This is a genomic window from Bartonella sp. TT29SHDZB (assembly GCF_042193395.1).
Lineage (GTDB): Bacteria > Pseudomonadota > Alphaproteobacteria > Rhizobiales > Rhizobiaceae > Bartonella.
This window is the reverse complement of the sequence record NZ_JBHILQ010000010.1, coordinates 1-47,714: the sequence shown is the minus strand read 5'-3', so window position 1 is coordinate 47,714 and position 47,714 is coordinate 1. Positions and strand designations below refer to the sequence as shown.

31 protein-coding genes, 1 rRNA gene and 2 pseudogenes are annotated in these 47,714 nt (G+C 37.0%); 11 read left to right on the top strand and 23 right to left on the bottom strand.

Translation table 11 applies throughout. The features are described 5' to 3' along the window. The 15 genes and pseudogenes from ACFIJJ_RS06185 to ACFIJJ_RS06115 form a co-directional block, all read right to left on the bottom strand. Positions 1–274: pseudogene (locus tag ACFIJJ_RS06185) on the bottom strand (BepD protein); the annotation flags it as partial. A 309-nt stretch (positions 275–583) separates the two neighbouring features. Then, complete coding sequence (locus ACFIJJ_RS06180) at positions 584–2,182, bottom strand: BID domain-containing T4SS effector (protein ID WP_375646343.1); 1,599 nt, start codon at positions 2,180–2,182, stop codon at positions 584–586. 1,183 nt (positions 2,183–3,365) lie between these two features. Beyond that, complete coding sequence (gene traG / locus ACFIJJ_RS06175; RefSeq protein WP_375623721.1) at positions 3,366–5,282, bottom strand: Ti-type conjugative transfer system protein TraG; 1,917 nt, start codon at positions 5,280–5,282, stop codon at positions 3,366–3,368. Positions 5,283–5,436: 154 nt separating this feature from the next. Further along, complete coding sequence (locus tag ACFIJJ_RS06170) at positions 5,437–7,068, bottom strand: BID domain-containing T4SS effector (protein ID WP_375623723.1); 1,632 nt, start codon at positions 7,066–7,068, stop codon at positions 5,437–5,439. Positions 7,069–7,078: 10 nt separating this feature from the next. Then, positions 7,079–7,294, bottom strand: a complete 216-nt coding sequence (locus tag ACFIJJ_RS06165; protein ID WP_375646341.1) for an antitoxin VbhA family protein — start codon at positions 7,292–7,294, stop codon at positions 7,079–7,081. A gap of 65 nt (positions 7,295–7,359) precedes the next feature. Continuing rightward, the gene (gene virB11, locus ACFIJJ_RS06160) at positions 7,360–8,430 is read right to left on the bottom strand and encodes a P-type DNA transfer ATPase VirB11 (RefSeq protein WP_375623727.1); all 1,071 of its coding nucleotides are present in this window, start codon (positions 8,428–8,430) and stop codon (positions 7,360–7,362) included. Then, positions 8,427–9,587, bottom strand: coding sequence for a type IV secretion system protein VirB10 (gene virB10 / locus ACFIJJ_RS06155; protein WP_375623729.1), 1,161 nt, complete (start codon positions 9,585–9,587; stop codon positions 8,427–8,429). The genes virB11 and virB10 overlap by 4 nt, the downstream gene beginning before the upstream one ends. After that, positions 9,580–10,446, bottom strand: coding sequence for a P-type conjugative transfer protein VirB9 (gene virB9 / locus ACFIJJ_RS06150; protein WP_375646340.1), 867 nt, complete (start codon positions 10,444–10,446; stop codon positions 9,580–9,582). The genes virB10 and virB9 overlap by 8 nt, the downstream gene beginning before the upstream one ends. Beyond that, positions 10,443–11,147: a virB8 family protein gene (locus ACFIJJ_RS06145; protein ID WP_375623733.1), complete on the bottom strand. Its 705-nt coding sequence runs from the start codon at positions 11,145–11,147 to the stop codon at positions 10,443–10,445. Before ACFIJJ_RS06145 ends, virB9 begins: the two co-directional genes overlap by 4 nt. Further along, positions 11,101–11,403 (bottom strand): type IV secretion system protein VirB7, encoded by a 303-nt coding sequence (locus ACFIJJ_RS06140; protein ID WP_375623735.1) that lies wholly within the window; start codon positions 11,401–11,403, stop codon positions 11,101–11,103. The genes ACFIJJ_RS06145 and ACFIJJ_RS06140 overlap by 47 nt, the downstream gene beginning before the upstream one ends. A 210-nt stretch (positions 11,404–11,613) precedes the next feature. Then, positions 11,614–12,600 (bottom strand): type IV secretion system protein, encoded by a 987-nt coding sequence (locus tag ACFIJJ_RS06135; protein WP_375623756.1) that lies wholly within the window; start codon positions 12,598–12,600, stop codon positions 11,614–11,616. Next, positions 12,587–13,072 (bottom strand): type IV secretion system protein VirB5, encoded by a 486-nt coding sequence (locus ACFIJJ_RS06130; RefSeq protein WP_375646339.1) that lies wholly within the window; start codon positions 13,070–13,072, stop codon positions 12,587–12,589. Before ACFIJJ_RS06130 ends, ACFIJJ_RS06135 begins: the two co-directional genes overlap by 14 nt. Next, the gene (locus tag ACFIJJ_RS06125) at positions 13,069–15,423 is read right to left on the bottom strand and encodes a VirB4 family type IV secretion/conjugal transfer ATPase (protein ID WP_375623739.1); all 2,355 of its coding nucleotides are present in this window, start codon (positions 15,421–15,423) and stop codon (positions 13,069–13,071) included. Before ACFIJJ_RS06125 ends, ACFIJJ_RS06130 begins: the two co-directional genes overlap by 4 nt. Positions 15,424–15,445: 22 nt before the next feature. Then, positions 15,446–15,754 carry a type IV secretion system protein VirB3 gene (locus tag ACFIJJ_RS06120; RefSeq protein ID WP_212112790.1) on the bottom strand — a complete coding sequence of 103 codons (309 nt, stop codon included), beginning with the start codon at positions 15,752–15,754 and terminating at the stop codon, positions 15,446–15,448. Further along, a complete protein-coding gene (locus ACFIJJ_RS06115; protein ID WP_375646338.1) occupies positions 15,755–16,081 on the bottom strand; it encodes a TrbC/VirB2 family protein in 327 nt (108 codons plus the stop codon). A gap of 398 nt (positions 16,082–16,479) precedes the next feature. Between ACFIJJ_RS06115 and ACFIJJ_RS06110 the strand changes: the two genes are divergently transcribed. The 3 genes from ACFIJJ_RS06110 (at position 16,480) to ACFIJJ_RS06100 (ending at position 21,160) form a co-directional block, all read left to right on the top strand. Further along, on the top strand, positions 16,480–17,205 hold the full coding sequence (locus ACFIJJ_RS06110) for a hypothetical protein (RefSeq protein ID WP_375623743.1): 726 nt from the start codon (positions 16,480–16,482) through the stop codon (positions 17,203–17,205). Positions 17,206–19,313: 2,108 nt separating this feature from the next. Further along, on the top strand, positions 19,314–20,159 hold the full coding sequence (locus ACFIJJ_RS06105; protein ID WP_375623745.1) for a TIGR01459 family HAD-type hydrolase: 846 nt from the start codon (positions 19,314–19,316) through the stop codon (positions 20,157–20,159). Beyond that, positions 20,159–21,160: a bifunctional riboflavin kinase/FAD synthetase gene (locus ACFIJJ_RS06100; protein WP_375623747.1), complete on the top strand. Its 1,002-nt coding sequence runs from the start codon at positions 20,159–20,161 to the stop codon at positions 21,158–21,160. The genes ACFIJJ_RS06105 and ACFIJJ_RS06100 overlap by 1 nt, the downstream gene beginning before the upstream one ends. 2,124 nt (positions 21,161–23,284) lie before the next feature. On the opposite strand, the gene ACFIJJ_RS06095 is transcribed toward ACFIJJ_RS06100, so the two are convergent. Then, positions 23,285–23,614, bottom strand: coding sequence for a TIGR01244 family sulfur transferase (locus tag ACFIJJ_RS06095; protein WP_375610590.1), 330 nt, complete (start codon positions 23,612–23,614; stop codon positions 23,285–23,287). Between the two features lie 969 nt (positions 23,615–24,583). On the opposite strand from ACFIJJ_RS06095, the gene parA reads away from it, so the two are divergent. From parA to ACFIJJ_RS06065, 6 genes are all read left to right on the top strand, one after another. Beyond that, entirely contained in the window at positions 24,584–25,213 is a 630-nt protein-coding gene (gene parA, locus ACFIJJ_RS06090; protein ID WP_273790968.1) for a ParA family partition ATPase, read from the top strand. Beyond that, positions 25,210–25,440 carry a plasmid partition protein ParG gene (locus ACFIJJ_RS06085; protein ID WP_375623750.1) on the top strand — a complete coding sequence of 77 codons (231 nt, stop codon included), beginning with the start codon at positions 25,210–25,212 and terminating at the stop codon, positions 25,438–25,440. The genes parA and ACFIJJ_RS06085 overlap by 4 nt, the downstream gene beginning before the upstream one ends. 994 nt (positions 25,441–26,434) lie before the next feature. Next, complete coding sequence (locus ACFIJJ_RS06080) at positions 26,435–26,722, top strand: EexN family lipoprotein (RefSeq protein ID WP_375621541.1); 288 nt, start codon at positions 26,435–26,437, stop codon at positions 26,720–26,722. A 189-nt stretch (positions 26,723–26,911) separates the two neighbouring features. Continuing rightward, positions 26,912–27,181 carry an EexN family lipoprotein gene (locus ACFIJJ_RS06075; RefSeq protein WP_375623754.1) on the top strand — a complete coding sequence of 90 codons (270 nt, stop codon included), beginning with the start codon at positions 26,912–26,914 and terminating at the stop codon, positions 27,179–27,181. A gap of 3 nt (positions 27,182–27,184) precedes the next feature. Then, positions 27,185–27,403: an EexN family lipoprotein gene (locus ACFIJJ_RS06070; RefSeq protein WP_375614687.1), complete on the top strand. Its 219-nt coding sequence runs from the start codon at positions 27,185–27,187 to the stop codon at positions 27,401–27,403. 3,834 nt (positions 27,404–31,237) lie between these two features. Beyond that, positions 31,238–31,642 carry a flagellar protein FlgN gene (locus tag ACFIJJ_RS06065; RefSeq protein WP_375623995.1) on the top strand — a complete coding sequence of 135 codons (405 nt, stop codon included), beginning with the start codon at positions 31,238–31,240 and terminating at the stop codon, positions 31,640–31,642. A 402-nt stretch (positions 31,643–32,044) separates the two neighbouring features. Here the strand turns inward: ACFIJJ_RS06065 and rrf are convergent. Next, positions 32,045–32,159 (bottom strand): 5S ribosomal RNA (gene rrf / locus ACFIJJ_RS06060). 1,356 nt (positions 32,160–33,515) lie between these two features. After that, positions 33,516–35,639 carry an autotransporter outer membrane beta-barrel domain-containing protein gene (locus tag ACFIJJ_RS06055; RefSeq protein WP_375646336.1) on the bottom strand — a complete coding sequence of 708 codons (2,124 nt, stop codon included), beginning with the start codon at positions 35,637–35,639 and terminating at the stop codon, positions 33,516–33,518. A gap of 73 nt (positions 35,640–35,712) precedes the next feature. On the opposite strand from ACFIJJ_RS06055, the gene ACFIJJ_RS06050 reads away from it, so the two are divergent. Beyond that, the gene (locus ACFIJJ_RS06050) at positions 35,713–36,321 is read left to right on the top strand and encodes a hypothetical protein (RefSeq protein WP_375646335.1); all 609 of its coding nucleotides are present in this window, start codon (positions 35,713–35,715) and stop codon (positions 36,319–36,321) included. Between the two features lie 291 nt (positions 36,322–36,612). Here ACFIJJ_RS06050 and ACFIJJ_RS06045 read toward each other — a convergent pair whose 3' ends face one another. The 4 genes from ACFIJJ_RS06045 to ACFIJJ_RS06030 form a co-directional block, all read right to left on the bottom strand. Then, positions 36,613–38,667 carry an autotransporter outer membrane beta-barrel domain-containing protein gene (locus ACFIJJ_RS06045; protein ID WP_375646334.1) on the bottom strand — a complete coding sequence of 685 codons (2,055 nt, stop codon included), beginning with the start codon at positions 38,665–38,667 and terminating at the stop codon, positions 36,613–36,615. A 144-nt stretch (positions 38,668–38,811) separates the two neighbouring features. Further along, positions 38,812–41,160, bottom strand: coding sequence for an autotransporter outer membrane beta-barrel domain-containing protein (locus ACFIJJ_RS06040; protein ID WP_375623987.1), 2,349 nt, complete (start codon positions 41,158–41,160; stop codon positions 38,812–38,814). Between the two features lie 632 nt (positions 41,161–41,792). Then, positions 41,793–44,309: an autotransporter outer membrane beta-barrel domain-containing protein gene (locus tag ACFIJJ_RS06035; RefSeq protein WP_375646332.1), complete on the bottom strand. Its 2,517-nt coding sequence runs from the start codon at positions 44,307–44,309 to the stop codon at positions 41,793–41,795. 373 nt (positions 44,310–44,682) lie between these two features. After that, complete coding sequence (locus ACFIJJ_RS06030) at positions 44,683–44,805, bottom strand: hypothetical protein (protein ID WP_375646331.1); 123 nt, start codon at positions 44,803–44,805, stop codon at positions 44,683–44,685. 1,868 nt (positions 44,806–46,673) lie between these two features. Here ACFIJJ_RS06030 and ACFIJJ_RS06025 point away from each other — a divergent pair. Next, positions 46,674–47,264: pseudogene (locus ACFIJJ_RS06025) on the top strand (integrase arm-type DNA-binding domain-containing protein); the annotation flags it as partial. A 111-nt stretch (positions 47,265–47,375) separates the two neighbouring features. Here ACFIJJ_RS06025 and ACFIJJ_RS06020 read toward each other — a convergent pair. Then, a partial coding sequence (locus ACFIJJ_RS06020; RefSeq protein ID WP_375623983.1) for an autotransporter outer membrane beta-barrel domain-containing protein occupies positions 47,376–47,714 on the bottom strand: 339 nt, incomplete at its 5' end.

Genomic DNA, 47,714 nt, shown 5'->3' with positions numbered 1-47,714 from the left:
TTTCTGGTGGTTGTTGAAGTGTATAGTGTTGTTGGTTGCGTTGTTCTTTGGGTGGTTTATTAACCTTTGCGTAGAGGTCTTCTACATTAGGAGCTCCTAGGTTTTGTTGGTCAAGTGGCTTTTGGGGAGCAAAGACCGTTTCTGGTGGTTGTTGAAGTGTATAGTGTTGTTGGTTGCGTTGTTCTTTGGGTGGTTTATTAACCTTTGCGTAGAGGGGGTCTTGGCTCTGGGGTTGTGGGTTCTGGGGGGCTGGTTGTGGGTGACTTTTTTTCATGACTGTTTCCTTTCAATATTTTTAGAAAACCTCTTTGGCGCATTCCCCATTTTTTGATAACAACTTTAGGATAAGGTAAGATATCAAATTAAATGATCTCCAAAGATTTCGCGCTATTCATGTTTATATGTAATGGACATTTATGTCTTTTATACAGTTTTTTTATGAAATTTTATCAATAAGTTATAGTAAATTACAGGATTCATTTTTAGGATTATCTTTTGTAATATTTTAAAACAATTAGTGGGCGCGCTGGAGATAAAATGATTGGCGCTAAGAGTTAGTTGGAAGGCAAAAGTTCACGCGTTTTTAGCCGGTAAGAGCAAGCGATGAAGAGCGACTAACTTTCAAGCTGCGGACTTGACATTGTGCTTCTTGGGTGTTCTTTACAGCATTCGTAATTTCTTTTGCTTTGCTTTCCGATGTCCCAAGGAGGCACGCCAGTCTGGTATGATCTTTTTCTTGTATGGCTTTACGCTCTTCTGAGGATAGACGATTGTTTAGTTGGCGCGAAAAGTGATGGAGCTCTTGTCGTAATGTTGGAGAATGCAATAAAGCTTCCTTTTGTTGTTCTCTTGGTAAGGCAAAAAGGTTTTGTAAATTTTTTCCAGGTGTTTCGACAGCGTGACTCAGGCGATTTTGTTCTCTTTGGTGGTGTTCTAAAATTTCTTCTTTTATTTGTTGTGTTATTGTGGCATAATTTTTAAGGGCTTGGCTGAGTTGTGGAGCAGTTTGTTCCGCCAGTCTGCGATTTGGGCTTTTCATGTCAAGTATTTTTCTCCCTGCAAGTTTAGAAATTGATTGAGGGTTTTGTAAAATTTCATCAGCAAATTGATTTCCTAAGCTTGGATCAGCCGTTAAGATATCCATTTTTGTATTTAAGGCGTGGATTTTACCATAAACAGTCTTTGATAAATTTTTGATTTCTTTTCGGCATGCTTCAACATAAGCGTCATTTGAAATCTTTGTGAATAACTCTTCACGGGTGAGAGGTTCTAAAGTTTCTTTTGGGATCAATATTTCTTTTACATTTTGAACGTTGGTTTTTTGAAAGCAGAGGCGAGTACCGTTTTGTAATGTTTTGACGTGTTCTGGGGAAAGATCATCTTTATGGCCAACGACAAAAGCCCCTTCTACTTCCATGACAAAACCTTCTGCTGAAAAACCTCTAAAGACGCCTTCATAGGATACATCTTCCTTTGCGGCAACAACAATACGATCGTTAATTTCATCCAGTCCAGCGTTTCTCATTTGGGAGATGAATTCATTTAAAACAAGGGATTTTTGCGGATGGGTTATATCTTCAAAAAGATCTTTCATCGGTTGGGGGTTTCTATATTGCATGGCTTCAATACAAGCTGTTGTCATGCGTCCCTTTGTGATGAAAGAAAAGTCAATGGTATGTCCTGCGGCTTGTCCAAGTTTTTCCATAAACATTCGATTGACGCGCCCATTCCCTTTTCTAAAAGGATGTGCGTGCTCGAGCGCCATAAAAACTTCAGCGGCACTTTCAGCAAATTCTTGGCGCGATAAACATTTTAAATTGTTCTTTTCATTAAGTTTTTTTTCGAGTTGTGTGAGTTCTTTTTTAATCTGTGGACCGATAGCAAAAGGAACTTCATAACCTTTGGGACGCATCGCTGGCATATGGGCAGTGGTGCCATCTTCAAATGTAAAGGATGTATCGCGGGTGTGGCCCGCCCATTCAAAACTTTTGTAGAAGAGGCTCCAGTGGATTAGTTTTAGATAGGAAGCATCAAATTTTTGTGGGGGTGGTTCATGGCGAAAATTTACGGCTTCTCTGGCTGTATCATGAGCACAGCGTTGATACAGTTTTTTAGGGTCTTTGATGCCATATTTATTTTTGAGTGTTTTGGTTCCTTTATATAGATAATTTTGTTCTAACATGTAATCTCTCCTAAGTAGGTAGGGTGGTGGTTGATGAGCGTCTTAAACGCTGCCATGTGAAAAATTCCCCTTCGCGTATTCTTTTGAGATTTTGGGTGTTATGAGAGGGAGCACTTTTCCCTCAAGTGTATGGGGTGTATCAATTATTTTGTGATGCTTTTGAAAAGCTTTTCTGATGTTTCCTTTATTTATTTTCTTGTGCTGTAAAATGCCGGTATTTAGGGCGCTGATATGAATCCTATAAGCAGTCAGAAAATGGATTTTCTACAAATTGACTTCGGGAAAAATCTTCGTCCTTTAAGGTGTAAGAAAAAGGTCAAAAAGAAAAATGTTGCTTAAAATTGTTGTTTTTTTCCTTTAACAAAGTTGTTTGCAAGAGCGCTTTGATGAGGGGCGTGGATATCGCGGGTGTGATCGCTCTTGGTTAGCGGATGGTGCTGGTACTTTTCATACACAGTACTCAGATCGGTGAATCTATGGGCAAAAGCAGTCATCAAAAATTTTTCTCCGTTACGTTTTTCTTATTGCTCCATACGAACATCTTTTTTGTGTACTTTTGCAACAAAATGTTTTTTACTTTGTATTGTTGCTCTTATTACATCGCGCTGCTTTAAGCTTCATAAGAGAGAAAACTCTTTCTTTGGTTGGAAAAAAAGCTTTTTTCAGTGCTTTATCATTAAAATAGAACACTTTATGATATCGTAAAGGGGGAAAGCTTGTATAAGAATGATTTATTCATTTTGATGTATATCTTAATTTTTTTTGGGAAAAAAGCGATGTTCTTGAGTGTAGGTATTTTGAGAGTTGTTGTCTCAAAGATCAACCGTTTTTTTCTTAAGTCTTGATATTGGTGATTAGCGTTGTGAAATGTTTTTGGTTGTTTGTAGGGGATAAATTATAAACAAAAAGCTTTGTAGGAATGTATTTGTAGAACGTTCTCAAGTGGAAATGTTGGTTTAGTTATAGGTGATTTGAGGAGGGGGCAGTTTTCTTGTAAAGACAATGGGTACTGATAAAACGATACACAAAATACAAAAAGGAAAAAACACGGATTTTTTATCATGTTTTCCTTATGTGTGTGAGGAAGCGGTCAAAAACTTTTCGTTAACGGATTTTTTAAAAATAGAAATGTATGTTGTTTTTGTGGTTGGTCTTTTCATAGTCAAGATCTCATAATAGGAAATTAGGTTTTCTTTTGTGGGGCAAAGCGGTTTTTTGCAGCGGCAGCTAACATTTCTTTTCTTCTGAAATAGATGGCGCGTCCACAACGTAAAGGGGGTTGTCCTTGCATAAGAATAATTTGTTCATCTTGACGCATTTCTTGAATAATCTCGTGGGGTAAAATGAGAGCTCTTTGTTGGTAGTTGACGTTGTAAGAACTCTTTCCTAAAGATAAACCTCTTGATTTATTCGTTCCGGTTACTTCAACGGTCATTTGACCACAGCGTTCTGAAATGTCTTTGGCAGTTTGGAGATCTTTAATGGCAGCATAGCTGACAAAGGAACAACTTTCAAACCATGAACGTGCTCCTGCTTCTCCAAAGTGGTTGACCAACTGACCTGAGGATTGATAGAAGAGCATCAAGGATGTGCCGTATTTACGTCCACGGTCGCGGGCTTCTTCTAAAATATTCATATAGCCTAAAAGATCAACTTCATCTAAGACAAATAAAACACGCTTTTTATAGTTACCGTCTGCTGTAATCATGGCATTGAGAAAGGCACCAATAATCACACGTCCAATAGCTGGATAACTGTTTAAAATGCTTGCGGGGAGATTGAGAAAAACATCTGTATTGCCATTGGTAATATCTGAAGAAAGAAAATCATCTCCGCAGACAAGATCTGCGTAATTGGATAAAGAAAGCCATTGGGTGTCTTTTGAGGCGGTGGTATAAACCCCTGAAAAGGTTTGCTCTGCCATTTCTGTAAAAATACCAACCATTTCACGAATAAAAGGAGAAAGTGTTGTTTCTTGAATCATGCGTAATTGATTAACAACAGCTGTTTCTGATTGAGAGAGAATACCACGCAATGTTTTTAAATTGCGCTCGCTGTCTTCATATTCATCAGAAAATACAACATGGGCAAGAAGAGCTGTTAATAGATTATGGGCTTGTGTCGAGAAATATTCCGCTGAAGAATTGTCTGATTTTTTATCTGTAAGAAGCAACTTGGAAAAGCTTACAATATTCGCTTCACGTTGTGTGCGTGGTACGCTGTCGTCTAAAAGCCAATCGATGACATTAAAATTTTTTGTTAACAATGAATTGGGATCGAGAACAATGACATTTCTATTCCCCATCTTTTGACGCGCAAATTTGACCATTGGGGCAACTTCTGTTGAAGGATCAAGACAAATAATAGACCCTGGATAAGTTAAACACGTAGGAACTACTGTACTGGTTGTTTTATAGCCACCAGAACCAGCAAAAAAGATCATATGAGTTGAACCAAAATCAAGATTAAAGGTTAGCAAAGGAGCTGTTCCACCCTTTCCCCATGTTGTTTTATTGCCAGGTGCAAAGGGAATTTTGCATACATTATCTTGATCAACACGGTATCTTTCACCCACAACAATTTGCCCATTGGCAGGAAAGATTTTTGCTGCATCTCTTAAATTCATCCAAGCGGCCTCACCAAAAATACCTTTTTTTGCACGCTTGATCTTACTTTTAGGGGGAAGGGTTGTTACGAATTGAATGATGGAAAAAAAAACACCAATGATGATGCCAAAGACAACCATGGGGTCCATGAATTGAAGAGCATAGCTCCACGTTATTCCTTGTTGGCCAACATAGGGACTTAAACGTTTTATTTCACCACCAATATAATAAAGAGCGGTTGTTCCAAAAAAGACAACCGAGACAAAAGTGATCATTTTACGCAGGTGCAGTTTTTGCGAGAGACTATACAACAATAAAACAACAGCCATTAGTGCTAAGACTAATAAAGGCTCAGAACGAAGAGTCCAATAAATTTGATCGCTCTTTAGTCCATTTGTTATAAACAATAAAAAATGAGGGACAAGGAATATCGTTAAAGCACCTAAAGCGATCGGTATTAAAATAAGTACCATTTGTGTTTTGGTATATTTCATTGTATTTTACTTTCAATTCTGTCAAAATATGTTACGAAATGCTCTTTTTCAGGTGTGTGATATGAACTCTCATCTCTTTTTCAAAGGTGCAGATAACACCAAATAGTTTCCGTTTATGAGCCCTTCTCATCAAGGAGGAAGGTTTTATCCATTCTTAGCAGGCCATAGCGAATGCTTTGGAACGGTGCGTTATGCATACTTGTGCTTGCTGGTGTACTTCTTTGGTTTGCTTAATAATTTGTGTAATTTGTTTGGCTTTATTTTCTGATACACCAATGCTTTGAGCCAATGTTTCATAATCATTATTTTGAACTGCTTGATGTTCATTTGGTGAGAGACGGGTGTTGATCTTTTTTACAAAGTTGCTGAGCTCTTTTTGACATAAAGGATTTTTTGCTAAAGCTTCTTGTTGTAATTCTTTTGGCAAGGCGAAGAGGTCTTGCAAGCTTTGATTTGGCATTTCTACCGTTTGTGCACGACGATTTTGTTCTGTTGCATGTTCTTGCGTAATTTCCTTTTCAGCATATTTTACAGCATACGTGAAATTTGCAACGGCAGTACAAAGCATCTCAAGATGATTTTTAGCGTTTGCACGTGCCTGATTTTGTAGTCCACATAAACTGAAACCTGCAAGACGAGAAATAGAGTGCGGTGCCCTTTCAATCTTGTTGGCGAGCTGTTGGCCTAAGCTTGGATTTTTGATGATTTCTACCATCTGTTTGTCTAATGTTTTTGTACTACCATAAACAATTTTTGACAGTTTCTGGACCTGTTTTAGGCTTACGTGGACACAAGAATCTTCTGCAACCATTTGGGCCGTTTCATTTTTTGTCAAAGGGGCTAATCTCTCTTCTGGAATGAGAATGCTTTCAAGCTCTTTTGTTTTGGGAACGGTAAAGGTAAATTTATCACCGGGTTTTAATGTTTTGAGTTGTTCTGGTGTGAGATGTTCTTTATTGCCGATAATGTAAGCTCCTTTTACATTGCAGGCAAAGCTGTTAAGACCAGCACCTCTATAGGTGCCCGTGTAGGTTTCACCTTCCTTTGTGACCATAACAGGGCGATCATTCACATTGCGCCCAAGTTCTTTCATGCTGCTCATGAATTCCTTTAAAAGAAGTATTTTATTGGGATTGGAGATATCCTCAAACAGGTGTTGCATTGGTTCTAGATTGTCATTTTGTATTGCTGCAACACTAGCAACCAACATGCGTTCTTTTGTAACCAGTGAAAAATCAAGCTGATGCCCTGCGGCTTTGGCAAGATTTTCAAAAAAGATCCGTTGTGTACGTCCGTTGCCTTCTCTAAAGGGGTGAGTATAGTTGAGAGAGGCAAATATTTTGGCTGCTTCATGAGCAAATTCTTTGCATGATAAATCCTGCAAATTATTTTTTTCGGCAAGCGTTTGATCTAATTTTTGTAAACCTTCTTGTAATTCGCTACCGACTGCAAAACTTGTTATTTTTTTCATTACTGGCGCGACGGCAATGGTACCATCTTCAAATGTAAAGGGAACATTGCGGGTTTGTCCAGCCCATTCAAAGGTATTTTCAAATAGACGTTGATGAATAAGGCATAGATAGGAGCTATCAAACTTTTCTGGTAAGGGGGCTTCACGCAGATTAATCATCGCTTTTGCTGAATCGTGCGCACATCTTGCCGTAAAAGCGTCAAGGTTTGTTATTCCATATTTATTTTTTAATGTTTTGCTTTTAGGATACATATAATGTTCAGGGGAAGGCACTGTGGATGTCACATCTGTTTTTTTAAATTTTGCTTTTGGCATTGTAGCTTCCTTATAATTTTACGTTGTCCATAAGAGTGTTAAATTCCTCGAGTGAAATATTTCCCTTTGCGTATTCTTCTAAAATTTTGAGTGTTGTAGGATGAAGCGCTATTCCCTCTATCGCATGGGTGCTGATGGCTGCTTCAACGGCTTCACGGCGTTTTTTTAATTCTTCCTCTGTCATCGATAAAAGATTTTCTCTATTTTCTGTTTCGTTGATTTTCATGCATTTTTCCTTTTATGTGCAAGCGTTGCTTTAAAAGAGCTTTGGGTAGCCGGTGTGATTTTCTTTTACTCACCTCCAAAGATGTTTCGTTGTTTGAAGGGATCGTAATAAATTTCTGTGACCTTAAATTTTCCTTCAATCCGTTTGCATTGGATGATGATATCAATCATTGAAATCAATAGTCCTCGAATATCATCACGCTCTAAATCACCACCGCCTTCACTTTCTTTGACCAAAAGGGTCATCTGCTCAAAGGCTGCAAGTGCTGTTGATGCGTGAACCGTCGTAATGGAACCTGGATGGCCTGAATTGACATTGCGGATATAATAAAAGGCTGTACCATCTCGAAGTTCTTGCAAAAGAATACGATCAGGACGCATCCGTAAAGATGATTCAAGCAACTCTTTGGGGCCAACGGAGGCTAAGCCTTGTCCATCTTTTGAATAGAACATTGAGACATGGTTAGGGTGTGGTATCACCAATTCTTGCGTGTCTTCAATGGTGATAATACGCTCTTCTTGAGGAATTTTGGCAATTAATGCTTTTGATAATGTGGTTTTCCCCGAACCTGTTTTTCCCGCAATTAAAATATTTTTCTGGCATGCTACAGCTTGATTTAAAAAGGAGACAAAGTCTTTATTACAGTAGGCAAGAGCTAAGTTATGCTCGATGATTTTGAGCTCGTTAAAACGAGAATGATAGTCATGCAAGGGCGTGAAAGATACCCGTTCACAGAGCGAGAAGAGACCCTTATTTGCGAGCTCTTCGAGAGAAAAACTCCGCGATGATGGTTTGCGAATTGTCATACTAATCGTGTCTTTTTCGACAGCGGGCGGAATGACAATTTGAATGCGCTCATTGCCTGGTAGCGTTGCAGACAATATTGGGTTTTTGTCTGATATGTTTTGCTTGGAATAGGATGCGACAACTTTCGCAATCCCCATAAGCTCATTAAAAGAGAGAGCCGGTGCTTCTATTGTTTTCCATCCATCAAATCCTTCAGTCATGACTTGATAGGGACGATTGATAACAATTTCAAAAAGACGATCATCTTTCAAAAAAGCATTGATGGGTTCAAGTTTTGTGAGAACAATCGCAACGGTTTCATCGCACATGGTATGTAAGTTTGAGTTCATTCTAAAGTTACCGCCGAATTTTTGTAAAAGTTTCTTGAAACAGCTCGATTGATAATCTGTTTTTTGTTTTCGATGACTTTCAATTTATAAACGCTGGAAAAATCTAAATCGCGGGCAACAAAGATATTCACCATTTCCCCTTGATTTTTGGATAATGTGGGAGAAATATTGGCGTAATTTTCTACGAGAATATTTGCAATGTCTTGTCCTGAAGAGATTGTTTCAGTTTCTTCTTTTTCTTGTTTTTTTGCTAAACGTTTATTGGCATAGTGTGTTGCATCTTTTATCAGAGAGACAAGAAGCGCAGATCCAATCCTCTCGAGCCAATGGTTATCAATATCTCCATCCATACCAGAACGTCCTAAAGCATCCGTTGCAGGTGAAGCTAACGATATAATGATACCATTGGGGGTTTTTGCTCTATTCCATAGCACAAAGAGACGTGTTTGGCCTTTTTTCAATCCGGAGCGATATTCACCAACAATTTGGGTGCCTTTATCAAGAAGCACAACACGACCATTGTCTGATAAGATATCTCTGGAGACGATACAACTGGCAAAACCTTGTTGATCACTGTTGATGGCTGTTTCTAAAATACAAGGGATAGAAGTGCCCATCGCGATGATGTAGTTTCGATTTCCAAGGGTTGAAGCACGAATACCTTCAAGCACTGTAGGTTTGAGAAGATGATTAAAACGTTGTATTGTTTCATCAGGCTTGCTTTCAAGTTGGTGAGGCAAAACACCGTTATTTGTTTGTGAATCTATTTTGCCTTGTTGGGTATTTGCATAAGCTAATACAGGAGCACGTTGTGCTGCTTCCAGCAGTGAGTTATCAGAATTTAATTGATTGATGTTTGGTGTTGGTAGCTCGACTTTTGGTAATAGAGCGTTATTTCGTTGAGGCTGTTCAAGGGAGGGAGGGGTAGGCTTTGCAGGGCGAAAAAGCTCTGTTTGTTTTATAACTTTTCCTTCTTTTGAAGATTCAATGGGTTGTTTTTTGTCTGTAACAAGTGTTGAATAGGCTAAATAAAGACAAACACTGAAAAGAATAATAAGAGCAATAGCTTTCCCCACATTGTTCTGTTGACTTTTCCCTTGAGCATTTTTTATTGTATCACGATCATTAATGCTTTTTTCATCCACGGTGTTATTCATGGCTGCTTCCTAGGTTCACTTTACGTTGTACAGATGGTGATGTCGTACCTGTTTCAGGGTTAATTCCTTCTGGTACGAACCTTTTATTAAAGATGCACAATACTTCATTCCCACGTCGTAGCGTGAATTGTGCTGCTGTTGCATGAACAATAACCTTGTTGCCTTTAATCGATTTGGGAATAAGCGCTTCTTGCCCATCAGGCGATACAATGTAAATGGCAGGGATTTCAATGTTGCCTAAAAAGGTAAAGGTTGTTGTTTTCCCATTATCATAAACAGAAGCGGGTTCAATAAGAGATGAGCCTTGAGCTTCATAAGCCCAATTGCGTGGTCCAAAATCTTCATGGATATTTAAAATATCATTGACAAAGTTTTCTTCACGTTGTTTTTCTTTTTCTGCTTCGGCTAATTTCTTACGCAAGGCTTCATCTTCTGGATAACGAAACTTTACCAAGAAATACGTCTCATTGCCGGCTGAAACATCGCCTTCACGCACTTGTAGTTCGAACTGATAAGAGCGTTGTGTTCCATCTTGGCGACTTGTAACAATTTGTAAATTGGTTACAGGTTGAACTTCCCGCGGTTTGAGAAAAACAAAGTGTCCAGCCGGTGCAACTTGCCAAGCAACCGAATTTCCAATGCCTACATAGGTTACTTCTTCATCAACGGCAAATTCTAGTTGGACCGAAGAGCGAATGGAGCCAATGATTTGTACGACGTTGTAGGGGTCATAATTGACAAATCTGATGCGGTTATCTTTACGTGCACTGACAGGCGCTGTTTCTGCAAGTGAGAGAACTGTATGAAAACTGAAAGTGATCGTAAAAATTAAAGAGATTGTTTGTAAAAGTCTGATCATTTTGTTACCTCTGGATCAGATCTATATTCCGATACTTGAAAACCAAGAGGGTTGATAAGACGATCAGACGTTGAAATGTGTGCGTTCACATAGGAAAAATTTAAGATTGAAATCCAATGGGAAATATTTTCCTTTTCATTCAAATCTCTGACCGTTTTATAGTAACGAACTTGGATAAGATCTTTGCTGATAAAAGAGATTGATTTGATTGTGACCGTAGCAATCGTGTTATGATAAATATTTTGCGGACTTTCTGGATTATTGCCCGCGTACCATTTTGCAAAACGGTTTTGTTCTTTTGGAGAAGATAAAAGAGAGACTAAGCGAAAATTGTTTTCTGCTTCTGATGTTTGAAAACCTTCACGAGCACGAACATATTGGCTGGCAAAATAACGCGTTATCGCTTCATCATAGTCGTTAGGGGATTCTTTTAGGGCGCTTACAGTATCAATAATGCCTGTTGAGTTATCAACGCGGATAACAAAAGGCTCTACCGTTTTCAAAGGCGTCAAAGCTGCGACAGCTAAAGCCAGCGCAATCGTCATCAATCCCAAAAGCACTGTTAAAGCCATGGAAATTTTCATCCGCACGCGCATGCTATGCATGCGATCAATGTCAAATGAGCGCGCTTCTTTTATATATTCTTCAAGGGCATCACTTTTCACGAATAACCTCCACAGTTTTATCAGATCGTGCTTCATGAATAACCGGATTTAATGAAGCTGAATTGGCTGTTACCTTTTCACTTTCCAAAGTATTGAGAATGATGGGAGTGGTAATAGGCTTTACACTCTTTTCTGGCTGAACAATGTTTTTATTGTCCCAATTCCACTTATCTTTATTTAAAGCACGTGTATGTTTGCCATTACAGCGTGGTGGTTTTTTAGGGCCACTCAAAGAGGCACAACCAGTAAGAGCGATTGTTAGGACCATAACAAAAGTTATTTTTCGTTTCATTTTTTGAACTCACAAATATCTTGGAATACAATGCATGAGAGCTTTTATTCTGAACATTTTTACAAGTTTATGTGATGCAAGACTTTGATTGGTTTTGTTGTAAAACCCAAGATGTTAAATCTTTTATGGAACAGCATCATGGCGTATGCGCCAAAGGGCGCACACAAGGCAAAAACAAAAATACTTATTCTTTTAAAGAAGTGCTTTATCTTAAAATCGACCACGACCGCCTCCGGATCTTCCTGCTTTTGCTGCCGCGCTTGCCGCATTTTTAACAGCGTTACCGGCAATACCTGAGAATTGGAAAGCAGCACTTTTTACTGCATTACCACTTGTTCTTGCACCATTGGAAAGCATTGTGAAAATCTGTCCTCCTGAAGAGACACCAGCGTTAAAGTATGGTCCGCCAGAGGCCAGCGCTGTTGCAATACCAGGAAGTGCACGGAAGATAATAACTCCTATGATCGAAATGACGATGACAGGGGGAAAAAGAACATAAATTGATTCATATGAAACTTTGAGAACCTGCAGGATAACTTGGCATATAATGGTTCCAAGCATGATTACGAGAACTTGTAAAATGGTAAAATTGATCAAAGTTGTAATCCATGCCTCGGTGTATTTTCGCGTTGCATTGAACAAATACAAACTAATGAAGAGAGGCCCAAGACCTATAATCATGACCAGTGCAACTTGTGCAAACATTTGCACAATAAAACCACCTATACAAAAAAGAATAACGGCAAGAAGCATAATAGAACCAAGAAGACCCACAACGATCTTTTCAAAAAACCAAGCATTGTATAAGACTTCTTGATAGCGCGAACTTGCCTTTAACAAAATATAATCAAAAACATTGGAGCTTGCAGGATTGCTGTTAAGCGCATTCCCAATAGCATTGGATAAATCATTGAAGAAAATATCCTTAACATAAGTATTAAATGTATCCGCATTCGTTGCCATTGTTGTAACAACAACAATTTTAACAACATTATTGAGAAGACTATGCATGGAAAGCGCAACGCGACCTGTCATAACATTATAACCATAAAGAAAGATAAAAATGATTGCGGCGAGATTTAAGGGCGCTGAAATAGCAGAAGACAGCCCACTCACCGTCGTGTCCATCACATTATCAAGGGGTTTTAAAATATACCCAGAAACGCTTTCAAAGGGAGAAAAACTAAAGTCTGACATCTGTACGCGTACTTTCAAGTTTTTCTTTTAATTGTTTTTCTTTTTCTTTTAATTGTGCCTCAAGATATTTATGCTTTTGTTGCTCTTTTTCTTCACGTAATTCGTCTTTTGTTTTCGTATCTTTTGCTTGAATCATATCAAGAGACTGAAGTTTTAAAGAATTCACTTGAAGACCTGCTTGAAGAAGAGAAAGCTGTACTTGAATCTCTTGTCGAAGGGCTTGCAATTCTTCAGGTTTAGTGTCTTTTTTTGATTGAATATTTTCAAATTTTTGACTTATGTCTTTAATTTTTTTTGCAGTTTCAGTTGCATTTTTATAAATGCTTTCAGCTGTTTCTGATTTTGCAGCATCTAATTTTTGTGTGTTTTCGAGTGCTTGTTTATAATATTCATCTACATCGGGTGCTGTTTGCGCTATTGCATGAGAAATAAAAGAAAAAGATAACAGTGTAACTAAGCCATATTTTTTCATTGATTTTTTCTCCTTTGATAAAATATGGGCAGCCATTTTTCAGGGTCAGCTCCATATTCGTTGATAATTTCATTCATGAGTTCAATGTTTTTTGTGGTGCCACTTAAAACGGCGATCTCATCATTCATTCCACGTAAGTTAAGTTCTGCAACGACGGAATTTTGCCCTTGTTTGATGAGAAAACGACGGGATTCTCTGCTTAACTCTGACTGTATTAGTTCAAATTCACGCTCAGTAAGTTTGAAAGCTTCGACATAATCATTGTAATTTGCTTTTTGATTTGGAAAAAATATTTGGGTGGGGCATTGCTCAATAATTGTGTGTGCGATTGTTGAGTTCAAAGCATCTTTAGGGCTTTGTGTTGCAAAGAGCATCATGCCATTTTGTTTACGGATTGTTTTTAACCGATCTTGCGCAAAAGCTTTGAATGAATCATCTTCTAAAGCTTTCCAGAATTCATCAACGACGATAATGATACGCCGCCCATCAATCAAATCAAGAATGCGGTGAAAGAGATACATCATTAAGGGGCGCCGAATTTCTTCATTATCTAAGAAATCGGTCATGTCATAGCCAATGAACTGCGCATTTAAATTGAGATCATCTTGCTCATTATCAAAAACCCATCCTAAATCATTGCCTCTAATCCAGCGTTGCAGCCGTATGGCAATCCCTTCTTTGGATGTGTTGTCAAAAAACAGTTGAAGGGCACCAAGAGAGCGCTGGGTTGGGGGTAAGTTTTCCAAGGAATCAATAGCTTTGGCGATATCTTGTCGCTCTTCTTCTGTTACGATTTGCCCTTCAGCGCTTACCAGCTTTAAGATCCAATTACGAAGAAAGATTTTATTTTTTTCGGTGTATTCCATGCCCTTTAAGGGAGCAATCCCCGTGGGCTGCCCATTTTTTAAAGGTTTGTATTTTCCTCCTCCAGCCCGTACAAAAATCTCTGCTCCTTGATCTTTATCAAAAAAAACCATAGTTGGATTGTGTTTTTGTAATTGTGCAAGAAGAAAATTAACAATCACTGTTTTACCAGATCCTGATGGACCACAAACAAATGTGTTGCCAAGATCGCCATAATGAAAATTAAAATAGTAAGGTGAACCAGCCTGTGTTTTTAGCAATGCGACAGCAGCTCCCCAAACATTATCGTTCAGTTTGCCAACAGGGAAAGAATGGAAGGGCGATAAAGCGGCAAAATTTCTGCTGGTAATGGCGCCTGAACGCGCACGATAGCTAAAGTTTCCAGGAAGCTGTGCCCACCATGCTGCCTCTAATCCTAAGTCTTCTCTGGCAATCACCGCTCCCCCATTGGTTAAATGGGACCGAGCTTTTGATAAGTTTTCAGTCAATATTTTGGGATGATCAGCAAAAACAGCTAAAGAAATGTGGTGTTCTCCCAAAACAAAACGGTTTGATTCTAAATCATCTAACGCTTCATCTAGTGCATCGATTTGTGAGCTCGCACGGTCAGCCGCATTGATCATTTGATTTTGTTTGCGGCTCATAATCGCACTGGCGGCTGCCTTACTTTTAAAGACAAAGGATTGTGTTAAAATAAATTCAAATGGCACCGTAAGCAGACCATCAGTCATACCTGGGCGTGTTTTAGAAGGATACTCTTTCCATCCAAACATGCCCACAAAGCGTTCATTGCTTTCATGGCGAATTTCGATAATTTCTTTCCCAAAAATAACACGATCCGAGTAAATTGTTGAAGCTATAGTTCCAAATGTGAGAGGAATACGCTCACGTCTTCCTCCCACTAGCTGGTGGAGAAATTCACTTTGTTCGGAAAATAAAAGTCCTTCATGTTCATAGATGGATAGCAGACGGACTTCATACTCTTCCAAACCTTGCATAAGATCTTGACTTAACTCTTCGAGTTTACGAATAGCTTCCTCATCGGGTTCAGTTTGTGTTTTCTTCGCTTTGCTCAAGCGCTGAAAAAATGAAACCAGCTTTTCTGTTTTATCCGCGGCCGGATTCCAAAGCAGTGAAATAAATAGATCATTTCTATACAGTTCTTGTGAAACCATTTTCTTTTTATATTTTTCATCTAATGTTGTTGCAAAAGATGAAAGAAAATGACCTTCTGGGTATATCGTTTCACGGCGGCGGATGATGTGAGAATATAAAGCAAGCCGCTCGTCTGCGATATTTTTTAAAAGGGTGTTTAATTGGTTGTGTAAAGAATTTAATTGATCAATATCCGCAGTGTCGAAATTTATACCCTCAACAGCCATCACAACCATTAAACAGCGTGAATTTAAAGCAACGACATGTTGGTTGATGTAGCGTATATAGGGAATATATTCTTCAGGCAAAGTTTCCCGTTTCATTATGGACATCTGTTTCACCCGTTTCGTTCCTTCAGCTTAGTTCCTTATAAGTGCGGATAAGGCGTAAAGGGGAGGTCGAACCTCCTCCCCATCGATTGAGGTTTTTTTGTTTTCCTCGGGTATTGAGCCATGCAAATAATACGCGAAATTGGTTGTGATCGTACTTTGTCACTTCTCGCAAAATAAAGTGCATCCCAATCCCAAGACCAAACATGGTAAAATCACTGGTCAAAATGAAAAGAATAGATGTCGCCATGACATTGAGCGCCATCGCTTCCATTGTAACACCAGCAAACATGGCCGGGCGCGTACAGGCAAGGAAAAGAGTATCTTCGTTCATTTATGCTGTGCCCGCTAATTTAGTGACGAGAGCAGGAGCACCAAAAACAATAGCAATACCAAGAACACAGTAAGCTGCTTTGCGTAAATCAATAAAGCCGTACATCCAGCCAATCCCCACAGCAGCAACACATATAATTGCAATGAGCCTTGCCGTTGGTCCCGTCATCATTGTGACAATGTTGCCTAAAACACCATCAAGATTTCCCAGACCACCTCCACTAGCAGTAGGAGTAGAAGCAGCATAAGAAGGATCTGATACAAGCACTGCTGTAAAAAGCAGCATGGTCACGATAAAAATGATGTTTTGGAATCTATTATCTGTCATTTTACCTCTCTTTAACAAATAATATTTGTTCATATGTCGACATTCCATTGCCTCTAAGAAACTGGAGAGTGTTGTCATTTGATAACAGTTTAATTCTCCTCGTTTGTTTGTCTTAAAAGCCTTGATAGTGGATCTGTTCACTCTCAAGCTCTTCTTCGTAAAGAGACAGAAGTCTTTTCAAATTGGGATTGTGTTACATGAAAATGGCAATTTTAAGTTGTATATCTTGGTAAAGACAACAATATTGAAACAATGCAAGAAAGAATATTATTCTTTACAAAGTGTAGTTAATATGCAACACAGATATTTGAATTTTTTCTTTAAAAACAAGGGGATTGCTGATAAATAATGTGAAAGGATAGAAAAACAATGAATTTTTTGAGCGAGCGTGTTAAGAAATGCTGTTTAAATTAATTGTTATTATTTACATTATGGGTTCCATAGTGTGGGGATTAAGCCAATATAAAGATAAAATAGATTTCAGCATTCTTAAAACATTTGAGACGCAAGATATCCAAGATATTGTCGATCTTTACCGAGAAGAAAAAAAGTTGGGTAGATCTATCACCAAACAGCAATTAGAAAAAAATGAACCAGCTTTCGATTTGCAGAAGAGTGTTCCATTAAACGATGTTGCACATAATGCTGTTGTTTTTCATGGTAAGGCTTCTGTTACAAGTGGGGTTACATTTAAATTACTGACACCTGCTGCACAATCTTGGCGCTCACATATCTCCCGTGATATTCATCTTTATGGTGTGGATACATGTGCACCCCGTCAAAAAGCAAGATTAAATGATCAAGAATGGCCCTGTGGTGCGGTTACAACGGCTTGGCTTGTCACCAAAACACTTGGGCAGGATTTATCCTGTAAACAGGCTTTGATGCACAATGGTGTTTATTATGCGCAATGTTTTGTTCAAGGGGTTGATTTAGCTGAGGAAGGTCTTAAAGAAGGTATGTTGGTCCTCTCAAAAGAGGGGAAAAATCCTATTCCAGCCCAGTATCATCATGCGGAAGAAAAAGCACGTGGCAACAAGATTGGTCTTTGGTCAAGTGATTTTACTGAACCTTTAAAATGGCGGCGAGATAATGGGTCCTACAACCCCTTTGCTAGTCCATGATTGGTTTTAACGAACATATTTACTTAAATTTTTATAGAGAAAACTTTATCAATAAAATTGTACCAAATTGTAAAGCAAATTTGAATAAACGGTGAGATTATTTTCGTTTTTGAAGTAAACGGATGATACATTTATGTTGAAGAGAGATTTGCTCTTAAAATAGCTTCTCTTATTGATGTGCTTTAAAAAGAGGCGGGAATGTCATTGTTGGTGGCAAAAGAGTTTTTGAGTATTTGTGTTTGAAGGAGAAAGTGAGACGATAAAAAACGCTCAAGAAACGGATTTCTAAAGCGGTGTTGATAAAAGTAAAAAATAAACAGACCTCCAAATGGTGTAACGTTTGATATAACGGATAAAATCTTTCACAATGTCTTAAAAGAATTCATAGAAAAAGTTTTTTCATCAGAATTTTGTTTTTAGGATTGGATCCCGTTTTTTACTTCTTTAAAAGTGATCAATCTGGTGCGTTCCTTGAAAAGCTTTCATAATTATCTGCTTTTAAGTTCAGACTTCCAAATGATGAATGTATTTCAAATAGACTCTACACGAAGAAATCTTCGTAAAAATGATTTGCATTGCTGATTGTTTTCTATATATCACAAAACGTTTCTATTTAGGCCTTCGATGGGGAACAATAATCAACATACAAATAGGTAGAAAGAGCTTATACTTTTTTGTAATGGCTTTGTGGTGCAATGATCGTGACACTTAAGTATTAGCATGCTCATAGACTTTCTATAGGGCTAGGGGCGATGCCTATTGCAATGTCACTATTTGAAATCAGTTGGACAAAAGCATTCGTCGCCTTCTGATTTCATCATTTGTATACAGTTTGGGCTTTTTCCTTCTCATTGTATTTTATGACAAACTCATACGATGGTTATTGTGAGCTCTTCTTTACGTTATTTTACTCAGAGTGTTCACTTTGAAAGCAAGCAAGTGATGGTAAGGCTGTATTCTTATACGATATGAAAATTCAACACCCATTTGGAGGATGATGTTAACAGATAAGGTATTAAAGAGGGGTAAAATGAAAAAAATATTTTATGATGCATGGCTCTATTATGCGTCGTGGGGTGTAAAAAAACTATAGCGTAGAAGATTTTAAAAAAGATGCAAAATTAAGAGAAGAGTAGGGAAAGAAGTACTTTCTTTCAGAACTAGCTGTTAAGGAATCTAAAAACTGTCAATGGCTTAAAAGCAGATACTGAAATGTTTTTTTCGCCAAAGCTTGATTCTACAGACCGTGGTCATGCATTTTAATAAATACATATTCTCAACAATAAAGTACGTTTCAAATTATGACTTCTTTCATTTTTATAGAAGCAATTGCTATCATTTTTTATTCTAGATGATCAACTAAAATTGTATTTCAATGATATTGTTTGTTTCATCTTTGTTAGATTGAGGATTATGATCATGAGAGAACTGGATAGCGTTGTCTCATAGAAACATTTCTCAAGGCTCCAAGCCTATTTCATGGCGGTGTTCGTAAATGGGATAAAAGCTATATTCCTATCTTTACTGAAAAAAAGATGCTCGAATGGCACATACTCTCTGCCAGTTCAAAATATTACGACAGTTTTTGTCTTTGAAAGGGAGCATAAGAGTTTTTTATTCCTTGATTTTCAAGTGTTTTTATTTGTACGCTCCCCACTTATAATGTGCAAGCGAATAGTTTTGATGGATTCAATATAAACAGATTTGAAATGAGAAAATATATTGGGCTTTTTCATGATGCATAAATAATAAATTATTATTATAAATCAAATTATTATATACTTAAGGAAGCGTTTTTTAAGGCGTTTTTTGTTCGTTGTTAAGAATTTGAGTACTTTAGATAAAAAACTCTATCAATGCCGTTGTTGTTAGAATTAAAATTTTTATGAGAAAAATGAGCATTTGGGAATGATAAGCTTTTGATATAAAGCGTTTTAGAATTTTGCATGACTTAACGATAAATTTATTTTATGATTTTTTATGATCTCTATAGACGATAAAAAGTTGGAATATGGTTTGAGAAAGCAGATGACAGAACTATTATCTTCCGATAAGTAATTTTGAAGTAAAAGACAGCTTGATAAATGACAAATAGAGATAGGTGCACCATGAATGAAGTTACCCATATTGAGACTATTATAGCGCATTATGATGCTGTTTTTTGTGATGTGTGGGGTGTTGTGCATAACGGTGTACATGCATTTGAACCAGCGTTGAAGGCGTTGTATAAAATCCGACAAATGGGAAAAACTGTCATTTTATTAACCAATTCCCCTCGGCTACGGGAAGATGTTGCTGCTCAATTACAAAGCATGAATGTTCATAGCGACTATTATGATGCCATTATCACTTCTGGGGATGTAACGCGCGATCTCATTCAGACTGCTCCGCGTAAAGTTTTTTTCATTGGTCCACAGCATGATTTAAGGCTGTTTGAAGGGTTAGAGTGTGAATTTGTTGAAGAATGGGAGGCTTCTGTTGTCGTCTGTAGCGGTTTTCTTGAAGATTTTGATGAAGAACCCTCTGCTTATGAGGAGATGTTTCGTCGCATGCGGTCGCGGAATTTACCTTTTATTTGTGCGAACCCAGATGTGATTGTCCATTATGGAAATAAGGAATTTTGGTGCGCTGGTGCATTGGCGCGTCTTTATCAACAATTAGGGGGGGAGGTACGCATTGCTGGAAAACCTCACGCACCTATTTATGAATGTGCTTTTGAAAAACTTCAAAGAATACGGGGAACAGTAGAAAAAAGTCGAGTTTTAGCTATTGGTGATGGTCTTTTAACGGATATTAAGGGGGCGGCTCATTTTGGTCTTGATGCCCTTTATATTATGGGGGGGATTCATCATTATGATTATACGCAAAATGGTGTGGTTGATAAGCAAGCTTTGCATTCTTTTCTTGAACATCATGGTTATAAACCACAAGCAATCATGTGGGCACTTCAGTAATGACTAATTTTTTGCGTCTTCAGGGGATTCATATGTTTCCCTCGGCTTGGCGGGGAGCAGTGTTGGCACTTGGAAATTTTGATGGTGTTCATTGCGGGCATCAGGTGGTGTTGCAAAAAGCGCTTGATTTCGCGCGGATAAAAAAGAAACCAGCCGTTGTTTTAACCTTTGAACCACATCCAAGAAGTTTTTTTCAACATTCAGCTCCTGTCTATCGTTTGACAGAAGCAGCTGAAAAAGCTGAAATTTTTAAAACCCTTGGCTTTGACGGCGTGATTGAACAGCCCTTTGATGCACAGTTTGCTGCTCTTTCAGCGGACGAATTTATCGAATCTATTTTAAAACAGGCCTTTGATGTTTCAGTTGTGGTGACAGGGGAAAATTTTCAATTTGGACATCAGAAAAGTGGAAATTCACAGCTTCTTTGCCAAAGAGGAGAACAATATGGGTTTGAGGTTGTGCTCGTTCCTTGCGTTTCTCGTTTTCAAGATTCACAATCTTTGATCATTTCTTCTAGTTTTGTTCGGCAGCTTCTCTCACAAGGAAAAGTGGAAAAAGCAGCCCATTTGTTAGGGTATCACTATCGGGTACGCTCCAATATTATTCAAGGTGAAAAACTTGGACGTCTTTTGGGATTTCCTACCGCTAATCAAATATTGCCTCCACAAGTTCGTTTGGCTCATGGTGTTTATGCGGTACGTTTGCGTCGTGCGAACGGTGTTTTGTATGATGGTGTTGCAAGCTTTGGTTGTCGTCCAACGGTTGTTAAGGATGGTGCGCCCCTTTTGGAAACCTATCTGTTTGATTTCAACGATGACCTTTATGGGGAAAGCTGTACCGTTTCTTTTTTCCAGTTTTTGCGAGGACAAGAAAAATTTGATGGGCTTGAGCCTTTGATTGCACAAATGCATCGTGATGAAAAAAAAGCAAAAGAAATTTTAAAGACAGTACAACCATTATCAAAGTTGGATAAGCTGCTTACTTTTAAAAATATGTCCTAAACTTATCTGAAAAAGAGAGAAGAGCTGTAAAAATAGCACTTAAAGTGATTATAATCACAAAGATATATTCCAAAACATCGTGGAATATATGTTTTTTCCGTTGTTGAGAGGGAGAATCGAATATCTGAAGATCTGATTTTAGCATCATTTTTTTCAAAGTTCATTTGAGGGATTTTATTATCATCCCAAAGTTTACGGCATGTTTCTTTCTGATCCGTTAAAACTCGTCATAAAAGATGCAGTAAAGAATAAGCAACCAGCCTATTTAGCAATAATAGACGTGAAGAAGGAGAAAGGCTGTTTTTAAAATTTCTTGCGATTTTAAGCTTATAGTTTGATAAAATGTAATTGATGACTTTTTTTATTTTAAAAGGTTATTGTTTCTTTTTTCTCATTTGGCTTATTATGTCATTTATGCCGTATCATCGTTTATGATGAGAGTTGGTTCGTGTAACCTTACGCATGTGATATTTTGTATTATGTAATGAATATTTTTACAAAAGTTTTGTTTGTCGAGTCTTGTGAAGAAGATTAGTGGTCAGCAGCAGTTTTCGTGCTAACCAATCACGTAAACGAGAATGAAGCTGCTGGAAAATGCTTTAAGTTTCGTTTCTCTTGTATATTGTGATGGGGAATGCATATTAAGGAGACTGCGATTGATTGTAGATAAAAGAAATCATTGCGAGAAAGCAGGTGTATTGTTTCAAAATTTCTAATGCTTTTGATGGATAAAGGCACAATTTTGTTGTCGTAACACGTCAATCTTTCAGATTCTCAAGTTAAGAACTATTCATATATTTCCTTTGTCCTTGACAAATATAACGCCTATAATGCAAAGGGAAGGCAGTCTTATAAGGATATGAAAACGCAAAGCCAATAATGTTGTGTGTTTTTTTGATAGAAGTATTGGATAAAAGTTGGAACATTTTTCCAATCTATGTTCGGTCTATTCGTGACTTTATCGTATTATTTTTCTCATAAAACTTTTTCTTTAGCGATCTCCAACGCAGCAATATGGCAGAAATATGTTTGAGACAAAGATTAAGGCGCTTTAATGCTCTCTCTGCTGTTACAGCTTTTGTATACTAGATGAGGAGAACCCCCTATTGCATTATCCATTTGTGTAATCTCTGAAACCGGTTTACAGCCTTATTGGAAAAAAATATGAAGTTATAAAGGGGAAAATCAGTCCAGATGACTGCCTTTTTTAAATTTGGCTTTGCTACTTTCAAAAGGTCCAGAGCAATATCTCTTAAATCATGAAAATAACAGCTGCAGGCTTTTGTTGCTCTTTGAATAGGATATTACGCCCTACAGGTAAAATAAAATACTGGAATATCCTTGTTTTACTAATTTATGCGCTTCTTTTGAAGAAATATCTCTCAACGCTTCCCATATTCATTTTCATGATGACATTCATAAATGGTATCGTGCAAGCTTCGTTGAGCGCTATCATCTTTATGCCTAATAAAAGAGCAATCCGACACCATCAGTTATATTGACAAGCCTTTAGTGTTGTACAGTCTTGGCTATTTGAGAGCGTTTATGAGAGTTTGTTCTTAACTCGTTTTATTTCACACGAATACTTCCTGCTTGTGACATGCAAGAAACACGCTTTTGATTGATTCACTATAAATAGACTTGAGAGAATCTTACGGTATTAGGATTTATCATTCAACGTGAAAAATAATTAATTGTTATAAATCAATATGTTGTAGTTAACCATAGATTATGGCTTACGGCTTTTTTTATAAAATACTCTGCATGCCTTTTATTCGGAATATAGGGTTTCCTTAGTGGTTTTACTGTCGTTTTAGGTGTCTGTAGCGTACGAATAAGCTCGTACTGGTAAAGGGAGAGAAAAAGAAGGTGGAGCAGTGATAAAAAGTGAGGTGAAAATAATTTTCTTTGATCATCATATGAATTTTCATGCATTTTTATGGCTTCGGGTGTGCATGCTTGTTGTATATTGAGGAGCAAAGCTTGCTTGTAGAGTTTTATGAAGTGGCAAGCCAAGGGAAAGGCGCAAGACAAAGATTATTGACTGATTATTTTTTTACAAATCGATGTGTATTTAAGAATTTTCGTCTTTTAAGGCGAGGAGGAAGTGTGCGAACTCTCTGTTTAAAGACGCGCTAAACGATAAAGATGCAGCGAGCGTGATCCGTGATGACAATAGGCAAGAAGAGGCAGAGAGGCAGTTTTTAAAATTGTTTGCATGGCTTCAACAGCTGACTTTTCTATAGTTGGAGGAGAAATGGGAATGTGATAGGCTTTTATGCCATATTCATTTGCGACCGTTTTAATGCTAGAAAAGTCAGGTTGATGGAGCTCTTCATGATCGGGGCGGTTACAGATAATTGTTTTAAAACCAGCTTGTGCCAATGTTTTGATATTTTCTATGCTAAGTTGGGCGCTGATAAAAATATCAGGTTCAATTTGTTGTAAATTCATTTTTGTTTATTCCCAATTGCACGATCTTCACGATACCCTCTGGTCTGGTATATAGAAAGAACATAATGAAGGTAAGTTTTTCAATGGCATCTTAACAAAAATATTCTTTTTGTCGAGAAGATCTATTGGTGAAAAATGAGTTGTAAGATGCAAAATATCTCATTCTGCAACATATTTGTTATTCGATCTTATGAAAGGTAACAGCTTGTTTTCCTGCGGATAATTCGTTGTATTGCTTGTTTACGCGCTTGCTAGAGGGATCCTTACTTTTCTTAAGCCCATTTTACCCTGTCGAGCATCAAAGAGTATAGAATTCATCATGTACTCCTATTTTTAGTTCAAGAAAAGGTACAAGCCGACACTATCATACACTTTGCTAGTCCCCAATATTGTAATCGTTCTTGGTACTGGAGATTTTGCATAAGAAGCATTTTTAGACCTTTCTTTTCAGTGTTTTTTGCTCATATGCTCGTTCTGCTTGTGATGAGCAAGCAAGTGATTCATAGAAGAGGAGGGAATGAGAGAATCTTACTGATTTCGGCTCTCTCATTCAACGTGCAAAACAATGAATTCTCCTTATAGTTTGTTGTATATTCTGGGTAGAGACTGTTTGTAAAGGCGTATCAAGTGTACCACATGAAGGGGGACAAGCCCAAGTGGAAGGCGCGATAAGAAGCAGGATCATTTACAGAGCATTGTTTACTGATCGACATGGATTTAAAAATCTTTGTTTTAGGGTGGGGAAGAAGAGCATATCTCGTGTTTAAATTTTTCTTATTCTCAAGAATATTATTTTTATAATATTTTGCTCAATGCTAAAAGTTAAAAAAATATTATAAAGATAAAATTGGGTGGTGTCGTTTTTATCCTAAAAATGGGAGAAGTAGTTGTCTTTCATGTGTTGAATGCTTGCTTCTTTTGTTATTTTCAGTATAATCGTAAAAACGATAATACTGAAAGGCGTAATGGATGATCATTGGACTTTTGAATCAAAAGGGAGGTGTCGGAAAAACGACGTTGAGTGTTAATCTTGCGGCCAGTTTTGCCCGTACCGGTGCACGGGTATTGCTTATTGATGTTGATCCACAGGGAAGCGCATTGGATTGGGCTGCTGCGCGTGAAGATGCACCTTTGTTTTCAGTTATTGGTTTACCGCGTGCAACGGTTCACAAAGAGATTACACAGATTGGTCATGGTTATGATCATATTATTATCGATGGCCCTCCGCGTGTGACGGATCTTGCTCGTAGTGCTCTTATGGCTTCGGATTTGGTGCTTATCCCTGTTTTGCCTAGTCCCTATGATATTTGGGCAGCGGATGGAATTGTAAAGCTGATTGATGAAGCACGCGTTTATAAAGAGAATCTCAAATCTGCTTTTGTTATTAATCGTAAAATCGTCAATACAGCGATAGGGCGCGATGTGAACGAAGCTCTTGGCATATACCCTGTGCATGTTCTTTCTTCTAGTGTTGCGCAGCGCGTGATTTTTGCAGAAGCTGCCGCACAGGGGAAGGCCGTTTATGAAGTTGATAAGCAAGGACCCGCAGCGGCAGAGATTGAAGCGGTTGCAGCGGAAATCAAGGAGTTAGCACGATGAGTAAAAAAATTAAAATTGGCACAAAACCAACCAATAAATCAATTCCTTTAACAGCGGATGCATGGATAGGAAGCCACAAAGGGAGCATGAGTGGAGGTATGAAGCGCCTCACAATTGATATACCAGAAAATTTGCATCGGTTAATTAAGGTAAGTTGTGCAAGTCGTGGAACTAAAATAGCTGATGAGGTACGCGAATTGCTTTCACAAAAATACGGAAAAGTGTAAAAAATGATACGATAATTTCGTTGCTTTGAATGCTTTTTCTAAAGATGATATTGGTTGTTTTTATACGAAGTTAATAATGATAAAAGCGCCCTTCCTTTTTCACGATGGTTGCTTCATTTAAGTTGTTTGTCACAAGGTTCTATATCATCTCATGAAAGAGTTATAAGCTTATGAAAAATTTTCCGCTTCAAACTTTTCTCTATAAATTTGATAATCATCATACTATTTGTGATCTTATATCTCTAGATGAATAGATAAGTTTATTCTTCCATAAAAACTATCTTGATAATGATTTTAAACATCAGGTTTTGTTTATTGTACTTAATACATGCGTCAATAATGTAATTAAGAGTAGCGTTGATTATTTTTTTCTGCTACACAGCAATCCGTTTTATTAAATTATATTCATGTTTATAAAGGGGGGATAAAAATAAGTAAAATTTACTGATATTGGCACGCTATAAGTTATTCCTAATAAACAAAAGAAGTCATTGAGCATATTATAAAAGTATTTCTTATATTTATAGGCTTTTTTAGCATTTCTATTGGCACTTAAAAAGTGCAGGGGGACTTAAAGTTTTCTTTTTTCCGGTGGTTTAGAAATGATAAGAGCGTAATTAGTGGATTTAAAAGTATATTCTTTCATTTGCAGAGAATTTGCAATGGATATAGGCATGACGAATTTTGGGTAAAATATTCGTGCTGCTTCTCGTTGCCAAGAGATTTTTGAAAAAAATAATTAAAAGCTTTTTGAGAATGTCAAGAGATCAGTATTTTTGCTGAAGTTTTAACACTTCAAATACAAAGAGCAGCCGTGCAGATAATGTTACAAATGCAAGTCTGATAAATGAAAGCGGCTCTCATGATTTGATATGTTTGCGTTGAAAATGTGCGTATTTGCAAAGGAAAATTAGACGCAAGGTCACAATATAGGAGGGGATGTGAACCCAAAGATATTGTTAATAAAATATAAAACAAAGAGAGGGGTTAAATCATGAACAAGATCATTATAACAGCGCTACTGCTTTGCGTGGGACTTGTCGTTTCTGGTTGTGAAAAAACTTATAGCGTAGCAGAGTTTAAGAAAGATAAAAAATTGATGCAAGAATGGGGAAAGAAATGCGATAAAATGGGCCCCTCTGCTTTTGAAACCAAGAATTGTCAAAATGTCATGCAAGCCGATATGGAACTTTTTCAAGAGCATTATAGAAATCTTGCAAAGGAACTTCGTGAAAGTAGCAAAAAGGGGAATGAAACTGAAAAAAAGCAGGACAACAATTAAATCATAAAAAATATATTGATAGCGGTATTTTTCTTTGTACGCGATTTATCATCATAGGTTGGGAAAAATCGCGTACAGAAGTAGATTTTTAAATTTTTGAAAATGCACAATGAACCGAATGTACAATTTTAATCGGGTGCTAAATTGTGTCCTAAACTTTGTAAATTTGAAAAAAGGGGAATTTTATTGATGAATAAAGCCATTATTACAGCATTGCTGGTTTGTACTGGACTTGTCGTTTCTGGTTGTGAAAAAACTTATAGCGTAGCGGAATTTAAGAAGGATCCCAAATTACTCGAGCAATGGGCAATGAAATGCATGATATCAGGGGATTTAGATTCTCAAAATTGTAAAAACGCAGATAAAGCGTATCGTGAAGTTCATGCCCGAGATTGGCCTGGTTCAAGCTTTGTACATGATGACGAGAAAAAAACTGAAGATAAAAAGGAGGGGAATTAAATCATGAATAAAGTTATTATTACAGCATTGCTGGTTTGTACTGGACTTGTTGTTGCTGGGTGTGAAAAAAACTACAGCGTAGCGGAATTTAAGAAAGATAAAACATTACTCGAAGAGTGGGCAAAAAAATGTGAAAAGCTGGATCAATCTTCTATGGAGAAATCTAAAAATTGCCAACATGCCAGACAAGCATATATGGAACTTATGTTCGGCATTAATTAAAAACATACAGTTCAATAAATAAGGAATTGTTTAGTTATTGATTCTATTGCGTTTTTTAGGCTCTCTCTAACTTTTAGAGAGTCTTGTTATGGCTGCAAGAATTAGTCGTTTACGATCTGTACTCTTTGTGTAAACGGATGCTATACTGTCATTGTTTGGCCCAAAAGTGCTTCCAATTGTAGATAGTATTGCCTCCCAATGAGTTGTTACGTGTTACTGCTAATTTTTTAATGTTTTGGTTACATGTATTTAAAATATGAGATTAAATCTATATTTGGGGTGTTTTTTTGCCTTTATCACAAATAAATGTTTCATCACACTAAGATCGTTTTTTAGTGTTGCGGCTAATTTCGGAAAAATTGGGAGGAAACATTTGTTTGGAAATTACTTTTCTCTGTTTTATAAAGAGAAAAGCATTCTGAATGGAATTATTATCGTTTCATACTCAAATGTTTTTCTCAAACTATTTTTAAAAAATTGCTTTTGATTTGAGAATATTATAATATTCGTTAAGTTGTGAGGCCGTTTTGCTAGGACGGTTTTGCCGGATGTGTGAGGAATTGAGCGCTCTCCACATCTTTTTATTTTTCTCCTCTCTTTTCTGAGTTTGCAAGGTTTTTCCTTGTTATTTTTTTATCTTAATTGTGTCGTGATATTATCATGTTGAGCGGTGGAGCGCATATAAAACTTTACGTATGAGGTGTTTTTTGTTCTCGAGTGTGTGATGAATGTTTTTCTGAATAACACTTTGATTTATAAAAATAATTTAATTATTTTATACTGAATAAGGATCTCGAATAACGTAAGATTCTCTTATTCCAAATCTGTTCTCGGTTGAATTAATTAAAACCATTTTCTTGCATGGTACAAGCGGGGAGAGACGTGTGGATAAAAACTGTTGAAGAAAGACGTAAAAATGACTTTTATGAATTATCTCAAGTGCTCAAGGTTTGTTGGCAACATTTGGGGCTGGAAAAGTGTGTGATGCTGCTGGTTTATTCTCTCATAAGGGTAAAGATGGTGTTCAATAGATTATCATAAGCTTCATGAAATATTATCCTTTAGAATTGTGATATGCCCTGAAGGGGGGAACTTACTCAATAAGGAGACAAATTATTTACAGATCGGATCTGATAGAAAATTTCGTTTTTTAAGCTGGGAGTGAAGTTGAGATTCAAGATAGCGTGAAAAGACGGACACTGATGGTTAAAAATGCATACAAAAAGCAGAGTTTATACTCAAATAGTTGCAAGCGATGTTTGAAATTGGGTGTGTGGTTTATCTGTAGAATTAAAATTTTTCTTTGCTCTTATGTGAAATTAAGATGCTTATTTGCGCAGATTACAATAAGCCAAGAGAGTATGCTTAGTATATTTCTATTACGAGAACTAAAATAACAACAAAAGCATTGATGGTGATAATCAAGGTTGAGTAAAGCATAGCGGCTTTTACGAGATCAGCCATAAAAACCTCTTTCTGTTCTTTTTGAGGTGATTTTATGAATAACAATATGTTACAATCTGTAATATATGCTGATACAACATATTCGGCAAGCTTAAAATCGTTCCTTTTTTATAAAAGCTTAAGGAGTTGGAGTATTGTGAATCCTAAAAAAGAAAGCTTTAAAAAGACTATTGATTGATTTTGTAAGTTTTGTGTTGCTGGAAGCTTTTTTATCCTGTTATGCTATAAAGCACTGTCATTTATAACGGTAATATAAGACATATAAGTTTTCTTGGAACGTTTAAGTATTTTTTAGTGTACGATGAATATTCGTAGGTTTATTTGTTGAGGTTTTCGTTTAAGTGAATCACATGAGTGGAAGTCAAGAGAAGATCGTTTTGACAAAAATTCGGACTGCGTACAGAGCTGATTGAGTTAAGGTCTTGGTCCTTTAAGGTGAGTGGAGGAAGACAAAAAGGTTTTCTAAACGTTTATCTCATGGAAAGATTGGTTAATGCTGCTCTCATGAGGCATGGGTTGCACAAAAGTAAAGAACGCTCCAAACGAAATATACTTATGTTGTATATTAGTATATTTGTATTGCATATTTATTTACTTGTTTTAAAGAAACATCTCTCAACGCACACGACAGACATTTTACGATGATACTCGTAAATGGTATAACGGTAAATGTGAATAGTATAACAGTAAAGCTCTCGTGAAATAATATAAAATTTGAATAATATAAAAATCTATAGAATGCTATCATCTTTATACTTATGAAAGAGCAAGTCACAATCATCGTACGCTTGCTTCCAATGTTTATTATAGTTCTTGGCATTTGCTAAGGTTCATAAGAGGCATTTTTCTTTCAGCGTATTTTATCAACACATCAGGGCGTTGTTTGTGATGTGCAAGCAAGTGATTTTAATTTATTCAACATGGAATAGATTTGAAATGTGATGATTATGAAAGAGAAGAGCTGCATTTAGAAGGTTGAAAACGAGAGAAAGATTGTAACAAAAATTGCACCTTGATTATAAAATGATTGTTTCTCTGTTTCTATACTAGTAGCGCATGTAAAGTCGCGATATTAAGAGCAAACTGTGTTATGGAATGAAATAATCTATAGGAAGATGCTGTGAAAATTCTGAAAATATCAATGGGGGAGCGTTAAGCATTATGCATTGGATAATATTTTGATTTATAATGATAATCTATCGTTATTCAACTTGAATTAGAGCTCTGAATACTGGAAAATTTTTCATTCCAAATCTGTTTTGTGGTGAATTAACAAAAAACATGTCTTTTGCAGTTACAAGCAGGGAGCTCCCATGCGCAGAGAAACTATACAAGAAAGGTATGCTTTTATGAACCATCTCAAGTGTCAAGGGTATCAGAACATAAGGGGTTAGAAAAATATATGATGGTGCTGGCTTGCTTCTTTTATTAAGCGTAAAGATGAAAAGTGCTCAATGGATTTTATACATGTCATGGAAGATTTATCATTATACCATTGATGGGTCGCGGCGCGAAATAGGCTTAGGTGCACTTAAGAGATATTTCTTTAAAACAAGCGTGTGAATATGCGATTGAAGACGTATCGAACTGATTGGCTAAGAAACTCTTGAAAAGGTTCAAAAAATCTTATATAGTCGTTTATTGCAAAGAAAAGCGAATGATAATTTAAAAAAGGAAGATTGATGGCTGTTTAGCTATTTTAAGATGTCTTTTTTATATTGCTGTATGGCTGATCTGTTTAAAAGAGCATTCTTTTTGTGTTTTATGCGAAATACTGCATGTGTACAGAAAGAGCATGGGAGAGGGGGTGTCCTTTTGAATGGGTGCAAACTGATCCTGTCGGGTGCCATCTTATGGGGTGCCAGAAGGTGTACAAGTTTAAGTGCAGAGAGAGCCATAAGGTTATGGAGGGTAAAGTGCTTCTATCGGTAAAATGCTGAAATTTTTAATGGGCTTACGTCTTTATAGGCTGCGGTTTTTTGTCGGCAGGTAGTTTTGTGGCCGAAGTTCTCGTGAGAGAATTGTTGTTTTCTGTTGAAGACGTACTGGTGATAAAATAGGCAAAAATAAAATCAGTAAGGCGAAATAGACAGAGCAAATATGGAAGTGTCGATATTGCCGTAAGGTTTGAGTTTATAGCGTTTTGATGAATTAGTATAGCCATCAATGATGGTTTTGGAGCAAAGCAAGAAAAATATTTGAAGAGAATGCGTTGAAAGTTGAAGTGGTATACACTTTGAAGGATTGTCGTGCTGTTGTAGCAATGTTCGCATCACGAGCGTGGTTGAGTGTATCAGCATTGAAGAGAACCTGTTTAATCTCCCTCATTTGAAAGTAAGATTGAACAATAGTGTTGAAGGGGAAGTAAAAATGTCTGTAGTGCAATATGGTGATGATAGTTTTGCAGCAAAAGCAAAAGTTCTTGATAATAATCTTATTGATCGTGATTGGGCGATGACGAAATTTGTTGCTGCTGTTAAAGGATTAGCTCAAGTTGTTGATTATGAAAGCAATATGCTAGAGAGCAGTGGTGTTCCAGATTACGAAGAAATAAATTTATGTAAAATACGTGGTTTGCGTGATCTTAATAAATCCATGAGTGATGTGAAGCGCTACATGAATCAAGATATTGAGCATGAGGTTGAAAGTTTGTTGTCTGATTTGCAAGAAAAATTACAGCGTAATAGTGAATTACTTCAAACGCATTTAAATGCAGTTAATGATCTTTCTCGGGTTGTGCAACTATCTGGACGCGTAAAAGAAACAGAGGAATGATTCAAATCTGATTAATGTTGACTGTTCTAAGTGATGACAATGATTAGGTAGGGCAGTTGATTTGGATAAATAGTGCGTTTAGTGAGTAGAGTTGTTTTAAGCGCATTTTTGTATTTAAATTATTATCCTGATGTACTGTAAAATGCTGTTCTTAAAACAGTTTCTTTTAAGGTGTCGTGATGTGAACCACATGCTTTGGGAAACTGACTGAAAGAGAACTCAGAGAAGGCGGATTATTTACAGAAAATTGTTTGCAGACTAAGTCTGTAGGGAGCTTCATCTTTAGTTTAGGGAGGCGATCAAGGGGGTATTTAGACCAGCCTGTGCTGCCTTAAAAGCAGCTTCCTTGGGAATGTGGTAATGTAAGGTTTATACATTGAGTCTTTTGCATGCATTTAGCAGACCTAGCGGCGACTTACTCTCCCGTGCCTGAAGGCAAAGTACCATCAGCGCTGGAGCGTTTCACGGCCGAGTTCGAGATGGGATCGGGTGCGTTCACTCCGCCATAACCACCAAATCAGCAAAAAGCATGAATGATGATGAAGAGTATGTGATGAATATTGCCTATAAGCTTCATGGAGCACTGTCCTTTGAAGTGTGGTGATATGAAGCGGTTAGTTGCTGAAATCTGCATGTTTGAGACAAAGATTAAGGCGGTTTAATATTTTCTTCTGCTGTTTTTAGTTTTTGTATGCCAGATTGGAGAGAGCATCCAGATTTGAGTGGATATATTGCGTATATCTTTGTTGGCGTAATATTTGAAATGGGGCGGCAATCTCATTGGGAAAGAATAAAGGGGTAGAAATCAGCTTCCCTCTGTCCCGCCCGCCATCCTTTAATTTAGCTTTATGTCTTTCAAAAGTATCTAAAGCACTATCTGTTAAATAATGAAGATTACGTATTGTTTCACGCTTTTTTTATTGTGTTTTTTACTGGGGGCACGTCCTTCATGCACGACAAAATACTCAAAATAGAATGGATTTGTTATTCCTAATTCACGGCCTTGTTTTAAAGAGATATCTAAGCTTTCAAGTCTATTTCGTGATGGTGGTTGTGGGGCGCAACGACATCTTTGATGCAACGGCGCTTGTGAATGGTATAATAAGAAAGTCCCCATGGAAATAATATAAAATCTATAGGGCGCGACCATTTTTATGCTTAATAAAAGAGCAAGTTGATATTGTTATATTTTTCAACACTGTCATATTCTTTGTTTGATCCCAATGTTGCTACAGCCCTTGGCACTTGAAATAGTTCATTAGAGGCATTTTTAATCCTTTCTTAATAGTTTTTTATCCACAAGGCTCTTCCCCCTTGTCACTTGCAAGAGATATGGTTTTGGTTGTTTCAACCTAGAACAGGTCTAAAATGAAAGAATCTTACGATATTCTGGATTCTTCTCATTTAACATGCACAACAATTAATTGTCTTTATAAATCAATTTCTTGTCTTATGATGGAGTTGCTGTAGCATTGAGATTTTAGAGGAAAAACATGCCTTTAAGAATTTATAACAGATACTAAGTCTTTATAGTAGGTATATTAAATGCACATCATCTAAAATAAATGGAGTGTCCACAGCGAAGAAGGGGCTGACTTTTTTAAAAATCTGCATGAATGCTTATTCTGTTGTGCTGTAAAAACATCATCGCTTGAGTGTGGTGATATAAGACATAAAACTTTATGCATGGGGTGTTTTGATGAGAGAATGTTATGGTATTTAGTTTTTTATTCAATATGTAAAAGAAATATTATAGGTCAAAATCTTCTGTGATGTGATAATGATTTTTGAGAATTTTAAAAAATATATAAATTTAAATAAAAAAGCAGCACTTTGTGCTGCCCTTTTATTTAAGTTAAAATTAACTTCTGCTTTAGAAACGATAACGTATTCCGCCAGACAAATTGGTGCCAGATACACCGGCTTTTTGCAGTTTTTGCCGATAGCTGATATCGGCATTTAGTACGATATTTTGAGAAAGATATGCATTCACCCCCATGCCTCCCTCAATTGAAGAGCCGGTAGGATCAACATGAAAGGTATCAGAAATTTTTATTGTTTTACCATCACCAAAAGCTCTGATAATATTCATTTTACCATAGAAAGAAACAGCCTTGTTTTCTTCAACAGCCATTATTGTTTTTGTTAAACGTCCACCAAAACGGATCAACCATTGACGCGGATTGCCCATATCTACTTTTAAGCCATCGGCATCTGAAAAAATATCAAACATGAGATTTTGATAAATGAATTGTACTTGTGGTTCAAAGATTAAGCCTTTTGTGTCGGTTGCTAATTTCTGACCAATGGTCGCAGAGATATTAAGTATCTCAGTACCATCCAATTTTGCAGCATTTCCAACAAGAGCTGTGGTAATATTTCCCTTTAAAGCGCCGTAAGAAAAAAGTGTGTTTACATATATACCATTGCGATGCTGGATGCCGCTATAAGCGGTGAGTGACCATTTATCAAGTGTTGTCTTTTCAGAATCTTGCATCTCTTTTGGCGTAAAGGCAAGTTTTCCGTATGTTCCTAAAAGACCAAAATGTGTGCTTATATCTTTGCCTTCCAAGGCAGCTAATATAACACCCAGTTGTAAAGCAGTATAGTTTACATCAGCACCATAACCATAGTGCAGTGGATCGCGGTTGGAAGATAAGGTGGATTTCTCACTGTAAGAAGAGAAAAAGATACCATTCTTTTTATTGTCTTTTGCCTCAAATACTGTTGTTCGCATATTGTCTAACAACGTGTTTTGATTGTTTACATCAGTAAATCCAGCAGAAAATAAAGTATTAGATATGGTTAAATAGTTTGCTACCTGTGGTAAAAGGGCTCGAACTTTTTTATCCTTATCAATGTAGGCATTTTGTAAGCGGAAATCCCAGAAATCACTATTCTTCTTGCCAAAAAGATTTTGGCTTTCATGAGATGTTCTAGGCTTATAGCTTGTGAGTACATATTTATAAGGTTGTTTCCCTATTGTCATATAGTTTCCTGCTAACGTGAAGGAATTTTCGTTTGCTTGTCCGGAAACTTGAATGATTGAAATCCCATGTGTCCCTAAAGGAAGTGAAGCCATCTTCTCTTCCCAAACAGCAGAGCTATCGGTTTGGAGATTGATGTGAACAACAGTACTTCCTGAGACATCACCATTAATCACAATGCGATCAGTTTGTTGTTCCGTGATAGGAGAATGTTTATCCCATTGAGTGTTTACATAAATCTCTGCAAGACCCGCTGTACTATAAATCGCTGCTGTGTGAGTTGTTTCGTCTTCTTGCGAAAGATTAGGTCCTATAAACAGAGTTTGATAATGTCCCTCCATTGGTTTGTCAAACATAATGACACTGTCTGTAAGGTGCAATTCGGAAAGATTAGAGTATGATTTATCATAAACACCAAACTGTTTATAGTCATTTAAAATATTATCATTATTTATGGCATTTTTATTCGCCTTTAAAAGCCATTTCGTCTCCTCTTTTAGATCAAAAACTGTTCTGTTATCTTTAGAAGTTCTTACCCGACCTTCTAAAGAAGAGTGGTTTGCAACGAATATAATGGTGTTTGTGGAGGAACTTTCGTTCTTGATATTTTTTAATAAAATATCGGCATGAATTTCTGAATTTTTAAGGTTGACTTCCCCGTTTACGCCTGTTCCATAAAGGCTGATACCGCTACCATGTTCAACGAAAAGCTTTGTATTCTCTAGGGTCACTTTATTAGGAATAGCTTGTTCTTGAGCGATATTGTTATTCCTTTCAGCATTGTGTGTATATCCTTTTCTAGGGGGATAGTATTGATTATTGCGGAAAATAATACCGTCTGCTTCATAATTTCCCGTGACGTGTACGTTTGAATCCTTAAGTTTGATTGTGCCCTTCATGTTTACCAAACCAGCTGTTTCTGCTGTTGCAGTAATACCTGTAGCATCAATTTCTCCACCATCTGATACGCTTAGTGCAACAAAACGCGCATCAACTGTTCCCCCTATCATGTTGACTTTTGAATTATTTCCATCTGCATGTACAGCAAAACCATTGTCTTGAATTTTTTTGTTATGTAGCGTTATGGTCTTACCGTTTGTAGCCTCAACTCCAGAGTTTATATTCTCAACTTGTGTAGACTTTTCAAGTTGTTTTATTGGTGATATTGGTTTTTCTAGCTCTGATTTTTCAGATACTTTTTGTGCAGAGGCAGATCGCACGGGCGCTGGTTTTATAGATTTTGGCGGTACCGGTAATGCTGGTTGTCCAGTTTCTACTCTTAAAGATATTGGCTGTGCGCGTTCTGGTTCTTTAGGCGTTGGCGATAGCTCTGTTGTTAGTCTTGTAGCTTCCGTGCTTGTAGGTTCTGACTGTGAGGATACAGCAGAATTTTCGGGCGTTTTTTTTCTGGAAGAGTTTGTAGAAGAGGATGGCGCCCCTGAACGTCTTCTAGATTTTGCTTCCATTCCTGTCGTTGAAGCTGTTCCTATCGCTGAAGATTGTGTAATAGTGTCTTGTGTGGCTGTAGGGGTAGATTGTACATCTTCTGTATTTCCTTCAAGTTGTGTTTTTGGAGGTAGAGTGCTCGTGGAAGTAGGCGTTGTAGATTCACTCCCTGTAGGAGAAGAGCTTCTGGTCGTTCTTGTAGACCTAGATGTTGAAGGTGGATACGAAGATGATGCATTTGAATAGGGATTAGAAGTTCTGGATGCACCTATTTGATGAGTGGGTTGCAGAGAAGAGAGAGCTATCGTAGGTTGTGTATTCGTATCATGAAGAGCATTAGACAAGCTGGTGGAAGAACAAAACAGAACTCCAGAAACTGTGTATAGTAAAAAACTTTTTTTCATATGGATGTATTCCTAAATGTTTCCCCTCTCTTAATAGAAGATAAAACCTTGGCCTCATTATGTTTATTTTGTAAGAGACAAAACGAAACATAATGAGAGCACGTTATATTTCAAGATAGGAATATAAGTATTTTTAAAAGTGATAGCGCATTCCAGCGGAAATATTTATTGCAGAGATGCCATCTTTTTTGAGTTTATGTTGATAGCTGAGATCACTATGAAGCTCGATATTTTGCGATAAGTGCGCCTGAATACCAAAACCACCTTCGATTAAAGATTCCATAGCAGCAAACGGAAAGTTTTCACTAAAAGTGTTGATCATGTTCAGTTTGCCGTAGAAGGAAAGGGCATGGCCTTTGTTTTGTGTCAAACGTCCACCAATACGGATCAACCATTGATGAGGTTTGCTTATGTCTATTTTAGAGTTATCGCCATCTGATTTAGAGTTATCGTCATCTGAGAAAGAACTCCTATCTGATAAAGAACCAAGCATGAGACGTTGATACACAAGTTGTGCTTGCGGTTCTAGGATTACACCTTCCAAACTGGTTGACAGTTTTTGACCAATAGTTGCCGCGGCTCCTAATGTTTTACTATTCTTCACTTTTGAGGTATGTTTGATGAGAGCTGTGGCGTTATCTTCTTTGAAAATTCCATAAGAGAGAAATGCACTTGCATAGATGCCACTGTCATGCTGAATATTTCCATATGCGGTGAGTGACCATTTATCAAACATATTTTTTTGAAAGCTCTCCTTGTTTTTAGGAGTAAAAGATAATTTTCCGTATGTTCCGAAAAGGCCAAAGTTGCTGCTGATATTTTTATCTTTTAGCGCTATTAATGTTGCTCCTGCTTGCAATGCAGCATAGCGAATATCTGCTTGGACACCATCTTGTTCTGCTTGAACCTTGGAAGAAAACGTGCTCTTATTGCCATAAGAGGATAAGAAAACGCTTCTTTCTGGATGATCTTTGGGTTCAAACATTGTTATTTGCATATTGTCTAACAAGATATTTTGATTGTTGACATCACTAAACCCAACAGCAAACATCGCGATAGGCATGACTAAAGAGCTTTCTTCTTGTGGTGTAAGAATTGTTCTTTTTGCTGTCCCTTCAAGAGAAGTAGAAGCTGCGGTTGCTTTATCATCATCTGTAAGTTTAGAGGTGCTCTCTGTAGCCGCGGTAGCGGTATTTCCAACCTTTGGGAGCAAATTCATATGCGCTTTTTCGGATGTAAGAGTCGTTTTTGATTCCGAGGAAGTGGTGTTCGTTTTATGATCAATATCAGATTGCGAATTTTCATTTATTTTAGGCTGTCTCATTCCATGATCTGTTCTTGTGAATGAATTGTCCTTTGAATTATCCTTGTGTTGGGCAGCAACATGAGCGGGTGGTAATTTATCACTAGAGCGTCTTTGTCTTGTACTGGAGACAATAAGAGGTTGTTTATTCTCTTCAGATGAAGGAGAGGTTATATCTCCTTTTCTCTCCACGTTGGTTATTCCATCGGTGTTCAAAGTCTCTAATACCGCTTTGCGTACAGTATTGGAAAGTTCCTTGTTGTGTTCTTGTAATGCACTATCCACTTGTGCTGCTTTATGTAATATTTCTGCTTTATTTTGCAGTTCAGACCAATTGCGATTGTCTTGGCTCACCCATTGTTGGAGTGCTTCATTAACACGCTGTTGGTTATCAGCATCAAGGATTGCTGCTGCTTTTGCGGCATCAGAAAGTGCTTTCTCATAGCCACGTGATAAATTCTCTGCTTTTATCAACCTGTTTTGACGTAATTGATCAAGCTGCGCATTGGCTTGTAGCATGTGTTGCATATCTTTATGGTGTTTGTTTGCCATGGCTTGGGTACGTGTATTATCCATTTCACGTTTCACCACGTTCATATGTGCGCCAGAGCCATAACGACTTGCACCTGCAAAAGAGTTGTTAATCGTATCTCTTACACGATCCATATGATTTTCAAGTGCTTGGTTGAAGTGCACATTATTTTGCATCATGGCGCCAGAGGCTATCTTCTCAAGATTTTTTTCTGCTTGTGTTGGTGTGCTTATTGAATCAATGGCATGGCGTGTTTGGTGGCTTAGACCAGAGGCGGTGCTGGTAGATGTGAAATTAAAAGAAGAAAAAAATAAAGCACAAGCGGCTGTACATAACAAAAGATTCTTATGCATAGAGATGTTCCTTAAGATATTTTCTTTGTTTTGCTAAAAATGAACCACTTTTTGACACATTGCGTTTTTTTGTAATGTAGCAAAATATAAGCAGCACTGTTTTCATCTCAGGCTGCTTATGTGTCAAATAGAGAGCTAAGATTTCTAAAAGCGATAACGCATTCCACCGGAAAAATTAATTCCAGAGAACCCAGCTTTTTGAAGTTTATGTTGGTAATTAACGTCAGCATGAAGTGCGATATTTTTAGAAAGCTGCGCGTTAATGCCAAGCCCACCTTCAAGGGAAGAGCCCATAGAATCGAGATGGAAAGATTCCATAACATCGATAGTGCGCTTCTCACCAAAAGCTTTGATGACATTCAATTTACCATAAAAAGAAAGAATATGATCTTTTTCAATGGGAAGCCTTGTTTTTATCAAACGCCCTCCAATACGGACCAACCATTGATGAGGGGGCTTTATATTAACTTGGAAGCCATCAATATCTGAAAGAGTGCCAAAGGCAATATGTTGATAAATAAGTTGTGCTTGTGGTTCAAAGGATACCCCTTCAACACCAGTTGCTAGTTTTTGTCCAACGGTAGCTGATATATTTAATGTATTCGTATTGTTTAATTCTGTAGTGTTGCCGATAAGGGCTGTTGTAATATGTCCGTTTAAAATGCCGTAAGAGAAAAGTGCATTAACATAGAAACCATTGTCATGGTGGAGGTTCCCATAGGCCGTAAAGGACCATTTATCCAGTATGCTTTTGTCAGAACCTTCCATGTCCTTTGGCGTAAAAGCGAGCTTTCCATATGTGCCTAAAAGACCAAGATTCGCGGTTATATTTTGATTTTCTAACGTTGTTAATGTCATGCCTGCTTGTATAGCAGTATAGTGAACATTAGCACCATAACCATATTCCAATGGACTACGGCTGGAAGATAACGTCATCTTGTTGCCATAAGTCGATAAAAATATCCCTTGCTGTTTATGACCATCTAATCCAAAAACTGTTGAGTGCATATTATCTAACAGTGTATTTTGATTGTTTATATCAGCCAAGCCAGAGGAGAATATTGCATTATGCATAACCAAATAGCTTGCCATTTGAGGAACAAGAGCTTTGATTTTTCCTTCATCATCAAGAGTCGCATTTTGTAGACGGAAATCCCAAAACTCTTCACTTTCTTGCAAGAGACTTTGCTGTTTGTCAGCTTTTCCATGGCTGGATGTTGGTCCATAGCCATTTAATACATATTTATAGGGCAATCCATCCATTGTAGTGTAGCCATTTGCCAGCGTGAAGGCGGTTTCTTCTGCTTTTCCAGACACTTGAATAAGTGAGAGACCACGCGTGTTCAAAGGAATTGAATCTTCATCATCATCGAATGGTTCTGCACATTTTGAAAGATTGTTGAAATAGATCGTTGTGGTGCCTGAGACATCACCATGAACGAGAACACGGTCAGTTTTTTGTTGTTCTTTTATAAGACCATTACTCCATTCGGTATTAAAGTAAATCCTTGCGTTGCCCAATGCATTGTAAACCATTGTTGCATCGGAGCTTCTGTTTTGCTCTGATTTCGCAACTTCAGCTGTTGGCTGTTTTCCCACATGCAAGGTTTGATACTGATTGTCTGCTAGTTTATGCGGCGCCTTAAATATAATAGAGCTATTATTAAGGTTCAATACTGAGACAATAGATTGTGCACGTTGTTTAATATCAGTGAGCAAGTATCCTTTAGAGCTGTCAAACTCTTTGTCTACTTCAAATTGACTAATCTTTAGGGACCATTTGCTGTTATTGTTGAGAGTAAAAATCGTTGTATTTTGAGGGAAAGTCTTTGCTCGTCCTTCTATAATCGAATTGTCAGCGCTTAATATAAAAGTGCGAGGATCGATATCTTTAGAGTTTTCTGGGATTTTATTTTTTAATAATATATCAGAACGAATTTCTGAACTTTTAAGTTCTACCTCAGCAACAGATTTTGCATAATCTGGTCCTAGAATACCAATACCATTTTCAACAAGAAGTTTTGTGTTGGTAAGAATTGCTTTATTGATAACTTTTTCACCCTCTTTTACTTGGGAACTCGAGATGTAATCGAAAAGAATACCGCGACTTTTGTGATGTCCAGAAACATTTATGATTGAATCTTCAATATGAATGATGCCGTTTGAAATTTCTAAACCACGAGAATCTGATTTTCCTACAGTTTTTTTAGCATGAATACGTCCACCTGTTGTTGCGGTAAATAAATTTGAATCCGAACGCATTGTTGAATTTGTAATGGTGATAAAGGCTTTGTCATCAGCAACCACTGTTGTATATGTGCCGCGGATAAAAACGTTATTAAAAGTCTTTTCTTCTCCTGCTTTATCCGCACGAGCCATAATCATTGTGGGAGCCGATGTGTTTGCATAAGTTGAACCGAAATGAGAAAAAATCAAAGTTCCAGCAATTGTACATAACAAAAAATTTTTCTTATAAATATATTTCTTACACATAGATATGCCTTTAGTATTTGGTATGCTTTGATGCTTACTTCATTCCCCTGATGGCGCAAGTACCCAGACAGCTTCTATATCATTATGTTTTTATTGTAAACAACAAAACGAAATATTGTGTCGTGTTCTTTATCGTTAAAAAAATGATTTTAGAAGAGCTTTTAAAATAAAAATTGCAGTTAGAAACTATGAATTGCAGAAAAGCTAGATTGATAAGTATTCCGTTTAAAAGTGTTAAGAAACAAAATATTTTGCAAGAATGTTGATTGCTTAAGGCTGTTGTTATGGAAACTCTACAAAGTTTTTGGAGAAGCTGTTGTTGTGCGCTTACAAAAAGCTTTTAATTGATTTTCTTACACAGATAAGTATTCATTACGTGTTTTATAATACAAAAAATTTTATTAAAAGCATTTGATTTTTATAAATCAAAAAGGCAGTTCTCTTGAGGATTCAGTATTCATTTAGAGATAACAGATTTTATTACAGTTGGTATGAGTGAGATTAATTGGCTCAAGAAAGGTGGTAGAAAGAATAGTTGTTGACGGTTCTTTCCGATAGATTGTAAAAAAGGCAGCACATTTGCACTGCCTTTTATTAAAATGAATAGACTATAAATTGTTTTTTTCTTTTTCTTAAAACTGATAGCGTATTCCGCCTGAAAAGCTTGCTCCAGATATACCAGTTTTTTGAAGCTTATGTTGGTAGTTAACATCAGCATGAAGGGCGATATTTTGTGACAATTGTGCATTTACACCAAGTCCACCTTCAACAGACACTCCCATAGAATCAAGGTGGAATGGTTCACCAATCTGTATCGTACCATTGTTAGAAAAAGCTTTAACAATATTCAATTTACCAGAGAAAGAAAGAATACCGCCGTTTTCAATAGAAAGCTTCGTTTGCGTTAAGCGCCCACCAAAACGCACTAACCATTGATGAGGATTTCCCATATCCACATCAAAGCCATCGACATCTGAGAGTGTGCCAAGCATGAGACGTTGATAAACAAGTTGTGCTTGTGGTTCAATGACCAATCCTTTCCTACTGGTTTCGAATTTTTGTCCAATAGTTGCCGATGCACTGAATGTATCAGCATTTTTCAATTCTGTAGTCTTTCCTATGAGAGCTGTGGTGATATCTCCCTTGAGCATTCCATAGGAGAAGAGTGCATGGATGTATATCCCATTATTATGGCGCAGCCCACTATATGCAGCAATTGACCATTTATTGAGTGTACTCTTGTCAGCTCCTTCCATGTCTTTTGGGGTGAAAGCTAATTTCCCATATGTCCCCAAAAGACCAAAATTGGTGGTCATGTTTTGATCTTCTAGAGCTGCTAATGTAATGCCTGCCTGTAAAGCTGCATAGTGAATATCGGCACCATAGCCATATTGTAATGGTGTACGGTGAGAGGATAATGTCATCTTATTGCCATAAGTCGAGAAGAAGACTCCTTTGTTTTTATGATCTTTTGTTTCAAAGGTGTTTTCCTGCATCGAGTTTAGTAAAATATTTTGATTATTTACATCAGCCAGTCCCGCTGAGAATAGTGCGTTAGGCATGGACAAATAGCTTGCCACTTGAGGAACAAGGGCTCTGATCTTGCCTTCATCATCGAGAGTCGCGTTTTGCAAGCGAAAATCCCAGAAATTCTGATTTTTTTCCAAGATGTTTTGTGCGTTGTTTGCTTGTCCAAGGGATGATGAACCGGTATTTTGCGCTTCTTTCTCTTTTGGTGAAACGCCTTCAATCATTTTTCCGGATATTGTGTAGATTGTGTAGTCTTTGAGGGTATTTTCTTTTGATTCTTGTGATATTCCGCTAAAACGACTTTGTGTGCTATCGGCTATCCCATGGCTGGATGTTGGACCATAGGCTTTGAGTATATATTTATAGGGCAAGCCCCCCATTGTGGTGTAGCCATGTGCAAGTTTGAAGGAATCTTCATTTGCATTTCCAGAAACTTGAATGAGTGAAAGACCACGCATATTCGAGGAAACAGAATCTTCAGCTTTTAATATCTCACCTTTCGCAAGGTTCTTGATATGGACTGTTGTGCTGCCTGATACATCACCATGAATAAGAAGACGATCAGCTTTTTGCTGTTCTTTTGCTAGACCATCACTCCATTCAATATTAAAATAAATCTTTGCATTGCCCGTGGCATTGTAAACTGTACTGTAAGTACTTTCTATATCGGGGATTGTACTTCCCTCAGGTCTACGAACCTCAGCTGTTCGCCCTACAGACAAGGTATGATAATGATCTTTTTCCCGCCCTTGCGGTATCTTAAATATGATAGAACTATTATTAAGATTCAGTACTGAAACGGTAGAAAGGGCTCGTTGTTTAATATCACTGAGCTCATAGTTAAACGCATTAAAGTCAGTATCGACTTCCTCTTGAGAGGTCTTTAAGTACCATTTACTCTTGTTATTCAGAGTCAAAACCGTTGTATTGACTTTTAAAGTTCTTGCTCGTCCCTCTATTGTTGAATTATCAGCGGTTAATGCTAAAGTTACAGGAAGAGTATCGTTGTCATAATATTTACGTTTTGTTTTATTTCTCAATAATACGTCAGATCGAATTTCTGAGTCTTTAAGTTGAACTTCAACAACAGCTTTTGAGCAGTAGGGACCAAGGATACCGGTACCGTTTTTCACAAGAAGTTTTGTATTGCTAAGAACAACCTTATTGACAACTTTTTCTCCATTTTTTAAAGAGCGATCTTTTGTTTCATAAAAAACGATACCACCGGCACCTCCTCGTTGGACGGTTATGGTTGAATCTTCAACGTTGATTGTACCATTCTTTGTTTCTAAACCTTTGTACACTGTATTTGCTTCAATTTCTTTAGCATGAATGCGTCCACCTGTTGATACAGAAAGTGCAGACATTTCCGTGTGTATTGTTGATTTTACAATTGTGATAGCTGCTTTATCATGCGCTAATATTCCAGGTCCTTTATCACGGACAAGAACATTATTAAAAGTCTTCTCTTCTCCCTTATTTAATTCAATCTTCCCCAAAATTGCAGGAGTTTCAGGAGCCGATGTGTTTGCATAAGTTGAACCGAAATGAGAAAAAATCAAAGTTCCAGCAATTGTACATAACAAAAAATTTTTCTTATAAATATATTTCTTACACATAGATATGCCTTTAGTATTTGGTATGCTTTGATGCTTACTTCATTCCCCTGATGGCGCAAGTACCCAAACAGCTTCTATATCATTATGTTTTTATTGTAAATAACAAAACGAATTATATTGGTGGTCTACTCTATGATTTGAAGTTTTGCTTTAGAAAAACTTTTTTCATGATCATAAAAAGTCGAGAAAAGTGGATTTCATAAAACCTAGCTTGGTTAAGCTTATGCTAAAAGCACTATGAAGTATGATATTTAAAAATTGTCTATTAAAGATAATCGCTATAAAAGCTCTATAGCGTTGAGATGTATTATTTGATGCACTAACCAAAACGATCAGCAAATTTTCTCTGCTATAAGAAGAAGAGATGAGGGGGCTATTCACAGGCTTTCTTTAAAGAGGCTAAGGGTACCAAAGTCCATTTTTCTAAGGCAGCACCATCCATTTCGCGGCGGCGGCCCGTGAAGGGTATAACGCTAAAGCTATAGAGTCCCATCATCTTTACGCTTACGAAGGAGCAAGCCGATACCTTTACGCTTAATAAAAGAGCAAGCCCATCGCACTTTGCTAGCTCTCAATGTTTATGACAAGCTCTTGACACTTGAGGCGGTTCATGAGAAGAATTTTTAGGTTTTTCTTATATAACTTTGCTTCACACGCCAGCCCCGCTTGTAACGTGCAAGTGAATGATTTTGATTAGTTCAACATGGAACAGATTTTAAATGAGAGAAATTTACGATATTCAAGATTTTAATTCAATAGGAATAACGCTAAATTATGATTATAAATCAATATTTTGAATATTCAATTTAAAACATCTTTTATAGATACAAAAAGAACTTTATTGAGTTATTTCATTTTATAAATGAAAAAATTAGCTTTCTTGAGCATTTTTGTATATGAAAGATAAAGCGCTTGTTGTTAGATTTTCTTTTCATGCATTAATTTTCTCAAAACTGTTTGTTTAGAAGAACAAGCAATGGAAGTATAAATAAATCTTTATAGATAGCGACAACACATCGTAAAGAAAGAATTTATTTTATTGCTATAATAGGTTGTAAATAACAAAAAAATACAGTCCGTTTTTTTGTTAATAGTAAACGGATTAATATGCTTATTTTTTTATAATTTTATATTAAAATTGGTAGCGTATTCTATCAGAAAAACTTGTCTCGGCTACACGTCTTTTAAAAATTTTTTGATAGTTTACATCAATATAGAGAGTTAAATTGTGAGATAATTGTGTATTGTGCTAAACGCACCTTTAACGGCAGAATCTATCGGATTAAGATAAAAATGAATACCAATCTGTTTAGTATCATCAATATCAAAGTTTTTTAAGGAAGTTCACTTTCTCATATAAGGATGGGGTATGATCTTCTACGCTTCTAACAATAGTTTTTGTTAGATACCTACTTATCCGGATTAACTGGGAAGGCTGTCTGATTTAGTTTTAAGATTATCAATATGTTAAAAGGCGTTAAAAATCAATTCCTTAGTACACAAATTATGTTTGTGGTTCAAAAGGTTAGTTCTCTGATGATTTTTTGCAAATTTTTGACAAATGATTGTTGAGGCAATTAACATTTTTACAGCATAACTTTAATAGTATTTTTTTATAGAAGTTTTAGAGATATTTGCTGGCCAGATATCATAAGGGAAGAGTGTAGCCATATGAAAACACTATTATGCTCTGTTATGTTGTAGCTATAATTGATGATTTATCCGGTATGCTTTTTTTGCATTTTCTATATCCTTTGGAGTGAATGAGAGTGGCTGTAGGTTCCTATCTATTTCAAATGTGCAGTGGTTAACTTTTCATTTTTCTAATATCATCTTTGCTTGGATAGCTCCATGGGGCATATTAGCACCATATCTACCTTCAAAGAGGAGCATAATCAAACGGTAGAGTTTCTGTACTTCCATAAGTGAAAAAGCAAGAAATCTTCTATTTTTTAAGATTTATTCTTAATGCTGTTATCTTTATATTATCTAAAAATACACTTTGCTTAGCTTTATGGGCAAATTCGATGATAAATAGCTGCGCAATCCGTGTGAAGAGGAGGAAAAGCGTATTTAAGTAGAAAATAAAACACTTCAGGAAAAAATGGATTTCATGTACGAAAAGGCTGCATAACTTTGTGACATATTCTAGATAAAAATACCTGATCTTTTATCTTGATAAAAATGGTATAATATGCTGATTTATAATGATAATTTAGCGTTACTTTCATTGCGTTAGAGTTCTGAATAACGTAAGATTCTCTCATTTTAAACCTGTTTGTCTTAAATCAAGAAAAACCATTCTCTTGCACACCACAAGCGGGTCTGGCGTGTGGGTAAAAAATGTATAAGAAAGGACTAAAAATGGCTCTTATGAATCGTCTCAAGAGCCAAGGGCTTTAGCAATACCCACGAGCTGGAAAATATAATGATGGTGCCGGCTTTCTCCTTTACAAACGTAAAGATGGTGGTACTCAATGGTTTTACCGTTATATCTTTCACGGGGGGCGCTGTTGCTAAATGGACTTGGGTGCTTTGAGAGATGTCTCTTTAAAACAAGCTCGTGAATTGGCAACTGGGTGGCGTGCTGTTTTACGTGAGGGGCGTGCCCCCATTAAAGAACGTGAGAAACGAAAACGTGAGGCAATGCGTAATCTCCATTACTTAAAAGACATTGCCTTAGATGCTTTTGAAAGTTGTAAAGCTGAATTAAAAAATGATGGAGATGGAAACTGTTTTCACCTTTAAAACTCCATATTCTCCTCAAATTAGGCTGTCTGTCTATTTCAGAGATTACACAAACAGAAATAGGCAATACCCTCGCTCCCATCTGTCATACAAAAGCTGGAGCTGCTAATACAGTACTGATGCGTCTCAAGCTTTGTTTTAAACATGCCGCGGCGTTGGGCGTGGATGTTGATTTTACAGGCAGTAGAAAAAGCAAGGGCTCTCTTAAGGAGGGATAGTGTAGTGTTATTAGGATTTATAAAGCGAAAAGGCAGCATATTGTGGCTGCCTTTTTTGTTAATGCATAGAAAAGAAATACGCTGTTTTGACAGTTTTGTTTTAAAACTGATAGCGTATGCCACCTGAAAAGCTTGCACCACTTATACCAGTTTTTTGAAGCTTTTGTTGATAACTTACATCACCATGAAGGGAGAAATTGTGAGACAGTTGTGCACTAATGCCAACGCCGCCTTCAATTGCAGGTCCCATAGGATCAAGGTCAAAGTTTCTGCCAATCTGGATGGTACCATTATCACCAAAGGTTTTGATCAAGTTTACTTTTCCATAGAAAGACATAGGACGGTTGTTTTCAGTGGAAATGGTTTTTGTCAAACGTCCACCAACACGGATCAACCATTGAGAAGGATTTTTCATATCAACGGTAAAATTATCAGCATC

Bases quoted from the DNA above. Each gene is read 5' to 3' on its own strand.
- ACFIJJ_RS06180 (WP_375646343.1), bottom strand. From the start codon at position 2,182: ATGTTAGAACAAAATTATCTATATAAAGGAACCAAAACACTCAAAAAT.
- traG (WP_375623721.1), bottom strand. From the start codon at position 5,282: ATGAAATATACCAAAACACAAATGGTACTTATTTTAATACCGATCGCT.
- ACFIJJ_RS06170 (WP_375623723.1), bottom strand. From the start codon at position 7,068: ATGCCAAAAGCAAAATTTAAAAAAACAGATGTGACATCCACAGTGCCT.
- ACFIJJ_RS06165 (WP_375646341.1), bottom strand. From the start codon at position 7,294: ATGAAAATCAACGAAACAGAAAATAGAGAAAATCTTTTATCGATGACA.
- virB11 (WP_375623727.1), bottom strand. From the start codon at position 8,430: ATGAACTCAAACTTACATACCATGTGCGATGAAACCGTTGCGATTGTT.
- virB10 (WP_375623729.1), bottom strand. From the start codon at position 9,587: ATGAATAACACCGTGGATGAAAAAAGCATTAATGATCGTGATACAATA.
- virB9 (WP_375646340.1), bottom strand. From the start codon at position 10,446: ATGATCAGACTTTTACAAACAATCTCTTTAATTTTTACGATCACTTTC.
- ACFIJJ_RS06145 (WP_375623733.1), bottom strand. From the start codon at position 11,147: ATGAAGCACGATCTGATAAAACTGTGGAGGTTATTCGTGAAAAGTGAT.
- ACFIJJ_RS06140 (WP_375623735.1), bottom strand. From the start codon at position 11,403: ATGAAACGAAAAATAACTTTTGTTATGGTCCTAACAATCGCTCTTACT.
- ACFIJJ_RS06135 (WP_375623756.1), bottom strand. From the start codon at position 12,600: ATGTCAGACTTTAGTTTTTCTCCCTTTGAAAGCGTTTCTGGGTATATT.
- ACFIJJ_RS06130 (WP_375646339.1), bottom strand. From the start codon at position 13,072: ATGAAAAAATATGGCTTAGTTACACTGTTATCTTTTTCTTTTATTTCT.
- ACFIJJ_RS06125 (WP_375623739.1), bottom strand. From the start codon at position 15,423: ATGTCCATAATGAAACGGGAAACTTTGCCTGAAGAATATATTCCCTAT.
- ACFIJJ_RS06120 (WP_212112790.1), bottom strand. From the start codon at position 15,754: ATGAACGAAGATACTCTTTTCCTTGCCTGTACGCGCCCGGCCATGTTT.
- ACFIJJ_RS06115 (WP_375646338.1), bottom strand. From the start codon at position 16,081: ATGACAGATAATAGATTCCAAAACATCATTTTTATCGTGACCATGCTG.
- ACFIJJ_RS06110 (WP_375623743.1), top strand. From the start codon at position 16,480: ATGCTGTTTAAATTAATTGTTATTATTTACATTATGGGTTCCATAGTG.
- ACFIJJ_RS06105 (WP_375623745.1), top strand. From the start codon at position 19,314: ATGAATGAAGTTACCCATATTGAGACTATTATAGCGCATTATGATGCT.
- ACFIJJ_RS06100 (WP_375623747.1), top strand. From the start codon at position 20,159: ATGACTAATTTTTTGCGTCTTCAGGGGATTCATATGTTTCCCTCGGCT.
- ACFIJJ_RS06095 (WP_375610590.1), bottom strand. From the start codon at position 23,614: ATGAATTTACAACAAATTGAACCTGATATTTTTATCAGCGCCCAACTT.
- parA (WP_273790968.1), top strand. From the start codon at position 24,584: ATGATCATTGGACTTTTGAATCAAAAGGGAGGTGTCGGAAAAACGACG.
- ACFIJJ_RS06085 (WP_375623750.1), top strand. From the start codon at position 25,210: ATGAGTAAAAAAATTAAAATTGGCACAAAACCAACCAATAAATCAATT.
- ACFIJJ_RS06080 (WP_375621541.1), top strand. From the start codon at position 26,435: ATGAACAAGATCATTATAACAGCGCTACTGCTTTGCGTGGGACTTGTC.
- ACFIJJ_RS06075 (WP_375623754.1), top strand. From the start codon at position 26,912: ATGAATAAAGCCATTATTACAGCATTGCTGGTTTGTACTGGACTTGTC.
- ACFIJJ_RS06070 (WP_375614687.1), top strand. From the start codon at position 27,185: ATGAATAAAGTTATTATTACAGCATTGCTGGTTTGTACTGGACTTGTT.
- ACFIJJ_RS06065 (WP_375623995.1), top strand. From the start codon at position 31,238: ATGTCTGTAGTGCAATATGGTGATGATAGTTTTGCAGCAAAAGCAAAA.
- ACFIJJ_RS06055 (WP_375646336.1), bottom strand. From the start codon at position 35,639: ATGATAGGGGGAACAGTTGATGCGCGTTTTGTTGCACTAAGCGTATCA.
- ACFIJJ_RS06050 (WP_375646335.1), top strand. From the start codon at position 35,713: ATGGTCTTACCGTTTGTAGCCTCAACTCCAGAGTTTATATTCTCAACT.
- ACFIJJ_RS06045 (WP_375646334.1), bottom strand. From the start codon at position 38,667: ATGCATAAGAATCTTTTGTTATGTACAGCCGCTTGTGCTTTATTTTTT.
- ACFIJJ_RS06040 (WP_375623987.1), bottom strand. From the start codon at position 41,160: ATGTGTAAGAAATATATTTATAAGAAAAATTTTTTGTTATGTACAATT.
- ACFIJJ_RS06035 (WP_375646332.1), bottom strand. From the start codon at position 44,309: ATGTGTAAGAAATATATTTATAAGAAAAATTTTTTGTTATGTACAATT.
- ACFIJJ_RS06030 (WP_375646331.1), bottom strand. From the start codon at position 44,805: ATGATGGGACTCTATAGCTTTAGCGTTATACCCTTCACGGGCCGCCGC.